The following is a 57,671-nucleotide window of genomic DNA, read 5'->3' on the forward strand; positions in this document are numbered from 1 at the left end:
AGCGATCTTGGAAGGGGGTTGCACGACTTTTTGATGTTTTTTTTGCCGCTGCGGTTCTCGTGAGGGCACTACACTTCTTTAGGCGATGCGATTCTTCATCACTTGAGTACGCTATGAACCGATGGCTGACACTACTTCCCTTGTTGCTGGCGACCAGCTCCTGCAGCACACACTCCGCAGCTACTCCCGGCACCGTCATGCTCAACGGCCACCGATTTCGGGTCGAACTGGCGACGAACGACGCCAGTCGCCGACGCGGGCTGATGATGCGCACTGCGCTGGCGGCCGATCACGGCATGTTGTTTGTGTTTCCCGTGATCGGGCCGCAGGGCTTCTGGATGAAGAACACGCTCATCCCGCTGGATATGCTGTACTTCGATGAGAATCGGCGGCTGGTTTCGGTACAGCGGGACGTGCCGCCTTGCAAAGCCGATCCCTGCCCGACCTATCCCAGTGCCGCACCGGCAATCTATGTCCTGGAGTTGCCGGCTGGCACAGCCAGCCGACTGGGCTTCAAGCCAGGCGACGTCATGAGTATTGACGCAGACATTGGCCCGGTGCGCTGAGGACTTGCCTGGCGGGCATCGATCATGTCGAGGCGGAAGGGAACCAAGTCTTCGGGCCGCAGGTTTTCCAGCGCGTCCCAGTCATCTTCGAACGGAATGAACTGCTGCATGGGATGTTCCCGTATAGCGCGCCACCTGATCGGGCGCAGGAACATCAAAACAGCTGGCCCGGTCCGTACGCTGACAGGATCGGGCCGTTTGCTGGCAAGAATCGGCGCTCAGTCGAGCTCGATCATCTCGAAATCATCCTTGGTGGTGCCGCAGTCGGGACAGGTCCAGGTGTCTGGCACGTCTTCCCAACGCGTACCGGCAGGGATGCCTTCGTCGGGCACGCCGATGGCTTCGTCGTAAATGTAGCCACACACGACGCACATCCATTTGCGCGCGGCGGTTTCGCTTGAACTCTGGCTCATGGTTGGATTTCTTCAGATCGCGGGATAATTGCCCATTCTCGCAACTCCCCCGCCAATGCGAAAGCTTCGCTCGCGAGCGAACAACGCCACCCACCGACATGAGGTCATGATTTGAACACCTACGGAAAGCTGACCAGCCGCGGCCTCTACGCCGTCACCAACGGGCCTCGATCCGGTCTGCTCGAGGCAACGGCCCTGGCGCTGGAGGGCGGTGCACGCATGTTGCAGTACCGCGATCTGAGCCAGGACGCCGAACGGCGGCTCGCCGAAGCCGGTGCATTGGCCAAGCTTTGCCATGCACACCATGTCCCGCTGATCATCGATCACGACATCGCGCTGGCCATCGAGGTTGGCGCCGATGGCGTGCACCTGGGCCGCGGCGACGAGGCCCCCGCCACAGTACGCCGGACAATGGGAGAACACGCCATCATCGGCGTGTCCTGCTACGACTCACTCGCACGGGCACAGGCGGCGGCCGATGCCGGCGCAAGCTACGTCTCGTTCGGCGCGTTCTTTCCGTCAACCACCAAGCCGCTGGCGTCACTCGTGTCGATCGAGCTGCTGAGGCAAAGCGCCGCGCTGGGCATCCCCCGGGTAGCGATCGGCGGCATCACGCCGGACAATGGACGTCTACTGGTTGAAGCCGGCGCTGAATATCTGGCGGTGGTGGCGGCCGTTCTTGCCGCCCCCGACGTTCGAGCCGCCGCACAACGCTTCACCGACCTGTACTCCTCTGATCGAGAAACCGCATGACGACCAACCACGAACTCTTCCAGCGCGCCCTGCAGCTGATGCCCGGTGGCGTGAACTCACCGGTCCGGGCGTTCAAATCCGTGGGTGGCGAGCCGTTTTTCACGGAACGCGCGGATGGCGCGTATTTGTGGGATGTCGAAGGTCAGCGTTACATCGACTATGTCGGCTCGTGGGGCCCGATGATCGTCGGCCACAACCATCCGGCAGTGCGCGAAGCGGTGGAGCGTGCGATCAGGCATGGCCTGTCGTTCGGTACGCCATGCCCGGCCGAAGTGGTGATGGCCGAAACGATCACCCGCCTGATTCCGTCGATCGACATGGTACGCATGGTCAATTCGGGTACCGAGGCGACGATGTCGGCGATCCGCCTCGCTCGCGGCGCCACCGGCCGCAGCAAGATCGTGAAATTCGAGGGCTGCTATCACGGTCATGGCGACAGCTTCCTGGTCAAGGCTGGCTCCGGCGCGCTTACTTTTGGCGTACCCACTTCGCCGGGCGTGCCGAAGGCGAATGCCGACCTCACGCTCACCCTGCCCTATAACGATCTTGATGCCGCCAAGGCACTGTTTGCCGAGCAGGGCCACGAAATTGCCGGCCTGATCATCGAGCCGGTTGCCGGCAACATGAATTGCATTGCGCCCGTTGATGGCTACCTGCAGGGCCTGCGCGAACTGTGCACACACTCCGGCACGCTGCTGATCTTTGACGAAGTGATGACCGGTTTCCGCGTTGCGCTCGGCGGCGCGCAGGCGCATTACGGCGTGACGCCCGACCTGACCACCTTCGGCAAGATCATTGGCGGCGGCATGCCGGTGGGTGCTTATGGTGGCAAGCGCGAATTGATGGAACAGATCGCCCCGGCCGGCCCGATCTATCAGGCCGGAACACTTAGCGGGAATCCCGTGGCCATGGCCGCCGGTCTGGCCATGCTGGAGTTGATTCAGGCGCCGGGCTTCCACGATCAGCTGGCGGCACGCACGCGTTTGTTGACCGACGGCTTTCAGTCGGTTGCCGATGGCGAAGGCGTGGCGTTCAGCACCAATCGCGTCGGCGGCATGTTCGGTCTGTTCTTCAGTGCCGAAAAGGTCAGCAGCTATGCGCAGGCGACTGCCGCCGATACCGCGCTGTTCAACCGCTTCTTCAACGGCATGCTGAAGCGCGGCGTGTATCTGGCGCCATCGGCGTTCGAAGCCGGCTTCATGTCCAGCGCGCATAGCGACCAGGACATCGCCGACACGCTCGAAGCAGCCCGCGCAGCCTTGCGCGAGGCAAAAGGCTGATTCACCAGTTGCCGGTATTCGGCATCGACGCCCACGGTTCGCGCGGTGGCAACTGGCCTTCCTGCAGCAGCTCGATCGAGATCAGGTCGGGCGAACGCACGAAGGCCATGTGGCCGTCACGCGGCGGGCGATGAATGGTGTAGCCCATGGCCTGCAGCCGCTCGCAGGTGGCGTAGATGTCCTCCACGCGGAAAGCGAGATGGCCGAAGTTTCGCGCCGAGCCATAGTCTTCCTGCGAGCCCCAGTTGAAGGTCAGCTCGATCTCGGCCTCCGGGCTCTCGGCGGCAGACAGGAACACCAGGGTGAACTTGCCCTCGGGCACTTCCTTGCGACGTACTTCGCGCAGGCCAAGTCCCTCGCAGTAAAAACGCAGCGACGCATCGAGATCGCGTACTCGCACCATGCTGTGCAGATATTTCATCACTGACTCCGAATATTCACTGATTCAAGCTTGCCGCAAAGTCGCTCAATGCGGCGTGTAGTCGGGCGAGGCCATCGGCCAGTTCCTCGTCGGTAATCGTCAGCGGCGGCACAAAGCGCAGCACGTCGGGACCGGCCTGCAACAGCAGCAGGCCGCGAGCAGCGGCGTGATCAAGCATCGCAGCAGCCTTGCCTCGATACGCCTCATTCAATACCGCGCCGATCATCAGACCGCGACCGCGCAGCTCATCAAACAGGTTCAAGTCGTTGTTGATGTGTGCCAGTCCGGCGCGCAGATGGTTTGCCTGCCGCTGCACATTGGCCAACACGACAGGCGAAGCCAGCTTGGCCAGCGCCACGCGAGCGACCGCAGCAGCCATCGGGTTGCCGCCGAAGGTGGTGCCATGCGCGCCGTACTGCATGACTTCGGCAACTTTGGGGCCGGCCAGCATCGCGCCAATCGGAAAACCGCAACCCAAAGCCTTGGCCAGCGTCACAATGTCGGGCGTGACGCCGTCATGTACATGGGCGAAAAGCGTACCGGTGCGACCCATGCCGCACTGAATTTCGTCCAGCACCAACAGCGCATCGTGTGCATCACACAATTCGCGAACGCGCTTGAGGAAGCCGGGGGCGGCGGGCAGCACGCCACCCTCGCCCTGCACCGGCTCCAGCATCACCGCGGCAATCGTGTTCGCCGCGAACGCCGCCTCGAGCGCGGCCACGTCATTGAATGCCGCGTAGATAAAGCCACCCGGCAGCGGCTCGTAGCCTTCCTGATATTTTGGCTGCGCGGTGGCGGTGACGGTGGCCAGCGTGCGTCCGTGGAATGAACCAACAAACGTGAGGATGTTCCGCCGCTCCGGCGGGCACCCCTTCGCGGCTGCCCACTTGCGCACCAGCTTGATCGCCGCCTCGTTCGCCTCCGCACCCGAGTTGCACAGGAAGACGCGTTCGGCAAAGCCGGAAGCTTCCACCAGTTCCGCCGCCAGGCGTAGCGGCGGCTCGGTGTAGAAGACGTTGCTGCTGTGCCAGAGCTTGTGCGCCTGCGCGGTCAACGCTGCCAGCAGATCCGGGTCCTGATGGCCAAGCGCGTTCACCGCGATGCCGGCGCCAAAGTCCACGTAGTCACGACCTTCCGTATCCCAGACGCGTGCACCCTTGCCGTGGTCGAGCACCAGTTCACGCGGCTTGTAAACCGGCAGCCAGTAGCGCTTGCCAAGCTTGATCAGGTCAGCGGGTAGTTCGTGCATGTTGTTCTCGAAAAAGCATTCATATGCCGGAATACGTGGCGCGCACCACGGAAGTTCAGTCCAGAAAAAGATCGGGGAGCAGGTGGGCGCCCGGCTTCACCGCATAGGCATCGAAATTGCTTACGCCAGCTTCGCGCAGGATGTCTTCGTCGATCGCGAAATGACCGGTGTATTCAGCGGCCGACCGGGTCAGCACAACGTGCGCAGCATCGGCGACGATTTCCGGCTTGCGGCAATGTTCGACCTGCACGCCGTCGATCATGCCGATGGCTGCTGTCGCGATCACGGTACGGGGCCACAACGCGTTGACGGCAATGCCCATCGGCGCGAACTCGGGACTCATGCCCAGCACGCACAGGCTCATGCCGTATTTGGCAATGGTGTAGGCGGTATGCGGGGCAAACCATTTCGGGTCGAGATTCAGCGGCGGCGACAGCATCAACACGTGCGGGTTGGCCGCCTTTTTCAAGTACGGCAGACAGCTGCGGGTGACCAGAAACGTGCCACGACTGTTGACCTGGTGCATCAGGTCGTAGCGCTTCATCGGCGTTTCGGCTGTCCCAGCCAGCCAGATCGCACTGGCGTTGTTGATCACGATGTCGATGCCACCGAAATGCTCGGCGGCCTGTGCCGCTGCGGCGACCACCTGGTCCTCCTCGCGGATATCCACCTGCAAGGCCAGCGCCTTGCCACCGGCGGCTTCGATCTCCGCCGCGGCGGTGTGGATGGTTCCTGGCAACTTCGGGTTGGCTACCGCACTTTTGGCTGCAATCACGATGTTGGCGCCATCGCGCGCCGCGCGTAACGCGATCGCCAGCCCGATGCCACGCGAGGCACCGGTGATGAACAATGTTTTGCCAGCCAGCGTGCTCATGGTTGTCGACTCCGAAAGAAGGATGCGTTTCAGCGCTCCAGTCTAACGGAGTGACGGCCTAGGCTTTCTGGAAGCGCGGCAGGATGTCGCGTAATTCAGCCAGCCGCAGCAGCGGATCCGTCAATTCCAGCATGCCTTGTTGCTCGCTGACATCGAGCGGCAGCAATTCCGACAGGCGCAAACCCAGCCAACTGGCATCCTCGTAGGCGCTCTTGGGCGCATCGCGCCAATGCGGCGCCATGGTTTCGATCAGGCGTCCGAGAATGCTCTGCAGCAACAAGAACTCCACCGGCACCGGCACCGCCGGCTCGTCCTGCCAAAGCTCCACGTCGCCGCGCAGCAAGCCGTCGGACCGCGCGCGACTGCGCGCAACCCGAAAGCGTTGCCCGCCGGTGACCATGATGCCGAGCAAGCCTGCCTCGTCGGTATGAAAATCGTGAATCCGCGCCATCGTGCCAATCGCCGACGGCACTGCTGGCACACCCGCTTCCTGACCCTGCAGGATCAGGCATACACCGAAGCCGGTACCGTAGCGCGTGCATTCGCGCACCAGGTCGACGTAACGCGGCTCGAAGATACGCAGCGCCATTTGCCCGCCCGGAAACAGCACGGACGACAGTGGAAACAGCGGCATCTCGATCAGCGGTGATTGGGCAGCCATGGCGCAGTGTAACCAGAGGTTTTGTCGGCAAACAGTGTGCTGCCATCTTGCCCGACCGCCGACCACCAACCTTTTTCAGGCAGCGAACACAGCATCCCTCTCAACCCGAACGAACCAGTCAGCGGACATCACTCAGGGTGTCTGCACTGCCGTTTCGCGCATGATCTGGACTAAGCGCAGCGGTGCGTTCTCGAAGCCACCGTTGGACATGAACACCACCTGGTCACCCGGTTGCGCCAGCGCAGCGAGTGTAGCCAGCAACGCGTCCACGGTCGGCGCACTGGTGCCACGACCGTCCAGTGCATCGGTCACCCGGTGTGCATTCCATGGCAGTTCCGGGCGCTGCAGAAAAACCACCGCGTCAGCATCAGCCAGCGACGGCGCCAACGCCTCGGCGTGGGCGCCCTGCCGCATCGAATTGGAACGAGGTTCCAGCGCCACCAGGATACGAGCTGTTCCCACGCTCGCCCGCAGGCCGGCCAAGGTGGTAGCGATCGCGGTCGGGTGATGGGCAAAATCATCGTAGACGCGGACGCCATTCACGTCGCCAACCAACTCCATCCGCCGTTTGACGCTTTCAAAGCTGGCAAACGCCGGCAGCAGCATCTTCGGATCAGCACCCGCAGCGGTTACTGCCGCCAACGCCGCCAGCGCGTTCATCACGCTGTGATCGCCCAACAGTGGCCAACGCACCTCGCCGATCCGCTCACCACGATGATCCACGACAAACGCGGAACCATCGGCCTCGATCAGGCTGGCCTGCCAGTCGCCACGGCCGATACCGAAAGTCTCCACCGGCGTCCAGCACCCCATCGCCAGTACTTCGGCGAGGCGCGCATCGTGGGCGTTGACGATCAACCGGCCGTTGCCGGGGATCGTGCGCACCAGATGATGGAACTGGCGCTGGATGGCCGCCACATCGGGAAAGATGTCCGCGTGGTCATATTCGAGATTGTTGAGGATCGCGATGCGCGGACGGTAGTGCACGAACTTCGAACGCTTGTCGAAAAACGCGGTGTCGTATTCATCCGCCTCGATCACGAACGGTTTGCCCTGCCCCAGTCGCGCCGAGACACCGAAATTTCCCGGCACGCCACCGACCAGAAAACCGGGCGACAAGTCAGCCTGCGATTGGGATGCCTGCTCCAGCAAATGCGCCAGCAGACTGGTGGTAGTGGTCTTGCCGTGGGTGCCTGCCACCGCCAGCACTTCGCGACCGGCCAGCACGGTTTCGCCCAGCCACTGCGGACCGGACAGATAATTCAGCTGTGCGTCGAGCATGTGCTCTACCGCCGGATTGCCGCGGGTCATCGCATTGCCGACCACGACCAGATCAGGCGCCGGCTGCAAATGCTGCGCCGTATAGCCGCTCATCAGGCTGATGCCAAGCGACTCCAACTGGGTGCTCATCGGCGGATAGACGTTGACGTCAGAGCCTTCCACCGTGTGGCCAAGCTCACGCGCCAGCGCAGCGACGCCGCCCATGAAGGTGCCGCAGATACCAAGGATGTGCAGGCGCATGCCGAACGATTCCGTGAAGTCCGCCCCCGTGGGGACGGGAAGTGCTCAGCCGTTCGCGGCAGCCGGCTCGTTTTGCAAGGCTTGCTGGACGCGTGCGGTGACATCGCTCAGTTCGCCCACGCCGTCGACCACCTGCAGCTTGCCGCGGCTGGCATAAAAGTCGGCAACCGGCGCAGTCTGCTCGGCATAAATCGCCAGGCGCTTGCGCACGGTATCGGGGTTGTCGTCGGCGCGACCTTCCGCCTTGTAACGGATTTCGCAGCGACCGATGATCGCCTCGTTCGGCACGTCCAGCTTGATCACCGCGTTCAGCGGCTGACCGAGCTTGGCCAGCATGTGATCAAGTGCATCGGCCTGAACCAGATTGCGTGGGTAGCCATCGAGAATGAAGCCGGCTTTCGCGTCGGCCTGGGCCAAGCGCTCTTCCAGCATGCCGAGCAGGATGTCGTCGGACACCAGCTGGCCGGAATCCATCACCGCCTTGGCCTTGAGTCCCATCGCGGTACCCGCAGCCACCGCCGCGCGCAGCATGTCGCCGGTCGAGATATGCGGTACGCCGAGCGCCGTTTTCAGTCGCGCAGCCTGTGTACCTTTGCCCGAACCGGGCGCACCAAGTAGGACGAGTCGCATAATGCTCCACAAGTTCGACGCACTGCCGCACACTGCCGCAGTCCGTCCGATATCCCGGATATTGTGCGTCAAATTAGCCGCTGCACCCGATGCCGTCAAACGGCGCAACGCCGCACTCATCCCCAAGTGTTTGTTGCTGAAAACATTTAGCGCCGACTACCGCCACTCCATCACTGCCCATATCGAGGATTCCATGAGCCCGAGCCGCCGTTCACCCGCCCCTACCGGCAACCTTTTGTACGCCCAGTCCGGTGGCGTTACTGCGGTCATCAATGCCACCGCTGCGGGCGTGATCGAGGCAGCCCGGCGCAAGGGCGTGAAGGTTTATGCGGCGCGCAACGGCATTCTTGGCGCGCTGCGCGAAGACTTGATCGACACCTCGAAGGAATCGGCTGCCGCCATCGCCGCCTTGCGCCACACGCCCGGCGGCGCGTTCGGTTCGTGTCGCTACAAGCTGAAATCACTGGAAGACAACCGCGCCGAATACGAGCGGTTGATCGAGTTATTTCGCGCCCACGACATTCGCTGGTTTCTGTACAACGGCGGCAATGACTCGGCCGATACGGCACTGAAACTCTCGCAGATCGGCAAGACCCTGGGCTACGACATCCGCTGCATTGGTGTACCGAAGACGGTGGACAACGACCTCGCGGTGACCGACTGCTGCCCGGGTTTCGGCTCGGTGGCGAAATACACCGCCATTTCCACGCTGGAGGCCAGTCTGGACGTCGCCTCGATGGCCGAGACTTCGACCAAGGTATTCATTCTTGAGGTGATGGGTCGGCATGCCGGCTGGATCGCCGCCGCCGCCGGTCTGGCCGGCGAGGGCGCCGATGCGCCGCCGCACATCATCCTGTTCCCCGAGAACACCTTCGACGAAACCGCCTTCCTGGCCAAGGTGAAAGCCACCGTGGAGCGCGTGGGCTGGTGCACCGTGGTTGCCTCCGAGGGCGTGCGCAATGCCGCGGGCCAGTTCCTCGCCGAGGCCGGTGGCCGCGATGCGTTCGGTCATGCCCAACTCGGCGGCGTGGCACCGGTACTTGCGGCGCTGGTAAAGGAAAAGCTCGGTTACAAATATCACTGGGCCATGCCTGATTACCTGCAGCGTTCCGCCCGTCATGCAGCCTCCAAGGTCGATGCCGAGCAGGCCTATGCGGTCGGCAAGGCAGCGGTGGAATACGCCTTGGCCGGGATGAATGCGGTGATGCCGGTAATCGTGCGCACCTCGGATGCGCCGTATCGCTGGACCATTGAGCCGGCGCTGCTGGCAAAGATCGCCAACCGCGAGAAGAAAATGCCCAAGGGTTTCATGACCCGTGACGGCTTCGGCATCACCGCCGCCGCACGGCGCTATCTCGCTCCGCTGATCCGCGGCGAAGCGCCGCCGCCTTATGGCAAGGATGGTCTGCCGCGTTATGTCACCTTGAAGAATGCTGCCGTGGCGAAAAAGCTGGCCAGCTTCCAGCGCTGAACCTGCAGGTTTTGGTGCTGGATCTTGCGATGCTGAGCGCCACCTGAAAACGTTTCTTCGGGATCGGGTGGCGTTCAGGCGCAACTTCCTACGCTCCAGTTGCCCCGGTCGAACGCCGCATTGTCGCGGTCAGACACCGAGGGGAGGAGACCCGAAGATGAAACTTGTCGCTCGCCTGCTCATCGCCGTCACCCTGCTCACCCCCGGTAGCTTCGCCGCGGCTGCGCCCGGCCCCGGCAACCATGACCACGGTGGTCATGATCGCGGTAATGATCGTCATGATCAGCGACGCCATGATGATCGCGGCTACGATCACCGTCGCTACGAAAGTCAGCGCCGTGACAACCGCCATGACTACCGTCGCCACGATGACCGGCACTATGTCTACGGTCCTGACTACCGTTACCCCAGCCCGCGTTACTATGGCCACCCGACTCGCTGGGAGCGCGGTCATCGCTACTACGGTCCACGCTATGTGGTGCGCGACTACGGCTACTATCGCCTGCGCCATCCGCCACGAGGCTATCACTGGGTGCGCGCCAACAACGACTACCTGCTGGTCGCCATCGCCACCGGCATCATTCTGGACGTCGCGCTACGCTAGATCTGCCGTGGTTTGAGATGACGAGGGCCACGTATACGTACGTGGCCCTCATGCTTTCTGATGCAGGGCGCTGCGCCGCACAACAGCCTGCGCCGGATCGTCTGCCTATACTCCCTTGGACCGCCCATTCCGGACGGCCACTTACAACCCATGGGGAGGCTCCGATGCTGCAGCAGTATGGCTGGTGGATCGTCGTTGCGTGTGCGGTGGTGGCAGTTTTGTATGGCGCGCTTTCGGCGCGCTGGATCCTGGCGCAATCGCCAGGCAATGCGCGGATGCAGGAGATCGCTGCCGCGATCCAGGAAGGCGCACGCGCCTACCTCAACCGCCAGTACACCACCATCGGCCTGGTCGGCGTGGTGTTGCTGCTGTTGATCGGCATTTTCCTGAGCTGGCCGACCGCCATCGGCTTCCTGCTGGGCGCGCTGCTGTCAGGCGCGGCCGGCTATATCGGCATGAACGTCTCGGTACAGGCCAACGTGCGTACTGCCGAAGCAGCCCGCGGCGGCCTGAGCAAGGCGATGGATGTTGCCTTCCGTGGTGGCGCGATTACCGGCATGCTGGTGGTTGGGCTGGCCCTGCTCGGCGTGGCCGGTTACTGGCTGCTGCTAAACCGCATGGGCATCAGCGGTGAACCCGCCTTGCACGCGCTGGTCGGCTTCGCCTTCGGCAGTTCGTTGATCTCGATCTTTGCGCGTCTGGGCGGCGGCATCTTCACCAAGGGTGCCGACGTCGGTGCCGACCTGGTCGGCAAGGTCGAGGCCGGCATTCCCGAGGATGACCCGCGCAACCCGGCGGTGATTGCCGACAACGTGGGCGACAACGTCGGCGACTGCGCCGGCATGGCGGCCGACCTGTTCGAAACCTACGCGGTGACGGTGATCGCCACCATGCTGCTGGGCAGCCTGATGATCAGCGAGGTCGGCGCCAATGCAGTGCTCTACCCGCTGCTGCTGGGCGGTGTCTCGATCATCGCGTCGATCATCGGCACGCTGTTCGTCAAGGTGAAGGAAGGCGGCTCGATCATGGGCGCGCTTTACAAGGGCGTGATCGTCTCGGCCGTACTGGCTGCAGCGGCGTTCTACCCGATCACCATGCAACTGATGCCGGACTTCAGCCACGGCGCGATGAGCCTGTGGGGCTGCACCCTGATCGGCCTGGCGCTGACCGGCGCGATTGTTTGGATCACCGAGTACTACACCGGTACGCAATACAAGCCGGTGCAGCACATCGCTGCCGCCTCGACCACCGGCCACGGCACCAACATCATTGCCGGCCTCGGCGTGTCGATGAAGTCCACCGCGTGGCCGGTACTCGCCGTCTGTGCGGCGATCTGGTCAGCGTTTGCGCTGGGTGGTTTGTACGGCATCGCGATCGCCGCCACCGCGATGTTGTCGATGGCTGGCATGATCGTGGCGCTGGACGCTTACGGTCCGATCACCGACAACGCCGGCGGCATCGCCGAGATGGCCGACCTGCCGCCCGAAGTACGTGGCGTCACCGATCCGCTGGACGCGGTCGGCAACACCACCAAGGCGGTGACCAAGGGTTACGCGATCGGTTCGGCAGCACTGGCGGCCTTGGTGCTGTTTGCCGACTACACGCATAACCTCAGCCAGCATTTTGGCGGCTCCGTTGTCAGCTTCGACTTGTCGAACCATTACGTGATCATCGGCCTGCTGATTGGCGGCCTGATTCCGTACCTGTTCGGTGCAATGGCGATGGAAGCAGTCGGTCGCGCGGCGGGTGCCGTGGTGGTGGAAGTACGCCGTCAGTTCCGTGAGATTCCGGGCATCATGGCCGGCACCGCCAAGCCGGAATACTCGCGCGCGGTGGACATGCTGACCAAGTCGGCGATCCGCGAAATGATCGTGCCGTCACTGCTGCCGGTGCTGGTGCCGGTATTGGTGATCTTCGGCTTCAAGTGGCTGGGTGGTCCCGAAGCCGGCGCGCAGGCGCTTGGCGGCGTGCTGATCGGCACCATCGTCACCGGCTTGTTCGTGGCGATCTCGATGACCACCGGTGGTGGCGCCTGGGACAACGCGAAGAAGTACATCGAGGACGGTCATCACGGCGGCAAGGGCTCGGAAGCGCACAAGGCCGCAGTCACTGGTGACACCGTCGGCGATCCCTACAAGGACACCGCCGGTCCGGCCGTGAACCCGCTGATCAAGATCATCAACATCGTGGCCTTGCTGATGATTCCGTTGCTGTAACAGGCATTTCAACCCAACTGCCGGCGATATTGCGGAGGCAGTGACAGCTAAGGCGGCGGCCCGGATTTTCGGGCCGCCGCTTTCTTTTTGCCGTGCCGCGCGAACAGTGACAAGATGCGCGGACAAGGGGAATCCACATCTACCGAACCGCATCAACGGCAGGCACAGCCACGCCTTCGATACCAAGGATTTGCGCACGATGACAACCACGCTGCTCCTGCTTGCCCTGGCCGTCGCCTGCGCATGGATGTTCAACCGACTGGTACGCGACCGCAATCAGGTACATGTGGCATGGAGCGATGTAGACGTCCAGTTGCAACGCCGCCACGACCTGGTGCCGGTGCTGGCGGAAACCGTGCGTGGTTACGCCGGCCATGAGAGCGAACTGCTGGGCCGGGTCACCCGCGAGCGCACGCTGGCGCAGTCCAGCAACGGTCCGGCCGCACGAGGTGAAGCCGAGCAGGTACTGGGCGGTGACCTCGGTCGTTTGATCGCGCTGGGCGAGGCCTATCCTGATCTCAAGGCCAGCACGAATTTCGTGCAACTGTCGGCGGAACTGGTCGAGATCGAGGATGCGATCCAGCACGCACGGCGTTTCTACAATGGCTCCGTGCGCCAGTACAACACCCACCTGCAGCGCTTCCCCGACCTGTTGATCGCCCACGCATTGCGCTTCCAGCCAGCGCAATTTTTTGCCGCCGACGACGATGCCCGCGCGACGGTTGCCGTGCATCTGGACTGAAAGGAGCGCGCCATGCGCCAGGGATACGGAAGCTTTCTGCTGCTTGCGCTGGCGATCTTTGCACTCGCCGGAACCTGCCGTGCCGACGAACGCATTCTCGACTACCACGCCGACATCGTGCTGGCCGCCGATGGCAGCATGAACGTGACCGAACACATCCGCGTGCAGGCCGAGGGCAACCAGATTCGCCACGGCATCTACCGTGATTTTCCCACCGATTATCGCGATCCACTGCACAACCGCTACCGGGTGCAGTTCAAGCTGATCTCGACCGAACGCGATGGCCGCAGCGAACCTTCGCACACCCAGCCGCAGGCCAATGGCATACGCATCTACCTTGGTGACAGCAACAGCGTCGTCGACCCGGGCGAACACGAGTACACGCTGCATTATCAAAGCAACCGTCAGATCGGTTTTTTCAAGGATCACGACGAGTTGTTCTGGAACGTCACCGGTACTGGCTGGGACTTTCCGATCGATCACGCTAGCGCACACATCACCTTGCCCGTTGCAGTGGAACCGGGCCAGCTGAAGGCGACCGGATACACCGGCAGCCAGGGTTCGCTCGAACACTCACTGACCAGCCAACTCGATGCGGATGGCGCCAGTTTCGCCAGCACACGTGGGCTGCAGACGCATGAAGGGCTGAGCATTGCATTGAGCTTTCCCAAGGGGCTGATTGCCGAACCCGACAAGGCGCAACGCTTTCGCTGGTTGCTGGGCGACAATCGCAACCTGCTGTTCGGCCTGCTCGGGCTGGCCCTGCTGTGGCTCTACTACGGTCTGGCATGGGTGGCCTGCGGCCGCGATCCTGCCACCGGTGTGCGCGTGGCAGCCTACGAGCCACCTGATGGCGACTCGGCGGCGGCATTGCGCTATGTGCGGCGCATGGGTTACGACAACACCTGCTTTACCGCCGCGATTCTCGGTATTGCAGCGAAGGGCGGACTACAGATCGAACGCAATGCGGCTGGGCGTTACAGCGTGACCCGTAGCCAGGCGGTACCCGACAATCTGGCGGCGGACGAGAAGGTGCTGCTCGACACACTGCTTCCGGACACGCAAAAACTCACTTTCGAGTCGTCACAGCACCAGCGCGTCAGCGCTGCCCAGAACGCGCTGAAAAAGGCGCTATCCAGCGGGTGGAGGAAGAAGTTCTTCGCCACCCACTCCCTGCTGCTGCTACCCGGCGTGGTGATTTCACTGGTCACCCTGTTTCTGATCGTTGGCGACAACGTTGGACCGGCGGCATTCATGCTGCTCTGGCTCACGGTCTGGAGTTTCGGGGTGGCAGGCCTGTTCCAGCAGGCCTGGCAAGCCAGCCACACCGGCGGCAAGGGAGCAGCTGGGTTGTGGTTCATGACCGTGATTTTCGGCGCCGGTGAGGTCGCTGGCCTGACCATGTTGGGAAGCACGATTGGTTACGCCAACCTGCCGATCTTCCTTGCGCTGATCGGCACCAATATCGCCTTCCACCACTGGATGAAAGCGCCCACCCAGATCGGCGCAAAGTTGCTTGATCGGATCGAAGGCTTCCGCTGGTATCTGGGCGTGGCCGAGAAGCAGGAACTTGACTCGCGCTACCAGCCCGAGTCGCGCCCCGAATTGTTTGCCGCCTATCTGCCCTACGCGCTGGCACTGGACGTGGGCAACGCATGGGCGCAACGTTTCACCGATGCGTTATCGACGGCGCAATTGAAGCAGGCCCAACCAAGCTGGTACAGCGGCGCCGGCGTCGGCAGTTTCGACAGCAGCAGCTTCGCCAACTTCGGTAACGGGCTGGCTGCTGGCGTCGGTAGTGCGATTGCCTCGTCATCCGTTGCACCTGGCTCCAGCTCGGGCTTTGGCGGCAGTTCGGGAGGCTCTGGCGGCGGCGGGGGCGGCGGCGGAGGCGGTGGTTGGTGACAGCCGTACTTCACTACCTTGCTGAAAGCAGCTGCTTGGCAAAAGTACGACAACGAAGGGAGATGAGCTCATGAAAGCACTCTGGTTGATGCTGGCGCTAGGCGTCACACTGACGGGCATGACCGATACCCATGCCAGCAACACTGCCCCCGCGAAGCCCGCTCCCACAGCCACCGGCGAGGATCCCTTCCTGTGGCTGGAAGACATCCACGGCACCCGCGCCATGGACTGGGTAAAGCAGCAGAACGCGACCACCGCCATGCGCTTTGTCGACAACGACGAATTCACGCATACCCGCAACAGCATTCTTGAAGTACTCGACTCCGACGCGCGGATTCCCTACGTCAGCCGGATGGGCAGCTATCTGTACAACTTCTGGCGTGACAAGACCCATCCGCGCGGCATCTGGCGGCGTGCCACGCTGGCCGAATACCGCAAGGCCGCGCCGGCCTGGGAAGTGCTGCTGGATATTGACGCGCTGAACAAGGCCGAGGACAAGCGCTGGGTGTTCAAGGACGTGCAATGCCTGAAACCCGCCTACGAGCGCTGCCTGGTTTCGCTGTCACCCGACGGCGGTGACGCTGTGGAAGTGCGTGAATTCGACATTGCACACAAGCGCTTCGTGAAGAACGGCTTCGAGTTGCCGGTCGCCAAGACGCAAATCGGCTGGATCGACGAAGACACAGTCTACGTCGGCACCGACTTCGGACCCGGCTCGATGACCGAGTCGAGCTATCCACGCATCGTCAAGCAATGGCATCGCGGCCAGCCTTTGGCGAGTGCCATCACCGTCTACGAAGGCAAGCCAACCGATCTGGCGGTCAGCGCCCAGCACGATCGCACACCTGGCTACGAGCGCGACTTTGTATCAGTTGCCACGGACTTCTTCCACAGCGTTCTGTACCAGCGCATCAACGGCAGCCTGGCTCGGGTCGAGGTACCCGAGGATGCGGACACGGACGCCCATCGCGAATGGCTGCTGGTGCGCACGCGCTCGCCGTGGACCGTCGGTGGAACCACGTATCCCGCTGGCGCCCTGCTGGCCACGCAGTTCGACCACTTCATGGCTGGCAAGCGCGACTTTTCCGTGCTGTTCAAGCCCGACGCTCATACCTCACTGAACTCCTACAAATGGACCCGGCATCATCTGATCCTGGACCTGATGGATGACGTGAAAAGTCGACTCGATGTCGTGACGCCTCCGCTGATGGCCACAGCCGACGGCGACTGGAAGCGTGAAACGATGCCCGGCGCCACGGCGATGAGCTCGATCAACGTGATCGCCACCGACCCCGAACATAGCGACGAATACTGGCTCGATGTCACCAGCTTTCTGACGCCTTCGACCCTCGAACGTGGCGTGCTCGACAGCGCCCCGGCGGAAATGATCAAACAGGCGCCGGCCTTCTTCGATGCCAGCCAGTTCGTGGTCAGCCAGCACTTCGTGCAATCGAAAGACGGCACCCGCGTGCCCTATTTCGAGATCGCGCCGAAGGACCTCAAGCTGGACGGTTCCAACCGCACCTTGCTGTATGGCTATGGCGGCTTCGAGGTCTCGCTGCAGCCGTTTTACAGCGGCAGCGTCGGTCGCGCCTGGCTCGAGCGCGGCGGTGTCTACGTGATCGCCAACATCCGTGGCGGCGGCGAATACGGCCCGCAGTGGCATCAGGCGGCACTCAAGGCCAACCGACCACGCGCCTACGAGGATTTCGCAGCCGTGGCCGAAGACCTGATCAAGCGGGGCGTGACCTCGCCCAAACATCTGGGTGCCGAAGGCGGCAGCAATGGCGGCCTGCTGATGGGCAACATGCTGACCATGTATCCGCAACTGTTTGGCGCGATCGCCTGCGAAGTGCCATTGCTGGACATGAAGCGCTACATCCATCTTTCAGCGGGCGCCTCGTGGATGGCCGAATACGGCAACCCGGATACCGACGACTGGAATTTCATCAAAACCTTCTCGCCGTACCAGAACGTGAAGAAGGATGGCCATTACCCACCCGTGCTGTTCTACACCGCCACCAGCGACGACCGCGTTGGCCCGGTGCAGGCGCGCAAAATGGCGGCCGAGATGCAGGCACAGGGCCACCCGAACGTGTGGTTCTACGAGAATCTGGAAGGCGGCCACGGCGCCGGCGCCGATAACCAGCAATCGGCGCACATGCATGCGATGGCTTATGACTTCTTGTGGGATCAGTTGAAGTAGTTCGCTCACGTCGCCCGGAAGGGCGACGTGAAGTACTCTCCTTTGTTGGGCCACACCACAGCCAAAGTCCATGCATCCACGCACCACCATCACTCCCGAACTGCGCGACTGGATACTGACCACCACGCGGGATGGTCACAGCGTGGTGGACGTACTGCAGCTGATGAAGGACAGCGGCTACGATCCGCGTCAGAGTCGCAGCATGGTGGCCGAGGTGTTGAAGCTGCCGCTGGCGGCGCTGACCGCACAACCCGTGAGCGCGCCGCCGCGCGGCCAGCGCACGAGGCATCCCGAGGCACCGGAGATCAACGTTGACGGACATCGCGTCGGTGTTTCGCTCAGCGTTGGCGTGCCCTCGCTACGCGTGTTGGAAAACATGCTCAGCCCGCAGGAATGCGATGAACTGATTGCGCTGGCGCAACCCCGGCTCACGCGCGCGCTGACGGTGGCTAGCGACGGCAGCAATCAAGTCGATCAGCGACGTACCAGCGAAGGCATGTTCTTCGGTCTGAACGAGCTGCCGCTGGTGGGCCGGATCGAGCAACGCCTGGCCACGCTACTGGACCTTCCAATGAACCACGGCGAAGGTCTGCAGATCCTGCACTATCTGCCGGGCCAGGAATACGAACCGCATTTCGACTGGTTCGACCCGCAGCAGCCGGGCTACGACACGATCACCGCGGCGGGCGGGCAGCGCATTGCCAGCGTGGTGATGTACCTGAACACGCCAGAGCTGGGTGGCGGAACCGCTTTTCCCGGGCTGGGCCTGACGGTGACCGCGCGACGCGGAACCGCCGTGTATTTCGCCTACGAAGGTGGCGACCAGACTTCGTTGCACGCGGGCCTGCCGGTCCAACGCGGCGAAAAGTGGATCGCCACCAAATGGCTGCGCGAACGCCCGTATCGGAATCCGCGGCGCGTCTGAGCAGCGCATCGTTGCTGCGACGCAGCAGCGATTGGCGTATCCTTGCAGGCCTTCTTTCCTCCCTACCTTCTCAAGGACTTTCCATGGGTCTGCATCTTGTCCCCGCCGGCCGCAACGTGCCGGAAGAAATCAACGTCATCATCGAAATCCCCAAGGATGCCGAGCCGGTCAAGTACGAAGTAGACAAGGAAAGCGGCGCGATCTTCGTCGACCGCATTCTGTCCACGCCGATGCGTTACCCGTGCAACTACGGCTATGTGCCGGGCACCCTGGGTGGCGACGGCGATCCGCTGGATGCGGTGGTGATCCTGCCGATGCCGTTGACCGTCGGCTCGGTGATCCGCTGTCACCCGGTTGGCATGCTGAAGATGACCGACGAAGCCGGTGCCGACGAGAAACTGGTGGTGATCCCGTCACCGAAGGTGTTCCCGGGCTATGCGCACATCAACGACATGACAGGCGTTTCACCGCACTGGCTGGAGCGCATCGGCCACTTCTTCGAGCACTACAAGGACCTGGAGAAGGGCAAGTGGGTCAAGGTCGAGGGTTGGGCCGGCGCCGAGGAAGCGAAAGCCGAGATTCTCGCCGGCATCGAACGCTACGTGTCCAGTCAGGCCAGCAAGGCCTGATCAGCGGACCCATCGACGGCGCGCCACCTTGCGGTGACGCGCCGTTTTCATGTCTGCGCTACGCGCGACGGTTCAGCCGCGCTTGAGCAACTCGCGCAAGTCGATCAGCGCCGCATTCGCCCGCGATACGTAGTTCGCCATGACCAGCGAATGGTTGGCGAAGAAGCCGAACGGCGAACCGTTCAACACCATCGGGCTGTGCAGCGGACGCTGCGCTTCTTCCAGTTCGCGAATCACCTGATCCAGGCTGACATCGGCATGCTTGCTGCGCAGGATCGGGCCGAAATCCTGCTGGATCGCCTTGAGTTGCTCCAGCAGGGTCCAGGTGTAGCCACGCGCCTCGTAGAAGTTGTCGTCAATCTTGTTCCATGGCGTCTTCACCAGTCGCCCGCCAGCCGGTGAATGCACGCTGCTGGCGCTGGCCGGATCGGAACCATCGACATCGCCGACGCGAATTTGCCCCACGCTGGCCGACAGTCGCTGCGACAGCGAACCCAGCCGCGATGACACTAGCTGCAGATAGTCGGCCAGGTTGTCGGCACGCGCGTAGAAATGCGCGTTACTGTCCTCGCTGTCGCCGAGCCGACCGAGATAGCCGTCCAGATCCTTGATCGCCTTGCGATATTGGCTTTCCGAACTAGGCATCAGCCAGCGGTCGTTCGGGCTGTTCAACAAGGGGTCCGCGTCAGCCAGGTCCTTGTCTTCGGTGGACTGGGTCTGCGACCGACTGAAGTCATTGCGCAGCGCGCGCACCAGATCACGGGAAGCGGTCAGCGATCCGAATTCCCAGTTCGGCACGTTGTCCATCAACACGCCCGGCGGCAGTTTGTCATTGCTGAGGTAACCACCGCGCTTGTCCAGCAGTGTCTGCACCGAATTGATCAGCGTGACCGTGGTAGTCGCGCCGGTGCTGACCGGCCGCTTCAATTCCTGCATCCGCGACTGCGTCACTGCCACCGGATCGAACAGCGGTGGTTCGGTATCCCACCACCACATCAGTGCGCCAACGCCAAGCAACAGCAGTGCCAGCAGCACGACGAGGACACGGCCCAGGCCAAGGCGACGGTGGGCGGAAATTGACGAGTTCTCGGTTTGCATCAGGGCCGCTCCTGCAGGGATATCGGAAGATTACCTGCTCGACGTCCCGGCGGCGCTGGCTGACACCGAATCAGGCGACAGCAAAGCGCTCGAGGCCTGGCCCGGAATGAGGCGGTCGCGGATCGGCGACCGCCCACACGGCAATTGCAGTCAGCTGAATTCCTCAGCCGCGCTTGGCTGGAGCTTTCTTCTTCATCGGCGCGGGCTTCGCCGGTTCGCCTTTCTTGCCAAGCTGTTCCAGCAGGGTATTCATGTCCTCGGCGTGCTCTTCCTCCATCGCCAGAATGCCTTCCAGCACACGGCGGGTGGTCGGGTCGTCGGTGCCGATGTAGTGAATCATCTCGCGATAGCTGTCGATCGCGATGCGCTCGGCGACCAGATCTTCCTTGATCATGTCGACCAGATCCTCGCCTTCCACATAGTCGGCATGGCTGCGATCAAGCAGACCCACCGGTGACAGATTCGGCTTGCCATCGAGCTGGGTGATGCGCTCGGCAATCAGGTCGGCATGCCCTTGTTCCTCATTCGCGTGCGCGAGAAACTCGGCCTTGATCGCCTGCGAATGGATGCCCGACGCCATGTAGTAGTGGTACTTGTAACGCAGCACGCAGACCAGCTCGGTAGCCAGCGCCTGGTTGAGCAGCTTGATCACGGTTTCCCGATCAGCGCTGTAACCGGCGGTCATTGCGCCCTTGTCGATGTCCTTGCGCGCACGCTTGCGGATGTTCTCGATATCGCTGACGAACGGCTTCGACTTGATGTTTGCCATGGCTTGCTCCTGCGGACGGGAAGTGCGTGCCGGCCAAGCCGACACGATCCAAAGTCCAGCAAGCCTAGGAATGTGAACGCGACAGCCAGGTGAAGAACCATGACGGCCACCCGATGCGAAGGCGCCGATCAGCGTGGCTGGTAGGCCCGCAGAAACATCTCGACGCCGGCACGGGCGTTAGCCTCGATTTCGATGGCGTAGGACTCGGGACATTCGGCGCAACCGAACATCTGGCGCATCATCAGGTTGCCCTTGATCAGGCTGAGGAACTGCGTACACGCACGCGGCACGTCATCCAGATCAAGATGACCGGCGTCAACGGCTTGCTGCAGCAGGCGTTCCATCAGTCCGTGGGTGCGCGTCGCCCCTTCTTCCCAGATCAACTTGCCGTAGCGCGGATTGCCCTGGCGGCAGTCGCTGAGGATGGCGCGGAAGGTGCCGACGGTTTCGGCATTGCAATCGAGATGGGCGTGGATCAGCGCAACCCGTTCCAGAGTTTCGCGGATATCCGCGTCCGGATCGAACGCATAGGTTTCTTCCGGCAGCAAATCCTCGATGCGCGAACGGATCACTTCGCGAAACAGGTTGTCCTTGTCGCCGAAATGGCTGTAGACGGTGAGTTTGGACACCCCGGCGTCGGCAGCGATCGCGTCCATGCTGGTGCCGGCAAACGCATTGCGGATAAACAACGCCTTCGCCGCGACCAGAATGGCCGCACGCTTCTCCATGTCCTTGGGACGACCAGGACCCTGGGCTCTGACGGGCGCACTACTACTCATGCCTCAACCTTCACAAACGGAGTTCGTGGCTTTATTATACGTTCCGGTTCATTTATTTTCCAGAACGGGCAGGTGCCGGCTCCCGGCACCGGATACATGTCCGCCCCGGGGATGACGTACGTCAACCGCTTCCGATGACTTCCGGCACTTCGTCGCTCGCCGCACAACCGGCAGGCTGTCGTCGTCGGAGCGTGTCATTGTGGGAGCGGGCGCTAGCGCTTATCCTTTTTGACCTTTTTCGATCCGCATGGGACACGAGCAGATGGCGATGAATATCGAGCAGGCGCGACTCAACATGGTGGAAAACCAGGTGCGCCCGTGGGAAGTCCTCGACGCCCGCGTGCTGGACGTGATCGCTCGCGTGCGCCGCGAGGATTTCGTCGCACCGGAACACCGCCAACTGGCTTTCGCCGATTTGTGCCTGCCCTTGGGGCACGGCGAAGTGATGATGAAGCCGGTGGTGGAAGGCCGCGTGCTGCAGGCACTGGAATTGCAGCCGACCGAACACGTGCTGGAAATCGGCACCGGCTCGGGCTTTCTCACCGCCTGCCTGGCCGGGCTGTCGGCGCAAGTCACCAGTGTCGACATTCATGCCGACTTTACCGTGGCGGCGCGGGAACGCCTGCAGTCTGCAGGTATCGCGAACGCCGATCTGGTGACCGGCGAGGCGGTGAATGACTGGCAGCCTGAAGGGTTGTTCGACGCACTGGTGGTGACCGGCGCCGTAGCTGCGATGCCATCACGCTGGCTGAGCTGGCTCAAGCCGGGTGCGCGTGCGCTGATCGTGCGTGGCGAATCCCCGGTGCAGCACGCCCTGCTGGTAACCCACGAAGGCGATGGCCGCACTCGCGAAGAAGGCCTGTTCGAAACTGATTTGCCCTACCTGACCCACGCCGAGCCGCTGCCGCGGTTCGTATTCTGATTTAGACCCCGAATCGATCCCACGAGGCATCCCATGCGTTTGAAGCTGCTCACTCTTGCACTGGCCCTGGCTGCCATTTCGCTGCCTAGCCACGGTGAGGACTTGCTGGATGCCTACCGTGACGCTCGCAGCAACGATCCCGTGCTGTCGCAGGCCGATGCCAGCAGGCTGGCCACCGGCGAAGGCGTGAATCAGGCGCGCGCGCTGCTGTTGCCGCAGGTCGATGCCAGCTTCAGCCTGAGCCAGAGCAATGGCGGCAACCTGGTCGGCGATAGCCGCTCGCGCTCAATCAAGGGCTCATTGAGTCAGACCGTGCTGGATTTCAGCAAGTACGCCAATCTCAAGGCGGCGCACTCGGCGTCAGATGCGCAGAATGAGCTGTACGACGCCGCCGCGCAGAACCTCTATGTGCGCGTGGTTGCCGCTTATTTCGGCGTACTGACCAGCGAAGACGAGCTGACCTACGCGAAGGCCAACGAGGACGCTTTCCGCCAGCAGTTCGAACAGTCTGATCAGCGTTTCAAGGTCGGTCTGTCGGCGATCACTGATGTCTACCAGGCCAAGGCTTATTACGAAGCGGCCAAGTCGCAGACGATTGCCGCACAGAACGCACTCAACGATTCACGCGAGGCGCTCGCGCAGATCACCGGCAAGCCGACCGGCGACTTGAAGAAACTGCGCGACGACCTGCCGATGTTGGCGCCGGTTCCGGCGGACCAGGACGCATGGGTCAAGCAGGCGCTGGTATCCAATCCCGACCTGCTCGCCCAGAAGAGCAACCTGGAAACCGCCCAGCACAACATCAGCGCCGCCCGTGCTGGACATCTGCCGACGATCACTGCCGGCTTGTCCTACGGCAAGGGCGCAGGTTGGTCAGATACCAATACGACGGCACGCTATCGCGACCCGGCGTCGACCACGATCGGGCTGACCCTCAACGTGCCGATCTTTTCCGGTGGTTTGACCCAGTCGCGCGTGCGTCAGTCGATCTACCAGCGCGATGCCGCCGCCGACTCCATGGAGGCACAGCGCCGGCAGATCGTGCGCGACACGCTCAACTATTACCGCTCGGTGATCGCCGGCATCGCCCAGGTCGAGTCGGCCAAGGCCTCAGTGGACTCCGGCCGCAAGGCGCTCGAAGCCACCCGCGCGGGCTTCGAAGTGGGTACGCAGACGATGACCAACGTGCTGTTGGCAATCCAGACGCTGACCTCGTCGGAGAGCAGCTACTCGCAGGCTCGTCATCAATTCATCCTGAACAAGTTGCTGCTCAAGCAGACCGCAGGCACGGCTGAGCTGAAGGATATGGAGCAGATCAACGCTCTGCTGCAGTAAGCCGCAACACATCACGTTGAACGACGGCCGGGCTTGTCCCGGCCGTTTCGTTTCCGGCATGGCAGCAAATCACTCCTGCAGCATGCCGTCGATCAGCTGCATCACTCGTTGCACCGAGCCACGTTCGCGCTCGAACACCCGCTGCGCGTCTCGTCCCATCCGCTGCCGGATCGCTTCATCGAGCAATAGCCGCAGCACGTCTGGTCCCAGCTGCGAGGCATTGCTGACCCGCATGGCGCCGCCCTGCTCGATCAGGCTGGCGGTAATTTCGTCGAAATTGAAGGTGTACGGCCCGACCAGCACGGGAATGGATAGTGCGGCTGGCTCCAACACATTGTGTCCGCCAATCGGAACCAGGCTACCGCCGACAAACGCCAGGTCAGAACCGGCAAAAAATGGCATCAACTGGCCCATCGCATCAATCACAAAGACCTGGTGCGCGGAGCTTGGCACCTCATCTTTGCTGTGCGTACCCACGGTGAAGCCAAGACTGCGCACCGAATGTTCGATCACCTTGAAGCGCTCCGGATGCCTTGGTGCAAGCAGCAACAGCGCATCGGGCAGGCGTCTCAATACATGCAGATGTGCCTCGAGCACCATCTGCTCCTCGCCCTCGTGAGTACTTGCCGCCAACCACACCGGCCGACGCGGCCCCCAGTGCTCACGCATCGCCGTGCCGGTGGCCACTGCACCCTCGGGTATCGGCATATCAAACTTCATGTTGCCGGTAACCAGCACCTGCCGTGAACTGGCGCCCAGCAGCCGATAGCGCGCCGCATCGGTGTGTGACTGTGCCGCAATCACCTCGACGCATCGCAGCGCTGAACGCAACAGGCCGCGCAGTGGCTTGTAACCGCGTAACGAACGTTCGGACAATCGTGCATTGACGATCATCAGCGGAATGCCGCGCCGGCGACAGGCGAAGTAGAGGTTTGGCCATATTTCCGTCTCGACGATCAGCGCCAGACGCGGCCGGATCTTCTTCAGAAACCGGCTTACCGCATCCGGCAAGTCGTAAGGCAAATAGACGTGAAACACGCTGTCGCCGAATAACTGCTGCACGCGTGCGGTACCGGTCGGCGTGACCGTGGTGACAACCACCTGTGCATTCGGATAGTCCCGCTGCAGTGCCTTGATCAACGGCTCGGCGGCATTCACCTCGCCGACGGAGACTGCATGCACCCACAAGCTGCCGCAAAACCCCGGCGCCTTGAAGAATCCGAACCGTTCCGGCCATCGCAGATGGTAGGGACGCGAACGCACGCCACGCGCCAGCAACCGCAACAGCAGCAACGGCGTGACCAGAAACATCACAAGGGAGTAGAGATAGCGCAACGGCAAGGCTCACGGTGTCGACGCAGCAGTATACGAGAGCAACGACACCGCCACCGAGGACGAGTCGCCGCCGCCATCCACTACAATGCGCACGATGTCCGGCATGCCCCGCCCCTCCTTCGATCGAGCGCTGCTCGCACCACGCCACTGGCCGGCTTGGCTGGGCGTGGCCATGATCTGGCTGATCGCACGGCTGCCACAACGCATGCTGATGTGGCTGGGTCGCCGGCTCGGTGCGCTGGTGTTGCGCATCCCCTCCGCCCGCAAACGCATTGCGGCGGCCAATATCGCGCTTTGCTTTCCGGAACTCGATGCTGCCGCACAAGCGCGGCTGGTGGATGCCAACCTGCGCGACATCGGACTGATGCTGGTCGAGTTTGCGCTGGGCTGGCTGGGCAGTGACCGGCGCATCCAGTCGATCCCTACGCGCATCGAAGGCCTCGAATATCTTGAGGCAGCGCGGGCGCAGGGCAAGGGCGTGCTACTGGTCGGGGGCCATTTCTCGCATCTGGAACTGTGCGCACGACTGGTCTCGCAACGTATTCGCATTGCCGGCATGTATCGCGCGATGGATTCAGCCGTGTTCGAGTGGGTGGTGTTGCGTGCGCGACTGGATTACGCCGACGCCATGATCGAAAAAGCCGACATCCGCGGTACGGTGAAGTATCTGCGCAACGGCGGCACGCTCTGGTACGCGCCAGACCAGGACTTGCGCAGCAAGGACGTCGCCTTCGTGCCGTTCTTCGGTGTCCCGGCAGCCACCCTGACCGCCACTCATCACCTGGCGCGCATGTCGGGCGCATGGGTGATTCCGTTTTTCCATCGACGCCTGCCCGGAAATCAGGGCTACGCGATGCGTCTGGGTGCCCCGTTGACCGATTTTCCGGGCGACGACGCGGCCGCCGATACGGCGCGGATCAACGTCTGCATCGAACAAATGGTGCGCGAAGCTCCCGAGCAGTATCTATGGGTACACAAGCGCTTCAAGACCCGGCCGCCGGGCACACCTGCCATCTATTGATCGTTGCCGAGATCGCGCCGTGAAGTCTGTCGTGCGCACTCGTACAACTTCGCATACTTCAGGAATGCGTAGAACGCGTGGATGCGGGCCGCGATGAAACCGGCCCAGCCCGATCGCCAGTGCCCGCGCAAGACGAAGTAGCGCAGGAAAGCCAGGGTCGGATAAATCACCATGCGCAGTCGCAGCCAGCCAACCCGGCGCTTGGCCAGGTCAGCCAGTTGCAGGCTGGAGTAGCGGTTCGCCTTGCTCACGCGCCCGGCAATATCAGGCTCGCCGTAATGGTCGATGACCACGTCGAGCACACCGACGGCGCCATCGACTTCCACCTCTTCGTGCACAGCGTGCTCACTCATCCGCGCGCGCTCACGGTCAAACAGGCGAACGTAATGGTTGAGTCGAGCGTGGCGCGACTGCCAGCGCCAGAATTGCCATTCACGCCGCCATAGCTGGTAGCCGGCAAAACGAGGCTGCTGCAACGCCAGTTGCAACGACGCCGACGCAGATTCATCCAGTGACTCGTCCGAATCAAGCAGCAACGCCCAGCGATGGCTGGCAAGGTCGATAGCCGTCTGTTTCTGCGCGCTGTAACCAGCAAAAGGCTGGGCATGGATGCGCGCACCGTAGTGGGCCGCGATCGCCATACTGGCGTCGGTCGAGCCCGAATCCAGCACCACGATCTCATCGGCCCAATGCACGCCGCGCAGACAGGCATCGAGCGTGGCCGCACTGTTGAACGTGGTCACCACGACCGACAACAACTCACGCCCGCTCATCATCACCTTCCACAAACAGCGCAGCGCACCACAGCCCAAGCAGCCACGCGAACAGCAGACCCCACCATGCCGAATAGAAGGCCAGATGGGTGTTCAGCGGAAACAGCATCACCGCCAGCGACAGACTGGCCGGGAACGCCCGATCACGCGCAAGCGGACCGACCTTTCGCCACGTACGCCATGCCAGACCCACGGCCGCCAGCCATAGCAGCAAGCCGATCGAACCGGTCTCGGTAAGCACTTCGAGCACCAATTGATGGGCATGACAGGCACCCTCGCCCACACCACAGGCTTCGCCGGAAACCACGAAGTGATCGTTGGCCGGTGCGTATTGCGGGTAGGCATAACGAAATCCGCGAACGCCCACGCCATTCACCGGGTGAGCCACGAACATGCCGATGCTGGTGTGCCAGATGTCGAGCCGGCCACTGAGCGCGGCATCCATCGATTTATCGGTACCGTGCAGGACGAGCAGCGTGCGATCGATACGTTCGTGAAAGCGCGGAGAGGTTTTCCATGCCACACCTACGGCCAGCCCCAGCAACAATGCAGCGATTGCGCAGAAGCCGACAAAACGCAGCGGCGAGCGCGCCTCGCGCCAGGCAAAGCCGAGTGCAACCAGCGCGTAACACAGCCAGGCGGCACGCGAACCGGCCAACAGCACTGGCCCCAGGATCAGGCCAAAGGCGAGCAGCAGACCCGGCAACCCCCAGCGCCGCCGCGCCGCCCATAGCGCGAACGGCGACAACACCGCCAACGTGGGACCGAGCTTGAGGTTGTCCGCACCAAAGATCCCGGAAACCCGCTCCGCCTCGGCCGGGCCACCCAGACTCCAGCCAGTCAGCGCCTGTATCCACGCATCCAGACACCACAGCGCCAGCACCAGAGCCACCGCCACATACAACGCCTGCAGCTTGTGGTCGCGGCGGATCGCGAAACAGGCATACAGGCCCAACGGGGCGTAACGCAGCAGGGCGGCGACGGTGCCCCAACTCTTGCCCGGCTTGATCGCGTCAACGGCGGAAAACAGTGCCGCACCGACATAAGCCGCCAGCAGCCATAGCAGCAAGCGAGCCCCTGGATGTTGTTGCAACGCCTGCGGATCGCGGGCAAACAGCATGATCACGCCAAGCAGGCACAGCAGGGTTCCCAGCTCGGCGCTGCGCCCGAACGGCAACAAGGCGACCACCAGCCAGAACGGCAACAGTGGCGAACGCAGCGCGGCTTTGAGTGAGCTTGCGAAGGGATTCATGCGAAAACCGGATGACAGGGGTTCCGCATTGTAGGCGAGCACGAACGCGCACCAAATAAACCCGCTGCACTCAGGACGAAGCGACTTCCTCGTACAGCGCAAGTGTGGCCTGCTGCATGTCGGCCAAACGGTAACTCTGCAGTGGTGAAATCGGCGGAGCCACGCGCAGCAACTCGGCGGCACGCTCGACCAGCCGCTCGCGATCACCGGGCGGCACTCGACCTGCCGGATACAACTCAGCCAACAGCTCGCCGACACCGCCATGTGCGTAACCCAACACCGGCCGGCACAGCGCCAACGCCTCAACCACGGTTCGGCCAAACGATTCCGGCTTGTTCGACAACTGCAGTATCAAATCCGAGATCGCATAGATGTCACGGATGTCAGCCCGCGGCGGGGTCAGCACCACCTGTGAGGTCACCCCGCGCAAGCGGATCAGTTCCTGCAGTTCCGCGACGTAGGCTTCGCGGCCCGGTTCAATCACACCCAGCAACAACAGGCGTGCCTCGATGCCGCGACGCTTGAGGTCGGCCAGCAGCTCGATGGCATCGTGATGCCCTTTGAGGCGCGTGCCGCGGCCCGGCAAGGTCAACAAGGGAGCACCGGCCAATGCGGGAAATTCGGCAAAGAATGCCTGCTGCCAGGCATCGTCCGGGCGGTGGCCATAGGGGAACGCCTGCGGGTCAATGCCGCGCGGAATCACCCTGACCTTGCCCGGTTCGAGCCAGCGATAGTGACTGAGCACGTAATCGCGCATGGTCTGTGACACGGCCACCACCCGTTCGCCACGCAGCAGAATCGAGCTGTAGTGACCCGGCGAATTGAGTCCATGCACCGTTGTGACGAAATGCGGCCGGGGCTTCATGCCCTTGAGCGCCCACCAGCCCATCCATGCGGGCAAGCGCGAACGTGCATGCACGATGTCCGGCTTGATCTCGCGCAAAATTCGTCGCAAGGCACCCAGGTGACCCAGCGTGGCCAATGATTTGCGCCCCAGTTCCAGCGTGATGTGCTCGCTGCCTTCGGCCTGCAGCTGCTGTACCAGCCGGCCACCGGCTGAAATCACCACCGAACGGTGGCCGGCCTGAACCAGCGCACGAGCAATTTCCAGCGCAGATCGTTCCGCACCGCCGGAGCGCAGTGCGGGGATCAGCTGGACCACAGTCAGCAGCTTGGCAGGAACGGCAATGCTGGACATGAGTTCGGGGCTGGCAGCTTTCATGCTTGAAAGGCAAGCAAGAATAGTGCCTTAAAAAGCTGACGCAAGGCCGAAAGATCAGTCGCGAAGCACGTAATGTGCGCCACAGTAGGCACAGGTTGACTCGCCGCCATCGTCAACGATCGGCAGATAGACCCTGGGATGTGAATTCCACAACTCCATTCCCGGCATCGGGCAGGCCAGCGGCAGGTCCTTGCGCGTCACTTCGTAACGATTTTCGGCATTTGCCGGCACCAGAGGTGCCGCCGCTGAGCGGAGGGATGACATCAGTAAACTCCAGACTGGACATCAGGGCGCCGATGGTAGCAGGCTGCAGTCTTCTGTCGGGGGACAGCAGGGGCATTCAGGGAAAATTCGACACCGTTTCCAGCCACGCGGCGGTGACGGTGATTGTCGTGAATCGCGCGTACCCATCCACGGCCCGGCTGCTTGCGCCGGGTCCACTGCAACGGGCTCAGGAGTTGATCATGGATTTTGAGAAGATCGTTGAACGTGCCAAGGGCATTCTGACCACGCCAAGGACCGAATGGCCGGTGGCCGCCGCTGAACCAGCCACGGTGAACAGCCTGTTCACCAGCTACATCCTGATCATCGCTGCACTGCCGGCCATCGCCCAGTTCCTCAAGGGCAGCCTGATTGGCACCAGCGCATTCGGCATCACCGTGCGCAACTCGATTGGCGGCGGCATCACCCGGATGGTGCTGGGTTACCTCTTGTCACTGGTCGTCATCTATCTGGTTGCCCTGATCATCAACGCGCTGGCGCCCACTTTCGGCGGCCAGAAAAACATGGTGCAGGCGCTCAAGGCCGCCGCCTATTCCTGGACCGCCAGCTGGGTCGCCGGTGTCGCGGTCATCGTGCCCGCGCTGGGCTGGCTGATCGCGCTGGCCGGGTCCGTCTACGCCATCTACCTGCTCTACCTGGGCCTGCCGCAAACCATGAAGTGCCCGGCGGAAAAATCGGCCGGCTACACCGCGGTAAGCGTGATCATCGCGGTCGTGTTGAGCTGGGTGGTTGGCGCGATCCTCATTGGCGTAGTCGGTACCGCCGCCCTGAGCGGCGCCGCCATGGGCGGCATGCATGTCACCAACAGCAATGGTGACAAGGTCACCGTCGACGGCAACAGCGCTCTGGGCCAGTTGGCCGCGATGGGCCAGCGCGCCGAAGATGCCAGCAAGCAAATGGATCAGGCACAGAAGTCGGGTGACAAGGACGCACAGGCAGCGGCGATGGGCAAAATGATGGGCGCCATGGCCGGCGCCGACGGCAACGTCGAGGCGCTGCCACCTGACCAGATCAAGGCCTTCCTGCCTGACAGCCTGGGCAACCTCAAGCGCGGCAACTTGTCTGCCGAGCGGAACAAGGCAATGGGGATGCAGATCTCCCAGGCCAGCGCCGATTACTCGGACGGCAATGGCCAGCACATCAATCTGGAGGTTTCCGATACCGGCAGCGCCAAGGGCTTGATGTCCCTGGCCAGCGCCATGGCACCGGAGGAAGAGAAGCAGACCGACCACGGCTATGAAAAGACCTATAGCGCCGGCGGCAACCTGATCCACGAAGCATGGGACACGCAGTCGAAGTCCGGCGAATACAGCGTGATCGTGGGCAAGCGCTTCACGGTGAAGGCCGACGGCAATGTCGACAGCATCGACCAGCTGAAGCAGGCGGTTGGCAGTGTCGATCTGGGCAAGCTGGAATCGCTGAAAGATGCCGGCGTGAAATCGAACTGATCACCCCGTCAAATACAAAAAAAAGGCGCCGTCATCGGCGCGTTTTTTTGTGGCCGCGAAAGCTACTTCTTCGACGGCACCGAGCCTTCGGTGGTGATGCGAATGGTGATTTCATCACCAACATTCGGCACGTAAGCAGCTACCCCAAAGTCCGAGCGCTTGAGTGTGGCGGTGGCATCGAATCCGATCGACTGGCTCTTGCTCATAGGATGCGGGCCCACTTTGTTCAGCGTCGCGTCCAGCACCACCGGCCGGGTCACGCCATGCACAGTGAGGTTGCCGGTCACCTTGAACTTGTTGCCACCCAGCGGTTGCACCACGGTGCTCTTGAAGGTCACCACCGGGTATTTGTCGGCATCCAGAAAATCAGGCTTTTTCAGATGCTCGTCCAGTGCCGCCACATGGGTATCCAGCAAGGTCAGTGGCAAGCTGACATCGACGCTGGAATCGGCGGGGTGCTGCTCGTCGAACACCACGGTGCCCTCGCCCAGACCCAGGTCGGCGGTGGGATGGGAGTAGCCAAAGTGACTCCAGCTGAACAACACCATGGTGTGATGCGGGTCCAGTTGATAGGTCACCGGGGCCGCATGGGCCGACACAGCGGCTCCGAACAGTCCGGCAAAAATGAGGTATTTCAATGCACGCATGAGGATGACTCCTGCTGGGAAAAGATGGAAATCAGGCCATCGCACAAACCTGATCGAACGACAAATTACACTCGGGCGTGAGCACATTTCGGCTTGCTATTGATGGTCATGGGTCCACAACGACGACCTGATGACGACGCACCCAATGATGCGTTCGTTCGGTATCCTCTGTGAAACGATGTGCCATGCGCGGCGCCATCAAGTCAGTGTATAGGTACCCGCGCGCAGGCAGCCCGGCGGCAGGGAGAACATAGCGTGTCGATTCGAGAAACAATGGCTGGATGCCTGCACCCGTGCTGACCCGCAGCGAGGCATGCTGGGTGATCACCGACACGGCGGCGGGCAACCAGCGGCAGGCGCTGGCATTGGCCGAGCAACTGCACATGCCGGTGCGCCACCTCGTGCTGACGCCTCGCGCGCCCTGGTCATGGCTGGCACCGATGCTGGAACTCGGCGGGCAACTTTCACTGCCCGCCGACCAACGTTGTCTGTTTGTACCGCCATGGCCGACCGCCGCCGTTGGTTGTGGCCGCGCATCAGCACTGTTCACGCGCATGCTGCGCCGCTTGTCCCAGGGGCGCTGCTACACCGTGCAGATTCTTGATCCACGCATCGACCCCGCGCTGTGGGACATGGTGATTGCCCCCCGTCACGATGCACTCGTGGGCCCAAACGTGATGCGGCCGCTGGGCTCACTGAACCCGATCGACGACAGCTGGCTGGCCGACGGTCGCGCCGCCTTCGCGCACTATGCCGAGTTGGCGCAACCCCGGGTAGGCGTATTGCTGGGTGGTCCACGGCGCGGCATCGCCTGGGACGCAGACTACGCACGTCGCCTGGCCACCTTGTTGCTCGAACGTCAGCGCCAGCAAGGCGGCAGCCTGCTGGTACTGGCCTCACGACGCACACCACCGGCTTTGGTCGAGATTTTTCGCCAGGCCCTGCACGAGGTACCGGGTCTGGTCTGGGCCGGTGCTGCGGACGGCGACAATCCCTATGCCGGCGTACTCGGCTGGGCTGATCGACTGGTGGTCACGCCGGATTCGGTGAACATGCTCAGCGAGGCGTGTGCCGTCGGCTGTCCGGTACAAACCTTTGTTCCGCCAAAACCCCTGCCCACCCGACTGGCCCGATTCCACCGGGCGCTGCGTGAGTCCGGGCGATTGCGGGACCTCGATGACTCACCGCTGGTGCCATCGGTGCAGCCACTGCGCGAGACCGCTTCCATCGGAGCATTCCTGCGCCGACGGATCAGCGCAAGACCCGATCACTCATGACGCTGGAAGCATCCACTTGAGCTGGTTCGCGGCCAGCATAGTGTCAAGTTGCGGAGCCAGTGGATCGTGCAGGATCGCCTCTGCGAGCGGCGCGGTAACCAGCAACCCGACCGATCGATTACGCCCCAGGCTCTTGGCGCGATAAAGCGCAAAGTCAGCCAGTTCAACGGCAACATCAAACGTCGATTCATCGGCACGGGCTGCCAGCGGATGCATGCTGTACCCGATCGAGCAGGTCAGCCGGAGGATACCGCCACGGCCATTGTCAAACTTCTTTGCCGCGATGTCGCCGCGCAAGCGTTCCGCGATGACAAGCACGCCTTGCGCATCAATGTCCCGCAACAACAGCAGAAATTCCTCGCCACCCCAGCGCACCGTGATGTCACTTTCGCGGCGCGATGCGGAGAGCACCTCGCCCAGCTCACGCAGCACCGAATCACCGACCGCGTGGCCGTAGGTGTCGTTGATCTGCTTGAAGTAGTCGATGTCGATTTGCAACACGCCGATATGCGTATCAGGGGAAAGCAATGGCGGCAGCCGCGCCATCAGAAAGCGTCGGTTGGGCAGCCCGGTCAAGGTATCGGTATAGCTCTCCTGAGCAAGCGCAAGGTTGGTGACCCGTAGCCGCTCCAGTGCCCGCGACAATTCGACGGTGCGACGTTCAACCTGTTCCTCCAGCCACGCATTGCGACGGCGTTGCCGACGCATGCTCCAGCGGATCAGCAGGAACACCAGCAGACACAAGATCACCAGCGCCACCGCGCGTGTCACCAGGCGTTCATACCAGTAGGGGCTGATCTGGATGACGATAGCCGCTTCGGGCCCGTATCCCGCAGCGCCCGGCAGCATGGCGGCAACACGAAAACGGTAATTCCCCGCTGGCAAATGCGTGTAGAACGCCTCGCGGCGGAGGTCGGCATTCTGCCAATCCGTGTCATAGCCATCCAGCCGGTAACGGAACCGCAGCGTACCCACCGCCAAATGGGGTGCGGTGTAGCTGATGGTCAGGTCGCGCGCGCCCTCATCCAAGGTGAACGACTGGCCGGAGAACAGCTTGCCTTCGTGCTCGACAGACACCACGGCGGCCGCCGGCGTGATCGGCATGGCACCCACGGCTCGCGTGTCCAGTCGGAGAATGCCATCGGTGGTGCTGTACCAGATGTAGTCGCCATCAACCACGCTGCGCGTACTGGCACCACCGTTGCAACAGTGCAGGCTGGTCGTCGTGGTGACTCGTTCTTCGCCGGCAAGCCGTTGTGGCGAGACGCTGTGAACACGCGCATCCGACAACGGCAATTGCGACAGCGGCAGTCGCCACGCCCCCGCCACCGAGCCAGCGTAGAGATAGTCGCCGACCACGTTGAAGGTCCACACGTTGTCACTGGGCAGGCCGTCCTTCTGGCTGAGCATGCGCAGACGACCGTTGGTCATCACGCCGATCCCCGCGTCACCGGTAGCCACGCCGAGCACGCCGGGTTTCACGAAGTCCAGATACGAGACAAAACGGCCGTTCAGCGACTTTGCCCACGCCGGCTCAGTCAGCTTGCCGTCGTGCCATTCGCGCACGCCATCCTCGGTACCCAGATACAGATGATCGGGCGCCAGCGGCAGGATTGCGCGAATGGTGGCTGCCGCGGTCGATGCACCAGGATCGGCGCGACTCAATATACCCTGATGCCAGCGATACAAGCCGCCGGAAGTACCGATCCAGAAATCGTCGGCGGCGACTTCGCGAATATCGTCGATCCGCCAACTACGCAGCGCCGAGAAGGCTGCCGGCGTGACATCCCTGCCCTGCTCGAACACCGCAATGCCGGCGCGGGTACCTACCCATAGCCGATCTTGCTGGTCGTAACGCAACATATAGGCCGACGGATTGGGCAGCGCACTGCCTGAAATCAACGGATGGACATGTTCACCGTCAAAAACCTCCACACCGGAATTGGTGCCCAGCACGATCTGCCCTTGCGCTGATCGCAGCACACTCCAGACCAGCGGGTCTGTCACCCCATCCCGCAGCGAAACGCGCCGCGTCCAGCCATTCCAGACTCGATATATGCCGCGTGCATGCGTGCCTAGCCACAAGTTTCCGCCACGATCCTCGAACAGCGCCTGCACCCATGGGCGTTGCATGATGTCTTCCTCACCCACCCGCTCCACCGTGCCGTCGGGCAAACGTCGATACAGTGCTTCAACGGTACCGATCCACAACACCCCCTGGCGATCGGTGAGCAGACTCTCGATGGAGGTCGTGTCGAGGCCTTGCCCCAGTGCAGCAGGGACAAGACGGTCACCCTTCACGTGCATCAAGCCGACCTGCGTTCCCAGCCACAGCTGGCCACCCTGCATCGCGAGGTGACTGACGAACGCGTCTTGCTGCGCCGGGTCGGCACGAATGCAGTTCGACACTGCGGGGGAGCTACTGTCGTCGGCACGGCACACGCGCCCGGTGCCGCCTACCCATAACGACTGGCCATCACGCAACAGGCTGAAGGCGGCACCCGCATGACCATCCAGCGGCACGACGGTGCCGTGCTGCACACGGGCCAGACCATCGGAGGTGGCCAGCAGGGGCGTGCCATTACCTGCATCAATGATCGCGTTGACGGCCGGGCCGCCCAATGCGCTGAAGCGTCCATCCAGCTCGCGCAGCAACCCATGCGCGCCGCCAAACCACATGCCAGCTTTCGGATCAGCCCACGCTACGGAAAGCATGCTGGTGTCGACACCGGTGGTGGCGCGGTCGTACTTCACGAAAAGCGTACCGTCGAAGCGCGCCACCGCTATTTGCGTATTGATCCAGAGGAAACCGGCGCGGTCCTCGGCCATATCGAGCGCGGTGATCTGCGGAAGTCCCTGCTCAACGCTCCAGTGATCCAGAACATAGGAATGGAAAGGCTGCTGAGGGTTCATGGCCACCGCAGAAGACAGCCCGAACACGCAAAGCATCAGACCGAACGCGATCGCGAGCCATGCCGGTACCGCACCCTTCCGTGTCACCTGGTCGATCATCGTACGGCTGAACCCCACCCCGGTTTAGCACGATCTTGCATGTCTACGGGGCGGCGTACAAGCCTGCGCCGTCGAGCCTTCTTGCCGGATTCAGTCCGCAGGCTGGGCGGGTTGGCCAGCATCGCCGAAGCTGAAGCCCAACGCGTCGGTGACCTCGCGCACGCTGCCGCACAACTGCGCCAACGCCGGCTCGCGCGGCGCAATACGTGAGCGCAGGTCGAGCGTGCAAGCCAGCGCGCGCTGCAACAAGTCGGCGTGAGCCACCGCCAGGATCGCAGCCTGATTATTGCCCAGCAGGCCGGCAATCCGGCAAGCCTCGATCAGGCCGGCATTGGCGGTGACGCCCAGCAGCGCCGGCGTTTGGGCAGCATGCGCGAGCACCAGTCCCTGCAAGGCAAATTCGATATCAAGCAGACCACCGTGGCCTTGCTTCAGATCGAACTGCTGCTCGTCCGAACGATCACGCTCGGCCCGCCAGCGTTCACGCATGTTGCCGACCTCGGCCAAGACCGTGGCGCGTTCCCGCGGCACCGCCAGAACATCCCGCCGCACCACCGCGAGCTGGCCATTGAGACCCGCATCCCCAGCCACCGGGCGGGCGCGCAACAACGCCTGATGCTCCCACGTCCATGCGCGACTTTGCTGATACGCCACAAACGCTTCCAGGCTACCGACCAGCATGCCCTTGGAGCCATCCGGGCGCAGCCGCGTGTCGACTTCGTACAAACGCCCGCCGCGAGTCAGCACGGTCAGCCAGTTCATCGCCCGTTGCGCCAGCCGCTGGTACCAACGCGAACCTTCGATCGGCCGCGCGCCATCGCTCATCGCCTGCGCGCGGCGACCGTCGTAGACAAAGACCAGGTCCAGATCGGAGGCGAAGCCCAGCTCCTCGCCACCAAGGCTGCCGTAACCCAGTACGGAAAAGCCCGAACCCTCGCCGGGCAGACGACCGTGCTGGGCAACCAGTTCACGCTCGGCCAGACTCAGCACCGCACCCACCACCGACTCCGCCAGTGCCGCCAGTCGACGGGCGGTAGCAACGGCATCGGCGCGGCCATCGTTGAACGCCAGACCCAACCGGAACGCGGTGGATGCCTTGAACTCGTTGATTCGTTCCAGCTCCGCCTCGGCCTCGCGCTCCTCCAGCGTGCCCAGCACGCGGGCAATCTCGGCGGTGATGTCGGCACGCTTGAACGGCAGTTGATCGATGCGTGGATCAAGCACGTCGTCCAGCAGCAGCGGCTGGGCAATCACTCGTTCAGCCAGAAATGCGCTGTCGGCAAACAACCGCGCCAGCCGTCGGCGGGCCGCCGGCTGCTCTTCCAGCAAAGCCAGATACGAAGAGCGCCGCGCTACCGCCTGCATCAGCCGCACCAGCCGCAACAGACTGGACACCGGGGCGGTGGTCGCGCGCGCCGCCTCGAATAGCTGCGGCATCAAGTGATCGAGTCGTTCGCGCGACCGCGGCGACATGGCGCGCACCGAAGAGGCTTGCGGCAGTTTCAGCAACGCATCAACCAATTCAACTCCCGGCACGAAACCGGAGGCTTCGAGCAAGGCGCTTTCCAGTGACTCATCGCAGGCGTGCTGCCACAGTTGCAGATCGGCGATGGGTACGCTGGCAGAGCGCCCACCTTGCGGCATCAGTACCGCCGCGAATTCCTCGCTGACAATGGCGCGTTGCGTGGCCAGCGCTGCCTGCAAGCTGTCCCAGTCCGGATGATCCAGACTCAGCGCGATGCGCTCGCGACTCAGCGCATCCGCCGGAATGTCGTGGGTCTGCGCGTCGCGCAGCATCTGCACCCGGTTCTCGACCCGACGCAGCAGCACGTAGGCCTGGCGCAAGGCCTGCGCACGTGCGGCGGGAATATGGCCACGCGCTTCGCACGCCGTCAGTGCCGGCAACAGTCCGCGCACGCGCATCGATGGCTCGCGGCCCGCGCGGATCAACTGGGTCAACTGCACGATGAATTCAATCTCGCGGATGCCGCCCGGACCCAGCTTCAGGTTGTCCGCCAGGTCCTTGCGCGCCACTTCCGCATCGATCAGCGCCTTCATCTCGCGCAGGCCGGCGAAGGCGGTGTAATCAAGGTATTTACGATAGACAAACGGGCGCAACAATTCCTGCAGTTGCTTGCCGGCGCCGCGATCCCCCGCCACCGGGCGCGCCTTGATCCACGCGTAACGCTCCCAGTCACGTCCCTCGTTCTGGTAGTACTGCTCCATGGCGGCAAACGACAGCGCCAACCGGCCTGCCTTGCCAAATGGACGCAAGCGCATATCCACCCGCGCGCAGATGCCGTCCATGGTCGGTTCGTTGAGCAGACGAACCAGTTGACGGCCGAGTCGAACGAAGTATTCGCTGTTGTCCAGCGGTCGCGCGCCATCCGTCTGGCCACCTTGCGGGTAGGCAAAAACCAGGTCGATGTCCGAGGAGAAATTCAGCTCCGATCCACCCAGCTTGCCGAAACCAATCACCAGCAGGCGCTGCGGCTTGCCATCCGCATCGCGGCTGGAGCCATAGCGCTCGGCGAGCATGCGTTCGGACCAACCGAGCGCCTGCTCGATCAGCACCTCGTACAGCACGCTGGTGGCCGACAGTGTTTCCGGCAGATCATCCAGCCCGTTGGCGTCACGAAACACCAGCCGCAACGCCTCGGCATGGCGGAACCGCCGCAAAGCAACCATGCAACCTGCTTCATCGACGGGAAGCTTCAACGCATCGACCCGTGCACTGGCATCGCTGCCGGATCGCAGCCGCTCCAGTCCAGCCGGGGCCAGCAATTGCGGCTGACGACACCAGGTGTCGAAGGCGAAATCGCTGGCCAGCAGGGTGCGCCGGATACGCTCGGCGACGCCCGCATCGTCGTGCAGCGGCACGCCGGCTGCACGACAGCGACTGGCGAGTTCACCGTAACGATCATCAATCAGCGCGCGCAGCGCAGGGGTGGCCGGATGAGTCATTGTCGCATTGTGCCGCATGGCGGCCGACTGTCGGCAGTGCGTTCATCGCATGATCGTGCCTGATCAGGGCGCCACCCGCCTTTGACAGCGGCGGTGCACCCACTTGCTGTTCATCTCGATAGCATTACATTGGCGCGTCCCTACCATGACCGCCAAAGCAGGACTGCGATGTCAGCACCCTCCAAGCCTTCCCTTTCGCGCGGGCGACTTCTTGCCACGCGCACGATCCTGGTGCTGTTGCTTGCACTGGCTTTCGTGCTGCTGACTGGCTGGGTCGACGGCGGCGTCGGGGTGGTCCCGCTGCGTATTTTCGACCAGGCCCGTTTCCCGCTGGCCAACGCGTGGCCCGGCTTGCTGCTGGCACTGCTGTTGCTGGCCATCAGTCGCCGCGCATGGCTGTCGTTTGCGCTGGCGTTTCTGTTGCAGGGTTTGATCTACGCGGTGAACGCGCTGAAGGTGGCCAACCTCGGAACACCCTTGCTGCCGGATGATTTTCGCATTGTCGGCCAGCTGCACAAGGGTGGCATGCACCTGCTATCCGGCTACCTGCCGCACAGCCCATGGCCGTACCTCGGCGTGCTGGTTGCGGTGGTCGTGCTTGTCACCGCGTGGCGGCTGGAGCCGCCGCTGTTCGAGCGCCACCCACGACTGCCGCGCTTGCTTGGGGGCAGCCTGGCGGCGCTGGGCTTGATCAGCATGCTGGCCGGCGTTTCGACATGGACGAAAATCTACAACGCCAGGACGTTGTGGCTGGAGCCCTGGTCGGCCATCTCCACCACGACCCATTCCGGCCTGATCAGCTCGCTGATGATGTTCCATCTGCAGTACGGCAAGGCCGCACGCAAGCCGGACCGTGCCGCTGCCATGCAACTGATCAACCAATCCTTGCCGACCCTGCTGCAATCCATGCCGGCAACCACACCAGCTGCCGCGCTGCCCGATATCGTGGTGATACAGAGCGAGTCATTTTTCGACCCGACCATCATGCGCGGTTATGAGCGCAGCAATTTCGCGCCCAATCTGGCGCGGCTCGCCGCACATGGCACCAGCGGCAAACTGCATGTGCCCACGTTCGGTGGCGGCACCATTCGCACCGAGTTTGAATTCCTCACCGGCCTGTCGCTGCGCTATTTCGACAACCTGCAATTCCCGTATCTGCAAATGAGTCACAAGGCGCTGCCGGGGCTGGTGCGCACGTTGAGCCGGCACGGCTATGCCACGTTGGCGCTGCATGGCAATGACCCGGCGTTCTGGAATCGCACCACGGCCATGAAGGCGATTGGCTTCGATCAGTTTGTCTCGCAATCCTCGTTCCCGTCATCGGCAGTCAATGACGGCAAGTACATGGCCGACAGCGCCATGACCGACCAGGTCATGACGCTGCTCAAGGATCACGGGCCACCGCAGTTCATCTTCGCCATCAGCATCGAAGCGCATGGCCCTTACGATGTCGAGCCCACGCATGTCGCCGAGCGCGATGCCATTCCCGTACCTGACGGGATCACCGGCAGGGACAAGCTTGAGCTGCAGACTTACCTGTATCACCTGCAGCATGCCGATGCCGAACTGGGCCGGTTGGTGAAGCTGCTGGCGCAGCGCGAACGCCCCAGCGTGGTGGTTTTCTACGGCGATCATTTGCCGGCGCTGAGCAACAGCTACCATACCGCCGGCTTCGTCGACGGTGGTGACATGCTCGGTCAGGCCGGCGTGTGGCTGATGGTGGACCCCAAACAGCCGGCCCAACCCAGCCAGGTGGACACCGCCTCGTGGCTGCTGCCGGGCAAGCTGCTTGCACACATCGGCATTCACGATGATCCGTATTTCGCGCTGACCGAACTGGTCGGCCCGCAACTCGCCGCACTCACTGAAGCGCCCGGCGCGCCACCGCTCCCTGAGGGCGATCAACAGCAGCAGCTGGATAAAGCCATGGCCAGCATTGACCAGCTGCGCATGGATGGAAAGCTGGACAAGCTGTGGCCAGCGCCGTTGCAGGCAGCGGCGGCGCGTGACGATCAGCCACCACCGCAACCGACGAGTAACGCCGCGGGCGCCGCAGCGCACTAGGCGCAAGCATGACCGGCGCGGCGTTCTGACTGACGGCCATCTCGACTAACCCGGGAAGCCCGCATCCGGCCTTATGCCGCCGGTGGAGGTCGGGCTGTGCAGGCGTCAGGCGTCCGCGAAATCAGCGCGACTTCTTGAACGTCCTGGAGCAACCGCGCAGCCACTCCATGGCACCCAGCTGCTGCCACAAGGCCAGCGTTTCAGATCGATAAATCCACGCCTCGTCGTCTCCACCGATACTCACACCCCATTGAGCTCGCGCTGGCGGCTTGGGATTGGTCTTGAGCAGCCAGCTCAAGAGTTTGGGATACGCCTCCGCCGCCTTGGCCAACGCAGTTACGGCCAAACCAGCCTGCCCGGCAGCAAACAATGCCAGCGCATGGTTGTACTGCATCGCGGCGAAATCATCGGAGTAGCGCTCACACAGCGCCAAGGCGTCGGCGACGCGGCCCACGTGCAGGTAGCCGCGCACCAGGGAATGGCGGAAGCCCTGGTTGTCAGAGGGGTTGAGTACCAGTACCAGCCACTCCAGCCTGGCCAGTTCTGTTTCACCGAGCGATTCGCCCCCGTCGATCGCAATGCGATGGCCGATCAGGTTCAAGGCCGGGCGATTCTCCAGCCAGCCCCATTCAAGTCGCTTGTTCTGGGCATGATTCGCCGTCAGCACTTCGCGCAGCAATCGCTCGGCACGATCAAGCACGGGCAACACCACGGTATCGACGAGCAAGTCCATGCGCCACTCGCGCATGGTTTCAACGATGGTATCTAGCACCTCGAAGGCATTCCAGAGCAGCGGTTGCTCGCGCAACAGCGGCAGCCACGCCGCCATCTCGGCACGTTTGGCGGGAGCCGCCAACGGCGAATGGCTAAGCGGCGACGCGACGCTGTGCCAGCGCAGCAAGGCTTTTTCAAGCGCAGGCGTCGGCTCCAGAGGACCGGCATCGTCTTTGTTGGGTGAGAGCGTGTAAGACGAAGTGATCGGAGGTGCGGCCTGCAATGACTCGACCAATTCGCGCAGACCCGGCTGATTGTCAAACACGCGCCGGGTCAATGCCTGCTCACCGTGGGCGGCAACTTCGCGCATGAATTCGACCAGCTCCGCCAACGCCGGGTCGCGCATGGCCGTCAGACGATGTACCCAGAACCGCGCGCGCTCACGTGCCTGCACATGGTCGCCCTGGGAAATCAGCAAGGTGATTTCAAGGTGCGCCAGCGAGGGTGACTGCGGATCGGCGCGTTGCGCCTCGCCGAACATTTGCCATGCGGCAGCGTAGTCGCCGGCATCGGCACGCATGGTGCTGGTGCGTTGCAAGGCCGCCGAACGCATGCGCTGGTCACCGCCACTTATCGCCCGACTGAGCAACTGGGCTTTCTTGCGCGGTTTGTGCAGCTCGGTGTAGGCATCGAGCAGCATGTCGAACAGCTCCTCATGCTCGGCGCGGATGTCCGTATCGTGGACAAACCACGGCTCAAGCAGGGTACAAGTGTCCTTGGCACGACCGTCGGCATTCATCTGCCAGGCGGCATCGAACATCTGGTCCATCGATACATGACTACCGGCCAGTTCCGCCCAGCGGCGCTTTGGCAAACTATCCAGCACCATCGGCAGCGGATTCATGTCCAACGGCGGCATGTTCTGCTCGATCTCCAGGCAGCACTGTTTGTATTTGCGCAGGGAGCCACACGAACACGGATCGTTACGGCCGGGCACCGACAACATACCCGGCGCATAACGCGCTGCCGGGTGCGGAGTCCGTCGCCAGAGCTGACGCGACATGCAGGAAACCAGGGGCCAGGTCAGCGTGTCATCGCGAAGATCCGCAGGCAGCCGGGCATGCTTCGTCCTCAGCCGCTCAACGTAGTCCTGGTAACCCACCTCGTGCGCAATCAACGTCGCGCAGTATTGCCAGATTTCATCGAGCGCCTGCGAGAAGGCCGCCCGTGGTGTATTCGCATTCATCGCATGATTATCTCTGGAAGAGTGCGTGCGGCTGCCGAACAGATCCACAATCCAAAAAAAACCCCGCCGAAGCGGGGTTTTTCATGTTGCAAAGGCTCTTGCTGAGCAGCACGGTCATGACTGACCGTTCTTGATACTCGCCATCAGGTGTGATGACGAGTATCAGCCACTTAGAAGTCCATACCGCCCATGCCACCCATGCCGCCGCCCATGCCGCCGCCGCCATGGCTATGGCCTTCGTCCTTCTTCGGCGCTTCAGCAACAATCGCCTCGGTGGTGATCGCCAGACCGGCAACCGACGCGGCGTGCTGCAGAGCCGAACGGGTCACCTTGGTCGGATCCAGGATACCCATTTCGATCATGTCGCCGTACTCACCGGTCGCCGCGTTGTAGCCGAAGTTGCCCTTGCCTTCCTTGACCTTGTTCAGCACCACGGACGGCTCTTCACCGGCATTGGCGACGATCGCACGCAGCGGCGCTTCAAGCGCACGGCGGGTGATCGCAATGCCCAGGTCCTGATCGGTGTTGTCGCCCTTCAGGCCTTCGACCGCCTTCAGTGCGCGGATCAGCGCCACGCCACCGCCGGGCACCACGCCTTCTTCGACCGCTGCGCGCGTAGCGTGCAGGGCGTCTTCAACGCGGGCCTTCTTTTCCTTCATTTCGATCTCGGTGCTGGCACCAACCTTGATGACGGCAACACCGCCAGCCAACTTGGCCACCCGCTCCTGCAGCTTCTCGCGGTCATAGTCGGACGAGGTCTCTTCGATCTGCGCCTTGATCTGTCCGATACGCGACTGGATCTTCTCTGCTTCACCGGCACCATCAATGATGGTGGTGTTTTCCTTGGTGATGACGATGCGCTTGGCGCGACCCAGATCGGCGATCGTGGTCTTCTCCAGCGACAAGCCCACTTCCTCGGACACCACCTGGCCGTTGGTCAGCACGGCGATGTCTTCCAGAATCGCCTTGCGACGATCACCGAAGCCCGGCGCCTTGACGGCAGCAACCTTGACGATGCCGCGGATGGTATTGACCACCAGGGTGGCCAGCGCCTCGCCTTCGACTTCCTCGGCGACGATCAGCAGCGGCTTGCCCGCCTTGGCAACCGCTTCCAGCACCGGCAGCAACTCGCGGACGTTGGAGACCTTCTTGTCGTGGATCAGGATGTACGGGTCATCCAGCTCGACCTGCTGGCTCTGCTGGTTGTTGATGAAGTACGGCGACAGGTAGCCGCGATCGAACTGCATGCCCTCGACCACATCGAGCTCGTTGTCCAGGCCCGAGCCTTCTTCAACCGTGATCACGCCTTCCTTGCCGACCTTCTTCATTGCGGTGGCAATGATGTCGCCGATATTGGTATCGGAGTTGGCCGAGATCGTACCGACCTGGGCGATTTCCTTGTCGTTCGCGGTCGGGTTGGACAGCTTCTTGAGCTCGCCGACGGCAGCCGAGACGGCCTTGTCGATGCCGCGCTTCAGATCCATCGGGTTCATGCCGGCTGCAACAGCCTTCATGCCTTCCTGGATGAACGCCTGCGCCAGCACAGTCGCGGTGGTGGTGCCGTCGCCAGCGACGTCGGAGGTCTTGGAAGCGGCTTCCTTGACGATCTGCGCGCCAAGGTTCTCGTACTTGTCAGCCAGCTCGATTTCCTTGGCGACGGAGACGCCGTCCTTGGTAATCGTCGGGGCGCCGAAGCTCTTCTCGAGCACGACATTGCGGCCCTTGGGACCGAGGGTGACCTTGACGGCATTGGCGAGGGTGTTGACACCCTTCAGCATGCGGGCGCGGGCGTCTTCGCCGAAACGGACTTCTTTAGCAGACATAATTTTTTTGCCTCAAAAAAATTGAATAAGAATGGGAGGTGTCGCGAAAGAACTAAAAGAAGGAGCCAACGGCGACTGGCGTGCGCGGTTTGTACCTTTACTCGCGCTCAACCAACCCGAGCCCCAACGAATCAGCCTTCGATCACAGCCACGATGTCGTCTTCCTTCAGGAACACGAGGTCTTCGCCGTCGATCTTGATTTCCTGGCCGGCGTACTTGCCGAACAGCACGGTGTCGCCAGCCTTCAACGACATCGGGCGGATCTTGCCATCGGCCATGATCAGGCCGGTACCGGCAGCAACGACCTTGCCGCGGGTCGGCTTTTCGGTGGCGCTGTCGGGGATGACGATGCCGCCGGCGGAGACGCGCTCTTCTTCGAGGCGCTTGACGATGACGCGATCATGCAACGGACGCAATGTGCTCATGGAGGACTCCAATTGGTTCAACTGGTTGATGGACAAGGCTTTCAGAACCCGGACCGGCAGTTCTGTTAGCACTCGATGGTAATGAGTGCCAATTTTACGCAGATAGCATCCCGCAGCAAGATGTTTGTTACGCGGGGATGCCACAGACATTGGGCAACACCCGCCCTCTTTCAAGGGTGCGCCGGCGAATCGGCGATGTGCCCGGCAGACCACCTCGGCTACGCTGAAAGCATGAATACCACCGATCCCGCCGCTGTTCTGCTCTGCTATTGCAGCTGTCCCGACGAGGCCACGGCCCGGCAACTTGCCGAAACCCTGGTCGGCGAACGGCTTGCCGCCTGCGTCAACCAGTTGCCCGGCGTGCGCTCGACCTATCGGTGGCAAGGCGAGCTCACCACTGACAGTGAAGTATTGTTGCTGATCAAGACCACCGCCGCGCGACTGCCCGCGTTACGGTCTCGCGTACTCGAACTGCATCGGTACGCGTTGCCCGAATTGATCGCCGTGCCGGTGACATGTGGCCACGAGGCCTATCTGCAATGGGTGCGCGACGGCGTGGAATGAACGAACAACCGGGCGTGGCAAAGTGAAGCGCCGCGACGGTCGGACTCCGGATACTGGGCCATAATGCCGGCCTGTTCGGTTTCACCAGCGTCACCGCCACCGGAGTCATGATGCGATCGTTATTTGTCGGCCCCCTCGCCGCTCGCCTGTTGATCTGGCTGGGCCTGCTGCTCGGCGCATGGCCCGCGCTGGCCCAGAACACGGCCGAACTGCTACCGGTGACCGAGGCTTACCAGCTCCGCACCGATGCCTCGACGCCGGGCGTGCTGAAGCTGCACTGGACGATTGCGCCGGACTATTACCTTTATCGCGGCCGGATGAAGTTCAAGGCGGGCGACGGCGTCACTCTGGGCGAGGCCCAATTGCCTGACGGCGAGAAGCATCACGACGAATACCTGGGTGACGTGGAGACCTACCACCACGGCGTCGACGCCAGCATTCCGTATACCGTCGCTGCCGGCACCAACCGACTGCAACTGAGCGTGCAATATCAGGGCTGCCACGAAGTCGATCCGAAGATCTGCTATCCACCGCATACCGAGAAGCTAGACCTGCCAGTGCCGGCAGCCGCTGGCGAGGTGCCGCCGAGTGCCGGCGGCACCAACACCGCGCTAGGTGTCGCACTGAGCAAGCTCGGCGCCAGCGCGACCGGCGCCAACACCGGCGCCGCCCTGCCCGAGGCGCAGGCGTTTCGTCTCGAAGCACTGATGCAGGGGCCACAAAAGCTGCTGCTGCGCTGGACGATGCCGAAGGGTTATTACCTGTATCGCGACCAGACCTCGCTGAAACTACTCGATGCCGGCGGGGTTTCGCTGCAGCCAGATTGGCCCGCGGGCACGACGCATCACGACGAGCATTACGGTCAGGTCACCGTGTATTTCGACCAGGTCGAACTACCCCTAACGCTGCAGGGCGATCTGGCCGGCCATCAGCAGATCGATCTGCAGGCGAGCTTTCAGGGTTGTCAGGACGGCGGACTGTGCTATCCGTTGATGACGCGCACGCTGCATCTCGATCTGGCCAGCAGCACACCAGCCGTCGCCGCGGTGGCTCCGGAGATGCCGCCAGCCACAATCGCCGGCGGTCCACTGCAAGTCAGCCTGGCGCTCGCGCTGCTGCTCGCGCTCGGTGGCGGGCTGGTGTTGAACCTGATGCCGTGCGTACTCCCGGTGCTGTCCATCAAGGCGGTCAGCGTACTGGAAAGCGGCGAAAGCCATGCCGTCGCGCGCCGCCACGCATTGTTCTACACCGCTGGCGTGCTGTGCAGTTTCGCTGCGTTGGGCCTGGGCATTCTGGCTTTGCGCACGGCCGGTCATGCGATGGGCTGGGGTTCGCAACTGCAGCAGCCGCTGGTGGTCGGCGTGCTGGCCTGCCTGATGCTGGCGGTCGGCTTGTCGATGTCGGGCGTAGTGCAGTTCGGCGCCTCGCTGGGCAACACCGGTGCCAGCCTTGCCACCCGCTCCGGGCCGGCCGGCGACTTCTTCACCGGCGTGCTTGCCGTCGTCGTGGCCAGTCCTTGCACTGCGCCGTTCATGGGCAGCGCGCTGGCTTATGCGTTTGCCGCACCGGTGGTCTCCGCCTTGCTGGTGTTCCTCATGCTCGGCGTCGGCCTGGCGCTGCCATTCCTGCTGATCGGCTTCGTGCCGGCGCTGGCGCGTCTGCTGCCACGACCGGGCCGCTGGATGGAAACGCTGAAGCAGGTGCTGGCGTTCCCGATGTACCTCACCGCGGTATGGCTGGTGTGGGTATTGGCCAACCAGCGCGGCGCCGATGCGGTTGGCCTGGTGCTGGTGGCGATGGTGTTGTTGGCGATGACGTTGTGGTGGTTTGAACGCAGTCGCTCGCGCGGCGCGGTCAGCAAGTTTGCGGTGATCGTGCTGGCCATGGCCACGGTGGTGCCGATGGCGCTGCTTGCCCACGTGCGGCCAACGGCCAGTGTGGCTGCGAGCGTCGATGGGGTGGTCGCCTACAGCCCGGAAAAACTTGCCAGCCTGCGCGCCGCCGGCACGCCGGTGTTCGTCGACATGACCGCCGACTGGTGCGTCACCTGCAAAGCCAACGAGCACACCGTGCTGAACACCGATGCCTTCCATGACCTGCTCCAGCGTACTGGCGCGGTTTACATGAAAGGCGACTGGACCGACGTCAACCCGACCATCAGCGCGTTCCTGCAGCAATACAACTCGCCCGGCGTGCCGTTGTACGTGGTCTTCCCGAAGAACGGCGGACCCGGCCGGCAGCTGTCCACCGTGCTGACTCGCTCGATGGTGGACCAAGCGATCACTGAAGCCGCACGCTGATGCTCAGTCGCAGCAACTGGACCATCCTCGGCTTGGCGGTGCTGGCCGCCGCCGTGGGCGGCTACGTGCAGCATCGGCTGCAGAACGTTACCGCCGCACCCGACGACAGCGTGATGGCCTCGAGCGTCATCGGCCAGCCGCTGCCGGCGCTGAGCCTGCCCGATCTGGACGGCAAGCTGCATCGCCTCAGCGACTATCGCGGGCACCGCGTACTGATCAATTTCTGGGCCAGCTGGTGTCTGCCCTGCCTGCAGGAGATGCCGGCGCTGGTGAAAGTCCAGCAAAATTTCGGCGATCATGGTCCCATCGTGGTGGGAATTGCGATGGACGAGCCGGTTCACGTTCGTGCCTTTTTGGCCGTACATCCGGTTAATTACCCGATCTTGGTGGGCAAGCGTGACGCACCAAGTACCTCGCTTATCCTGGGGAATAGGCGGCAAAACCTTCCTTACAGCGTCCTTGTCGGCGACGATGGGCGCATCTTGGCTACACACGAAGGCGCCATGACGCTGGAACAGATGGCTTCGTGGCTATCGCCTTGAGCGGCAGCGCGAGGGACGGCAGCCAGCATACGGCTACGCACGGAAACCCCATCACTTCTCCGTCAAACATCGTCGATCTGCAGCGAACTGGACAAGTTTACGGACTACGCGCAAACTTCGCCCGGTTCCGGAATCTCCGAACGCGACCTGGACAACGACGTTGGCGAAAATTCTGGTCCTGCATGGACCCAACCTCAATTTGCTGGGTGCGCGTGAGCCGGAAATCTACGGACACGAGACGCTGGCCGACATCAACCAGCAACTGGTCGAACGCGCGCAAGCTGCGGGCCACGCGCTGGACTGGTTTCAGTCCAACGCCGAGCACGAACTGATCGGCCGGGTGCACCAGGGTCGCGACGACGGCACAGCGATGATTCTGTGCAACGCCGGCGCCTTCACGCATACCAGCATCGCGCTGCGCGACGCGTTCGCGGCGGTGGCGATCCCGTTTATTGAGGTGCACCTGTCCAACGTATTTTCGCGCGAGCCATTCCGCCACCACTCCCATCTTTCCGACATCGCGCTCGGCGTGATTTGCGGTTTCGGCAGCAACAGTTACCGGCTGGCATTGGACGCCGCCATGCAACGACTCCAGGCCACGGGCCCAGGCTGACCGCTGCCGACCAGACACTGTTCCTTTCCAGCTACTTCACGTGGCATGACTGACCAAAGGCTGATCCGATGGATTTGCGCAAAATCAAGAAACTGATCGACTTGCTCGAGGAATCCAACCTCGCCGAACTGGAGATCAAGGAGGGCGAAGAAGTGGTTCGCCTGTCGCGCGTGCCGAAGAACACCGCACCTGTCGCCGCTGCACCCATGATTGCCGCCGCACCCGTCGCGGCGGCTGCTCCGGCCGCCGTCGCACCGGTCGTGGCCGAGGCACCGTCCGCGCCAGCACTGCCGGCAGGTACCGTGATCAAGGCGCCGATGGTTGGCACTTTCTACGCTTCCGCCAGTCCGGGCACGCCGCCTTTCGTCAAGGTCGGTCAGCAGGTCAAGGCCGGCGAGACGCTCGGCGTGATCGAGGCGATGAAGATGTTCAACCAGATCGAGGCTGACGTCGCCGGCACCGTGCAGGCGATCCTGGTCGAGAACGGCCAGCCGGTGGAATTCGACGAACCCATGTTCGTGATTGCCTGAGGCCGCCGGGATGCTTGAGAAAGTCGTCATCGCCAATCGCGGCGAAATTGCGCTGCGGATCCTGCGCGCCTGCCACAGTCTGGGGATCAAGACCGTGGCGGTGCACTCCACCGTCGACCGCAACCTCAAACACGTTGGCCTCGCCGACGAGTCGATCTGCATCGGCCCCGGGCCGTCGGTCGACAGCTATCTCAATATCCCGCGGATCATTGCCGCGGCCGAGATCACCGACGCCCAGGCCATCCACCCCGGCTACGGCTTCCTGTCCGAGCGCGCCGATTTCGCCGAGCAGGTCGAGCAGTCCGGCTTCATCTTCATCGGACCGACGGCCGACGTGATCCGCCTGATGGGCGACAAGGTCGAAGCAATCCGTGCGATGAAGGCCGCCGGCGTGCCGTGCGTGCCGGGCTCAGGCGGGCCGCTCGGCGAAGACGTCGATGCCAACATCAAGATCGCTCGCGAGATCGGCTATCCGGTGATCATCAAGGCCGCCGGCGGCGGCGGCGGTCGCGGCATGCGCGTAGTGCGCACCGAGGCGCATCTGGGCAACTCCATCGTGATGACCAAGCAGGAAGCCAAGGCGGCTTTCGGCAACGACGTCGTCTATATGGAGAAATTCCTGGAAAACCCCCGCCACGTGGAAGTCCAGGTGCTGGCCGACGGTCAGGGCAATGCGATCCATCTGGGAGAGCGCGACTGCTCGATGCAGCGTCGCCATCAGAAAGTGGTCGAGGAAGCCCCCGCCCCCGGCATCACGCCGGAACTGCGTGCCGAGATCGGCAAGGTCTGCGTGGATGCCTGCATCCGCATCGGCTATCGCGGCGCCGGCACCTTCGAATTCCTGTTCGAGAATGGCCGTTTTTACTTCATCGAAATGAACACCCGCATCCAGGTCGAGCATCCGGTGACCGAGTTCATCACCGGTGTCGACCTGGTACGCGAGCAACTGCTGATCGCCGGCGGCGAGAAGCTGTCGATCAAGCAGGAAGACATCGTGATCCGCGGCCACTCAATCGAATGCCGCATCAACGCCGAAGACCCCGATACCTTCATGCCCAGCCCGGGTACGGTGAAGCGTTTCGAAGCCCCCGGCGGGCCCGGTGTGCGGGTTGATACGCACCTGTACGACGGCTACCGCATCCCGCCAAACTACGACTCGATGATCGGCAAGCTGATCGTGCACGGCCCGGACCGCGCGACGGCCATCGCGCGCATGCGCCTTGCGCTGGCCGAGACCGTGATTGAAGGGGTGAAATGCAACATCCCGCTGCAGCAGCGGATCATGGCCGACGTCGGTTTCCAGCACGGTGGACAAAACATCCACTATCTGGAAAAGCGCATGGCCGAACAGAAAGAGAAGGCCGCCACCGGCGTCTGACCCACCGCAGTAGCGCGCTCTGTGCGCGATGCTCTTCAGTCACGTGACGAAAAGCATCGCGCACGGGTGCGCTCCTGCCGCCATCGAATGACATCCATGCCTTTTCTCGAACTCTCGCTGATCGTCCGTCTCGAACACCAACCCGGTGCGGAAGAAGCACTGGAGGATCTTGGTGCGCTGTCGATCACCTTGCGCGACGCCGACGCCGAGACGCCTGACGAGCAGGCGATCTTCGAGCCGGGTGTGGGTGAGCTGCCATTGTGGCCGACGATCACGCTGAATGCGTTGTTCGAGGAGGGCGCCGACCGGCGTGGCTTGAGTGCCGCGCTGGGCGAACTGCTGCCATGGCTGGAACCGGATCAACTGAGCTTCACCGACGTCGCCGACCAGAACTGGGAACGTGCGTGGATGGACCAGTTTAAGCCGATGCCGTTCGGCCGCCGGCTGTGGATTTATCCGTGGAACATCGAACCACCCAGCGATGGAGACATCGTCGTGGTTCGGCTCGATCCCGGCCTCGCCTTCGGCAGCGGCACCCATCCCACCACCGCGCTGTGCCTGGAATGGCTCGACGGGCTGGAGCTCAGCGGCAAGACGGTCACCGATTACGGTTGCGGCTCCGGCATCCTGGCGATCGCCGCACTCAAGCTTGGTGCGATCAGCGCCGTCGGCGTCGACAACGACCCGCAGGCACTCACCGCCTCGGCCGACAATGCCGAGCGCAACGGCGTGGACAGCCAGCTCGCGGTGTTCCTGCCGCAGGATGTCGAGGCAGCAGCGGCCGATATCTTCATCGCCAACATTCTCGCTGGCCCGCTGAGTGAGCTGGCGCCGACCTTCGCTGCCGCCGCGAAGCCCGGTGCGCCGTTCGCGATTTCGGGCATTCTCGCGGGTCAGCAGGACGAGCTGCTGCAGCGTTACGCCGAGTGGTTCGAGGATTTGCGCGTGGACACCCGTGAGGATTGGGTGCGCATCAGTGGGCGTCGACGCCGCTGATCTGACGGCACGGCGAGCTTGAGGGCACGACCAGCCTGCTAAGCTTGGCCGATACCGATTCCAAGCGGCCCGCATGTATACCCAATGCCCCGAATGCCTGTCCGTGTTTTCACTGGATGCGCAGACTATTGCCAAGGCGAACGGCCATGTCGCGTGCAGTCATTGCGCCGCCAGCTTTGACAGTCTCGCCACGCTTACCGAGCAACTACCGCCGGAGCCCTTCGTCGAGTTGCTGCTGAACGAACCGGCGCTCGAACCCCCACTGCTGGATCTGGTGGTCTATCGGCCAAAGCCTGAAGTTCCCGCCGTCGTCGAGTTGCCCGCGATCGCACCACCTGCGATGCCTTCAGAAGATTTCTCGCAACTGGTTTTTGCACCGCGCTTTGCACAAAAAACCAGGACTCCGCCACCAGCCAAGTCAGCGCTGGGGCGGCAGCGGCGCTCAAGCAACGACAAGAGCTGGCCGTGGATGGTGGCCTGCGGCGTATTGACGCTGTTGCTTGCCGGCCAATTGGGCTGGGCCAAACGCGTCGACCTGATTCGCGATCCCCTCGTGGGCAGCTGGCTGCGCAGCACCTGCGCCACCCTCGGTTGCCGACTGCCACTGGTTGCCGCGCCTAAACGCCTGCGGCTGATAGCCAGCAACGTACAGGCCCACCCGAGCGTACCCAACGCCTTGATGATCAGCGCCAGCGTGAGCAACGATGCGGCGTTCGCGCAGCCTTATCCCGTGCTGACCATCACCTTGTCGAACGCGCAGGGTCAGCGCATCGCCATGCGCCGACTGCAGCCGGAGGAATACCTGGATGACACCGCGATCCTGCGGGCAGGCCTGCCGTCTGGCAGCAGCGCGGTGCTGCTGCTGGAAGTGGAAGATCCAGGCAAGAACGCTGTCGCGTTCGAGATCAGCTTCGAATGACACCACCGGCGGTACTTAAAATTATTCGTCCGCACGGGTAGACTCGACCATTCGCGCTCGCATGCAGCAACCGCATGTCAGAGTCGCCACGCAACCAACGTCTCATCCATAACCATTCGCGACGGCCCAAGCAGCCGTCGCTTCGTACGCGAGGGGAAATGTCCGTGAATGCCGTAAGACTGCCTGCTGATGAGTCCACCAAAATGGCCTCATCGCAGAACGCAGGCGCCCCTGTCTCCAGCCTGCATGGCCAGAGCGCGCTGAGTGAATGCGTCACCCGCACGGTGCGCCGCTACCTGGCCGACATCGGCGACACCGAGTGTGCCGAAGGCCTGCACGCACTGGTGTTGCGCGAGGTGGAAACGCCGATGCTGCGCGAAGTCTTGGCATTCCATGACGGCAACCAGAGTCGGGCCGCAAGCGCGCTGGGCATCAATCGCGCCACCTTGCGCAAGAAGCTGGCCGCACACGGCCTGCTGTAACTCGCACCGATAAAAAGCCGACCGGCGTTTGGCCGGCTATAATGACCGGCTTTCCCCCAACGGAAACCCGCTCATGCCTGCTCCCCAGCTCGTCCCGGTTCGTCGCGCCCTGCTCAGCGTTTCCGACAAGACCGGCCTGATCGACCTGGGCCGACGCCTCAGCGCCAGCGGCATCGAGCTGCTTTCGACTGGCGGCAGCGCCAAGGCACTGCGCGAAGCAGGCATTCCCGTCATCGACGTCAGCGACGTCACTGGTTTCCCGGAAATCATGGACGGTCGCGTCAAGACCCTGCACCCGAAAGTACACGGTGGCCTGCTGGGTCGTCGCGGCACCGACGATGCGGTGATGGCCGAACTGGGCATCGCACCAATCGATCTGCTGGTGCTCAATCTCTATCCGTTCGAAGCGACCGTGGCCAAGCCTGGCTGCACGCTGGAAGATGCAATTGAGAACATCGACATCGGTGGTCCGGCGATGCTGCGGTCGGCGGCAAAGAACTGGAACGACGTCGGCGTACTCACCTCGCCCGAGCAGTATGAAAGCGCCTTGGCCGAGATCGAACAGCACGGTGGATTGAGTCGCGCCACCCGCTTCAAGCTGGCGGTAACAGCGTTCAACCGCGTAGCGAACTACGGTGGCGCAATCAGCGACTATCTGTCCGGACTGGAACTCAACGAGACGCAGGAAACCATCACCGGCCATGCCGCGTTCCCGGCGCAGGTCAATGGTCGCTTCACCAAGGTAATGGACCTGCGCTACGGGGAAAATCCGCATCAGCAGGCTGCGTTCTACAGCGACCTTTATCCGCATGCGGGCACCTTCGCGACGTTCCGCCAGTTGCAGGGCAAGGAACTCTCGTTCAACAACATCGCCGACGCCGATGCGGCGTGGGAATGTGTGCGCAGCTTCGTCAAGCCAGCTTGCGTCATCGTCAAGCACGCGAACCCCTGCGGCGTAGCGGTGAGCCTGGACGGTATCGGCAAGGCCTATGATCTGGCCTTCCAGACCGATCCGACTTCAGCCTTCGGCGGCATCATTGCATTCAACCGCGAAGTCGATGTTGCTACCGCGAAAGCGATCGTCGAACGCCAGTTTGTCGAAGTGGTGCTGGCACCGGCCTATGCAGAAGACGCACTGAAAGCCTTCCACAAGAAGGGCAACGTGCGCGTGCTGGTGATTCCACTGCCTGCCGACGGCAATCTGCTCGGCGCGCATCCGGGCGGCCATTCCAAGCGCGTGGGTTCCGGCCTGCTGATCCAGACTGCCGATACCGGCATGATCAGCGCGGCCGACCTGAAAGTCGTCACGCGCAAGGCGCCGACCGAAGCGCAGATCCACGACCTGATCTTCGCCTGGAAGGTGGCCAAGTTCGTCAAGTCCAACGCCATCGTCTACGCACGCGACCGCCAGACCATCGGTATCGGGGCCGGCCAGATGAGCCGCGTGTACAGCGCGAAGATTGCCGGCATCAAGGCGGCCGACGAGAAGCTCGAAGTGCGTGGTTCGGTAATGGCCAGCGACGCATTCTTCCCGTTCCGCGACGGCATCGATGCCGCTGCCGCCGCTGGCATCAGCGCGGTGATCCAACCCGGCGGTTCGATGCGCGATGCCGAAGTGATTGCTGCCGCCGACGAACACGACATGGCGATGGTGTTCACCGGGATGCGCCACTTCCGGCATTGAGTCCCGGCGCACAGCGGCGCAGCACGTGAGCGGGACTTAGAAAATCGCGATCACGATTGCGCCGCTGACAATCAGCAACCCGCCGATCAACATGGACAGACTGGGCTTCTCGCCAAGAAACACCAGCCCCAGCACGATGACCAGCGCCACGCTGAGCTTGTCGATCGGCGCCACCTTGCTCACCGGGCCCAGTTGCAGGGCGCGGTAGTAGCACAGCCACGATAGCCCCGTGGCGATGCCGGAAAGGATCAGGAATACCCAGCTGTTCAGCGGCAAGCCGGTCGGCTTCGCCCACTCCTGGCGCAGGCTGAGAATGCCGGCGGTAACGATCAGGATGACGATGGTGCGGATGAAGGTGGCAAGGTTGGAGTTGATGCCAGCCACGCCAAGTTTGCCGAACAGCGCCGTCAAGGCGGCAAACAACGCCGAGCCCAACGCAAACAGCAGCCAGCTTTCACGCAGTTGCATCGCACGCCCTCACCGCAGAGATGACTCGCGTTACCGACACTTCAGGTGCCGGCAACGCGGTTTGGAGGCAACTCAGTGGCCACCGTCTTTGGTTGACGAATCACTCGGCTCGGCCGGTGGGCGCGGCTTGCCCCACTCCAGCACCTTGTACATCACCGGACCCACCGGTTTCTGGCCGTGTTCGTCGACCAGCCGGCCCTGCGGATCGACCATGTAGGTCTGGGCGATGCCGCTTTTCGGGGTGACCACTACCATGTAGACACGGCCATTGCGGGCGTATTCCTGAATGCTGTTGTCGCCTTGCTGGCGTACGCGCACCTCGGGCACCGACTCGTTACGTGCGTGCTGTGCACCACCATCATCATGCATCGCCGGCAGTGCCTGCGGCTTCAGATCAAGCGACTTGGCCGCTGTAGCTGGTGCAGGGACACTCTTCGCCCTGGTTGCCGGCGGGCTGGTCGCCTTCACGCCCGGATCATTGATGCCGGGAGGCGGCGGAACGTCCGTCGACGGCGCCGACTGTGCCAACACGTTCGATGCAAGCAGGCTCGACGCAAACAGGACGCTGGCGACAGCCAGCAACGCGGCGGTTTTCATGGCGGCAACCTCGTTCGGGGAAAACAGCATAGCAGCGCATCAGCTTGCCATCGTGAAGCGCGACGTTTCGTCCTGCATGCGAGAATGCGCCATGGCCAAACTCATTCTCATCGACGGCTCGTCGTATCTGTATCGTGCCTTCCATGCGCTGCCTCCGCTGACCAACGCGCATGGCGAACCCACTGGCGCATTATTCGGCGTGGTCAACATGCTGCGCGCCACGCTGAAGGCGAAGCCGGAATATCTGGCCTTCGTCAGCGACGCGCCCGGACCGACTTTCCGCGACGACTTGTACGACCAGTACAAGGCCAACCGCCCGCCGATGCCGGATGACCTGCGCTCGCAAGTCGGACCGATGCTGGCGATCGTCGGCGCGCTGGGCTTTCCCATTCTGCGCGTGGCCGGCGTCGAGGCGGATGACGTGATCGGTACGCTGGCGGTGCAGGCCCGTGAACTGGGCATTGAAGTGGAGGTTTCCACTGGCGACAAGGACATGGCCCAGCTGGTGGGTCCGCACGTCACCCTGATCAACACCATGAGCAACACGGTGATGAACAGCGATGGCGTGATGGAAAAATTCGGTGTGCGCCCGGATCAGATCATCGACTTTCTCGCACTCACCGGCGACAGCATCGACAACGTGCCCGGTGTACCGAAGTGCGGCCCGAAAACAGCCGCCAAGTGGCTGGCCGAATACGACTCACTCGATGGCGTGATCGCCAACGCCGACAAAATTGGGGGCAAGATCGGCGAAAGCCTGCGTGCGGCGCTGCCGCAACTGCCGCTGTCGCGCGAACTGGTCACCATCAAGACCGACGTGCCGCTGGATGTCGGCCCTACCGGGCTGGCGCAGCGCGCTGCCGATGTCGAACAGCTGCGTGAGCTTTACGCGCGCTACGAGTTCAAGGCGGCGTTGAAGGATCTGGATACGGCATCACCAGCCGCTGACGCGTCGTCGAAAGGCGACGCCACGGCGGGCTCCATAGCAACACCGGCCACCCCGACCGTCACCGACGACATTCCCGCCGCGTGGTCCGCGCCCGGTGATTACGAACTGGTTACCACGCAAGCGCAGTTCGACGGCTGGCTGGAAAAGCTGCGTCACGCGCCGCTGATCGCGT

Annotated in this window: 51 protein-coding genes (1 of these 51 cut by a window edge); 28 read left to right on the top strand and 23 right to left on the bottom strand. The window is 62.8% G+C overall.

The features are described 5' to 3' along the window. Positions 1 to 113: 113 nt before the first annotated feature. Positions 114 to 566, top strand: a complete 453-nt coding sequence (locus PY254_RS00195; RefSeq protein WP_281013469.1) for a DUF192 domain-containing protein — start codon at positions 114 to 116, stop codon at positions 564 to 566. A 218-nt stretch (positions 567 to 784) separates the two neighbouring features. Here the strand turns inward: PY254_RS00195 and PY254_RS00200 are convergent, their stop codons facing one another. Next, a complete protein-coding gene (locus tag PY254_RS00200; RefSeq protein ID WP_281013470.1) occupies positions 785 to 979 on the bottom strand; it encodes a rubredoxin in 195 nt (64 codons plus the stop codon). Between the two features lie 111 nt (positions 980 to 1,090). On the opposite strand from PY254_RS00200, the gene thiE reads away from it, so the two are divergent. Both thiE and hemL read left to right on the top strand, forming a co-directional pair. After that, entirely contained in the window at positions 1,091 to 1,732 is a 642-nt protein-coding gene (gene thiE / locus PY254_RS00205; protein WP_281013471.1) for a thiamine phosphate synthase, read from the top strand. Continuing rightward, complete coding sequence (gene hemL / locus PY254_RS00210) at positions 1,729 to 3,012, top strand: glutamate-1-semialdehyde 2,1-aminomutase (RefSeq protein WP_281013472.1); 1,284 nt, start codon at positions 1,729 to 1,731, stop codon at positions 3,010 to 3,012. The genes thiE and hemL overlap by 4 nt, the downstream gene beginning before the upstream one ends. A gap of 1 nt (position 3,013) precedes the next feature. On the opposite strand, the gene PY254_RS00215 is transcribed toward hemL, so the two are convergent. From PY254_RS00215 to PY254_RS00240, 6 genes are all read right to left on the bottom strand, one after another. Next, positions 3,014 to 3,433, bottom strand: a complete 420-nt coding sequence (locus tag PY254_RS00215) for a VOC family protein (protein ID WP_281013473.1) — start codon at positions 3,431 to 3,433, stop codon at positions 3,014 to 3,016. Positions 3,434 to 3,449: 16 nt separating this feature from the next. Further along, on the bottom strand, positions 3,450 to 4,685 hold the full coding sequence (locus PY254_RS00220; RefSeq protein ID WP_281013474.1) for an acetylornithine/succinylornithine family transaminase: 1,236 nt from the start codon (positions 4,683 to 4,685) through the stop codon (positions 3,450 to 3,452). 55 nt (positions 4,686 to 4,740) lie between these two features. Then, positions 4,741 to 5,559 (bottom strand): SDR family oxidoreductase, encoded by an 819-nt coding sequence (locus tag PY254_RS00225; RefSeq protein ID WP_281013475.1) that lies wholly within the window; start codon positions 5,557 to 5,559, stop codon positions 4,741 to 4,743. A 58-nt stretch (positions 5,560 to 5,617) separates the two neighbouring features. Next, a complete protein-coding gene (locus PY254_RS00230; RefSeq protein ID WP_281013476.1) occupies positions 5,618 to 6,220 on the bottom strand; it encodes an LON peptidase substrate-binding domain-containing protein in 603 nt (200 codons plus the stop codon). Between the two features lie 132 nt (positions 6,221 to 6,352). Beyond that, the gene (gene mpl, locus PY254_RS00235; protein ID WP_281013478.1) at positions 6,353 to 7,741 is read right to left on the bottom strand and encodes a UDP-N-acetylmuramate:L-alanyl-gamma-D-glutamyl-meso-diaminopimelate ligase; all 1,389 of its coding nucleotides are present in this window, start codon (positions 7,739 to 7,741) and stop codon (positions 6,353 to 6,355) included. A 45-nt stretch (positions 7,742 to 7,786) separates the two neighbouring features. Beyond that, the gene (locus PY254_RS00240; protein ID WP_281013479.1) at positions 7,787 to 8,371 is read right to left on the bottom strand and encodes an adenylate kinase; all 585 of its coding nucleotides are present in this window, start codon (positions 8,369 to 8,371) and stop codon (positions 7,787 to 7,789) included. 193 nt (positions 8,372 to 8,564) lie between these two features. Between PY254_RS00240 and PY254_RS00245 the strand changes: the two genes are divergently transcribed. From PY254_RS00245 to ppa, 8 genes are all read left to right on the top strand, one after another. Then, positions 8,565 to 9,842 (top strand): 6-phosphofructokinase, encoded by a 1,278-nt coding sequence (locus PY254_RS00245; RefSeq protein ID WP_281013480.1) that lies wholly within the window; start codon positions 8,565 to 8,567, stop codon positions 9,840 to 9,842. Between the two features lie 157 nt (positions 9,843 to 9,999). Further along, entirely contained in the window at positions 10,000 to 10,446 is a 447-nt protein-coding gene (locus PY254_RS00250; protein WP_281013481.1) for an RcnB family protein, read from the top strand. A 164-nt stretch (positions 10,447 to 10,610) separates the two neighbouring features. Then, on the top strand, positions 10,611 to 12,662 hold the full coding sequence (locus PY254_RS00255) for a sodium-translocating pyrophosphatase (protein ID WP_281013482.1): 2,052 nt from the start codon (positions 10,611 to 10,613) through the stop codon (positions 12,660 to 12,662). A 199-nt stretch (positions 12,663 to 12,861) separates the two neighbouring features. Then, positions 12,862 to 13,404 carry a LemA family protein gene (locus tag PY254_RS00260; protein WP_281013483.1) on the top strand — a complete coding sequence of 181 codons (543 nt, stop codon included), beginning with the start codon at positions 12,862 to 12,864 and terminating at the stop codon, positions 13,402 to 13,404. Between the two features lie 12 nt (positions 13,405 to 13,416). Next, positions 13,417 to 15,309: a DUF2207 domain-containing protein gene (locus PY254_RS00265; protein ID WP_281013484.1), complete on the top strand. Its 1,893-nt coding sequence runs from the start codon at positions 13,417 to 13,419 to the stop codon at positions 15,307 to 15,309. 70 nt (positions 15,310 to 15,379) lie between these two features. Further along, complete coding sequence (locus tag PY254_RS00270; RefSeq protein WP_281013485.1) at positions 15,380 to 17,515, top strand: prolyl oligopeptidase family serine peptidase; 2,136 nt, start codon at positions 15,380 to 15,382, stop codon at positions 17,513 to 17,515. A gap of 70 nt (positions 17,516 to 17,585) precedes the next feature. Further along, positions 17,586 to 18,440, top strand: coding sequence for a 2OG-Fe(II) oxygenase (locus tag PY254_RS00275; protein ID WP_281013486.1), 855 nt, complete (start codon positions 17,586 to 17,588; stop codon positions 18,438 to 18,440). A gap of 83 nt (positions 18,441 to 18,523) precedes the next feature. Next, on the top strand, positions 18,524 to 19,069 hold the full coding sequence (gene ppa, locus PY254_RS00280; RefSeq protein ID WP_281013487.1) for an inorganic diphosphatase: 546 nt from the start codon (positions 18,524 to 18,526) through the stop codon (positions 19,067 to 19,069). A gap of 72 nt (positions 19,070 to 19,141) precedes the next feature. Here ppa and PY254_RS00285 read toward each other — a convergent pair whose 3' ends face one another. The 3 genes from PY254_RS00285 to PY254_RS00295 form a co-directional block, all read right to left on the bottom strand. Further along, positions 19,142 to 20,167 (bottom strand): DUF2333 family protein, encoded by a 1,026-nt coding sequence (locus PY254_RS00285; RefSeq protein WP_281013488.1) that lies wholly within the window; start codon positions 20,165 to 20,167, stop codon positions 19,142 to 19,144. A gap of 163 nt (positions 20,168 to 20,330) precedes the next feature. Beyond that, a complete protein-coding gene (locus PY254_RS00290; RefSeq protein ID WP_281013489.1) occupies positions 20,331 to 20,936 on the bottom strand; it encodes a ferritin-like domain-containing protein in 606 nt (201 codons plus the stop codon). A gap of 128 nt (positions 20,937 to 21,064) precedes the next feature. Next, a complete protein-coding gene (locus PY254_RS00295) occupies positions 21,065 to 21,715 on the bottom strand; it encodes a TetR/AcrR family transcriptional regulator (protein WP_281013490.1) in 651 nt (216 codons plus the stop codon). Positions 21,716 to 21,977: 262 nt separating this feature from the next. Here PY254_RS00295 and PY254_RS00300 point away from each other — a divergent pair, with 262 nt between their 5' ends. Both PY254_RS00300 and PY254_RS00305 read left to right on the top strand, forming a co-directional pair. Next, positions 21,978 to 22,637 (top strand): protein-L-isoaspartate O-methyltransferase family protein, encoded by a 660-nt coding sequence (locus PY254_RS00300; RefSeq protein WP_281015116.1) that lies wholly within the window; start codon positions 21,978 to 21,980, stop codon positions 22,635 to 22,637. A gap of 33 nt (positions 22,638 to 22,670) precedes the next feature. After that, on the top strand, positions 22,671 to 23,972 hold the full coding sequence (locus PY254_RS00305; RefSeq protein WP_281013491.1) for a TolC family outer membrane protein: 1,302 nt from the start codon (positions 22,671 to 22,673) through the stop codon (positions 23,970 to 23,972). A 69-nt stretch (positions 23,973 to 24,041) separates the two neighbouring features. Here the strand turns inward: PY254_RS00305 and waaA are convergent, their stop codons facing one another. Beyond that, positions 24,042 to 25,307: a lipid IV(A) 3-deoxy-D-manno-octulosonic acid transferase gene (waaA, locus tag PY254_RS00310; RefSeq protein WP_281013492.1), complete on the bottom strand. Its 1,266-nt coding sequence runs from the start codon at positions 25,305 to 25,307 to the stop codon at positions 24,042 to 24,044. Positions 25,308 to 25,410: 103 nt separating this feature from the next. On the opposite strand from waaA, the gene lpxL reads away from it, so the two are divergent. Beyond that, entirely contained in the window at positions 25,411 to 26,328 is a 918-nt protein-coding gene (gene lpxL, locus PY254_RS00315; RefSeq protein ID WP_281013493.1) for an LpxL/LpxP family Kdo(2)-lipid IV(A) lauroyl/palmitoleoyl acyltransferase, read from the top strand. Here the strand turns inward: lpxL and PY254_RS00320 are convergent. From PY254_RS00320 to PY254_RS00335, 4 genes are all read right to left on the bottom strand, one after another. Continuing rightward, the gene (locus PY254_RS00320) at positions 26,322 to 27,104 is read right to left on the bottom strand and encodes a glycosyltransferase family 2 protein (RefSeq protein WP_281013494.1); all 783 of its coding nucleotides are present in this window, start codon (positions 27,102 to 27,104) and stop codon (positions 26,322 to 26,324) included. The two genes, lpxL and PY254_RS00320, sit on opposite strands and share 7 nt — an antisense overlap. Next, positions 27,088 to 28,353 carry an O-antigen ligase family protein gene (locus PY254_RS00325; RefSeq protein WP_281013495.1) on the bottom strand — a complete coding sequence of 422 codons (1,266 nt, stop codon included), beginning with the start codon at positions 28,351 to 28,353 and terminating at the stop codon, positions 27,088 to 27,090. The genes PY254_RS00320 and PY254_RS00325 overlap by 17 nt, the downstream gene beginning before the upstream one ends. Positions 28,354 to 28,423: 70 nt before the next feature. Then, complete coding sequence (locus tag PY254_RS00330) at positions 28,424 to 29,551, bottom strand: glycosyltransferase (RefSeq protein WP_281013496.1); 1,128 nt, start codon at positions 29,549 to 29,551, stop codon at positions 28,424 to 28,426. Between the two features lie 78 nt (positions 29,552 to 29,629). Then, the gene (locus PY254_RS00335) at positions 29,630 to 29,839 is read right to left on the bottom strand and encodes a zinc-finger domain-containing protein (RefSeq protein WP_281013497.1); all 210 of its coding nucleotides are present in this window, start codon (positions 29,837 to 29,839) and stop codon (positions 29,630 to 29,632) included. Here PY254_RS00335 and PY254_RS00340 point away from each other — a divergent pair. Continuing rightward, positions 29,812 to 31,305, top strand: coding sequence for a Yip1 family protein (locus PY254_RS00340; protein ID WP_281013498.1), 1,494 nt, complete (start codon positions 29,812 to 29,814; stop codon positions 31,303 to 31,305). The genes PY254_RS00335 and PY254_RS00340 overlap by 28 nt on opposite strands. Before the next feature lie 62 nt (positions 31,306 to 31,367). On the opposite strand, the gene PY254_RS00345 is transcribed toward PY254_RS00340, so the two are convergent. After that, entirely contained in the window at positions 31,368 to 31,952 is a 585-nt protein-coding gene (locus PY254_RS00345; RefSeq protein WP_281013499.1) for a YceI family protein, read from the bottom strand. 281 nt (positions 31,953 to 32,233) lie between these two features. Between PY254_RS00345 and PY254_RS00350 the strand changes: the two genes are divergently transcribed. Next, on the top strand, positions 32,234 to 33,229 hold the full coding sequence (locus tag PY254_RS00350) for a mitochondrial fission ELM1 family protein (protein WP_281013500.1): 996 nt from the start codon (positions 32,234 to 32,236) through the stop codon (positions 33,227 to 33,229). Here the strand turns inward: PY254_RS00350 and PY254_RS00355 are convergent. Continuing rightward, the gene (locus PY254_RS00355) at positions 33,224 to 36,241 is read right to left on the bottom strand and encodes a ligand-binding sensor domain-containing diguanylate cyclase (RefSeq protein WP_281013501.1); all 3,018 of its coding nucleotides are present in this window, start codon (positions 36,239 to 36,241) and stop codon (positions 33,224 to 33,226) included. The genes PY254_RS00350 and PY254_RS00355 overlap by 6 nt on opposite strands. Positions 36,242 to 36,331: 90 nt before the next feature. Next, entirely contained in the window at positions 36,332 to 39,205 is a 2,874-nt protein-coding gene (glnE, locus tag PY254_RS00360) for a bifunctional [glutamate--ammonia ligase]-adenylyl-L-tyrosine phosphorylase/[glutamate--ammonia-ligase] adenylyltransferase (protein ID WP_281013502.1), read from the bottom strand. A gap of 168 nt (positions 39,206 to 39,373) precedes the next feature. Between glnE and PY254_RS00365 the strand changes: the two genes are divergently transcribed. Then, complete coding sequence (locus PY254_RS00365) at positions 39,374 to 41,269, top strand: LTA synthase family protein (RefSeq protein ID WP_281013503.1); 1,896 nt, start codon at positions 39,374 to 39,376, stop codon at positions 41,267 to 41,269. Between the two features lie 121 nt (positions 41,270 to 41,390). On the opposite strand, the gene PY254_RS00370 is transcribed toward PY254_RS00365, so the two are convergent. The 3 genes from PY254_RS00370 to PY254_RS00380 all read right to left on the bottom strand — a co-directional run bounded on the left by PY254_RS00370 (position 41,391) and on the right by PY254_RS00380 (position 45,477). Then, positions 41,391 to 43,229: a YecA family protein gene (locus tag PY254_RS00370; protein WP_281013504.1), complete on the bottom strand. Its 1,839-nt coding sequence runs from the start codon at positions 43,227 to 43,229 to the stop codon at positions 41,391 to 41,393. Between the two features lie 170 nt (positions 43,230 to 43,399). Beyond that, positions 43,400 to 45,052, bottom strand: a complete 1,653-nt coding sequence (groL, locus tag PY254_RS00375) for a chaperonin GroEL (RefSeq protein WP_281013505.1) — start codon at positions 45,050 to 45,052, stop codon at positions 43,400 to 43,402. 131 nt (positions 45,053 to 45,183) lie between these two features. Beyond that, the gene (locus tag PY254_RS00380; RefSeq protein ID WP_281013506.1) at positions 45,184 to 45,477 is read right to left on the bottom strand and encodes a co-chaperone GroES; all 294 of its coding nucleotides are present in this window, start codon (positions 45,475 to 45,477) and stop codon (positions 45,184 to 45,186) included. A gap of 231 nt (positions 45,478 to 45,708) precedes the next feature. Here PY254_RS00380 and cutA point away from each other — a divergent pair, with 231 nt between their 5' ends. From cutA to purH, 10 genes are all read left to right on the top strand, one after another. Beyond that, entirely contained in the window at positions 45,709 to 46,041 is a 333-nt protein-coding gene (cutA, locus tag PY254_RS00385) for a divalent-cation tolerance protein CutA (protein WP_281013507.1), read from the top strand. Between the two features lie 110 nt (positions 46,042 to 46,151). Continuing rightward, positions 46,152 to 48,341: a protein-disulfide reductase DsbD family protein gene (locus PY254_RS00390; protein WP_281013508.1), complete on the top strand. Its 2,190-nt coding sequence runs from the start codon at positions 46,152 to 46,154 to the stop codon at positions 48,339 to 48,341. A gap of 38 nt (positions 48,342 to 48,379) precedes the next feature. Then, a complete protein-coding gene (locus PY254_RS00395; protein ID WP_345781831.1) occupies positions 48,380 to 48,883 on the top strand; it encodes a TlpA family protein disulfide reductase in 504 nt (167 codons plus the stop codon). Positions 48,884 to 49,043: 160 nt separating this feature from the next. Further along, positions 49,044 to 49,496 (top strand): type II 3-dehydroquinate dehydratase, encoded by a 453-nt coding sequence (gene aroQ, locus PY254_RS00400; protein WP_281013511.1) that lies wholly within the window; start codon positions 49,044 to 49,046, stop codon positions 49,494 to 49,496. A 68-nt stretch (positions 49,497 to 49,564) separates the two neighbouring features. After that, the gene (accB, locus tag PY254_RS00405) at positions 49,565 to 50,026 is read left to right on the top strand and encodes an acetyl-CoA carboxylase biotin carboxyl carrier protein (protein ID WP_281013512.1); all 462 of its coding nucleotides are present in this window, start codon (positions 49,565 to 49,567) and stop codon (positions 50,024 to 50,026) included. Positions 50,027 to 50,036: 10 nt separating this feature from the next. Further along, positions 50,037 to 51,404, top strand: coding sequence for an acetyl-CoA carboxylase biotin carboxylase subunit (accC, locus tag PY254_RS00410; RefSeq protein WP_281013513.1), 1,368 nt, complete (start codon positions 50,037 to 50,039; stop codon positions 51,402 to 51,404). 96 nt (positions 51,405 to 51,500) lie between these two features. Continuing rightward, positions 51,501 to 52,400, top strand: coding sequence for a 50S ribosomal protein L11 methyltransferase (gene prmA, locus PY254_RS00415; RefSeq protein ID WP_281013514.1), 900 nt, complete (start codon positions 51,501 to 51,503; stop codon positions 52,398 to 52,400). Between the two features lie 73 nt (positions 52,401 to 52,473). Beyond that, positions 52,474 to 53,319 carry a zinc-ribbon and DUF3426 domain-containing protein gene (locus PY254_RS00420; protein WP_281013515.1) on the top strand — a complete coding sequence of 282 codons (846 nt, stop codon included), beginning with the start codon at positions 52,474 to 52,476 and terminating at the stop codon, positions 53,317 to 53,319. Between the two features lie 203 nt (positions 53,320 to 53,522). After that, entirely contained in the window at positions 53,523 to 53,801 is a 279-nt protein-coding gene (locus tag PY254_RS00425; protein WP_281013516.1) for a helix-turn-helix domain-containing protein, read from the top strand. Positions 53,802 to 53,874: 73 nt separating this feature from the next. Further along, the gene (gene purH / locus PY254_RS00430) at positions 53,875 to 55,485 is read left to right on the top strand and encodes a bifunctional phosphoribosylaminoimidazolecarboxamide formyltransferase/IMP cyclohydrolase (RefSeq protein ID WP_281013517.1); all 1,611 of its coding nucleotides are present in this window, start codon (positions 53,875 to 53,877) and stop codon (positions 55,483 to 55,485) included. A gap of 36 nt (positions 55,486 to 55,521) precedes the next feature. Here the strand turns inward: purH and PY254_RS00435 are convergent, their stop codons facing one another. Further along, positions 55,522 to 55,953 (bottom strand): EamA family transporter, encoded by a 432-nt coding sequence (locus tag PY254_RS00435; protein WP_281013518.1) that lies wholly within the window; start codon positions 55,951 to 55,953, stop codon positions 55,522 to 55,524. Positions 55,954 to 56,025: 72 nt separating this feature from the next. Continuing rightward, a complete protein-coding gene (locus PY254_RS00440; RefSeq protein ID WP_281013519.1) occupies positions 56,026 to 56,550 on the bottom strand; it encodes a DUF2782 domain-containing protein in 525 nt (174 codons plus the stop codon). Positions 56,551 to 56,641: 91 nt separating this feature from the next. Between PY254_RS00440 and polA the strand changes: the two genes are divergently transcribed. Further along, on the top strand, positions 56,642 to 57,671 hold the start of the coding sequence (gene polA / locus PY254_RS00445; RefSeq protein WP_281013520.1) for a DNA polymerase I. Its footprint extends 1,724 nt past the window's final position; only the first 1,030 of its 2,754 coding nucleotides appear in the window; it begins with the start codon at positions 56,642 to 56,644; its stop codon lies off the right edge, out of view.

Source organism: Rhodanobacter sp. AS-Z3 (genome assembly GCF_029224025.1).
Taxonomy (GTDB): domain Bacteria; phylum Pseudomonadota; class Gammaproteobacteria; order Xanthomonadales; family Rhodanobacteraceae; genus Rhodanobacter.

Coding starts and splice junctions, on each gene's coding strand:
- PY254_RS00195 (WP_281013469.1), top strand. CDS start 114: ATGAACCGATGGCTGACACTACTTCCCTTGTTGCTGGCGACCAGCTCC.
- PY254_RS00200 (WP_281013470.1), bottom strand. CDS start 979: ATGAGCCAGAGTTCAAGCGAAACCGCCGCGCGCAAATGGATGTGCGTC.
- hemL (WP_281013472.1), top strand. CDS start 1,729: ATGACGACCAACCACGAACTCTTCCAGCGCGCCCTGCAGCTGATGCCC.
- PY254_RS00215 (WP_281013473.1), bottom strand. CDS start 3,433: ATGAAATATCTGCACAGCATGGTGCGAGTACGCGATCTCGATGCGTCG.
- PY254_RS00220 (WP_281013474.1), bottom strand. CDS start 4,685: ATGCACGAACTACCCGCTGACCTGATCAAGCTTGGCAAGCGCTACTGG.
- PY254_RS00225 (WP_281013475.1), bottom strand. CDS start 5,559: ATGAGCACGCTGGCTGGCAAAACATTGTTCATCACCGGTGCCTCGCGT.
- PY254_RS00230 (WP_281013476.1), bottom strand. CDS start 6,220: ATGGCTGCCCAATCACCGCTGATCGAGATGCCGCTGTTTCCACTGTCG.
- mpl (WP_281013478.1), bottom strand. CDS start 7,741: ATGCGCCTGCACATCCTTGGTATCTGCGGCACCTTCATGGGCGGCGTC.
- PY254_RS00240 (WP_281013479.1), bottom strand. CDS start 8,371: ATGCGACTCGTCCTACTTGGTGCGCCCGGTTCGGGCAAAGGTACACAG.
- PY254_RS00245 (WP_281013480.1), top strand. CDS start 8,565: ATGAGCCCGAGCCGCCGTTCACCCGCCCCTACCGGCAACCTTTTGTAC.
- PY254_RS00250 (WP_281013481.1), top strand. CDS start 10,000: ATGAAACTTGTCGCTCGCCTGCTCATCGCCGTCACCCTGCTCACCCCC.
- PY254_RS00255 (WP_281013482.1), top strand. CDS start 10,611: ATGCTGCAGCAGTATGGCTGGTGGATCGTCGTTGCGTGTGCGGTGGTG.
- PY254_RS00260 (WP_281013483.1), top strand. CDS start 12,862: ATGACAACCACGCTGCTCCTGCTTGCCCTGGCCGTCGCCTGCGCATGG.
- PY254_RS00265 (WP_281013484.1), top strand. CDS start 13,417: ATGCGCCAGGGATACGGAAGCTTTCTGCTGCTTGCGCTGGCGATCTTT.
- PY254_RS00270 (WP_281013485.1), top strand. CDS start 15,380: ATGAAAGCACTCTGGTTGATGCTGGCGCTAGGCGTCACACTGACGGGC.
- PY254_RS00275 (WP_281013486.1), top strand. CDS start 17,586: ATGCATCCACGCACCACCATCACTCCCGAACTGCGCGACTGGATACTG.
- ppa (WP_281013487.1), top strand. CDS start 18,524: ATGGGTCTGCATCTTGTCCCCGCCGGCCGCAACGTGCCGGAAGAAATC.
- PY254_RS00285 (WP_281013488.1), bottom strand. CDS start 20,167: ATGCAAACCGAGAACTCGTCAATTTCCGCCCACCGTCGCCTTGGCCTG.
- PY254_RS00290 (WP_281013489.1), bottom strand. CDS start 20,936: ATGGCAAACATCAAGTCGAAGCCGTTCGTCAGCGATATCGAGAACATC.
- PY254_RS00295 (WP_281013490.1), bottom strand. CDS start 21,715: ATGAGTAGTAGTGCGCCCGTCAGAGCCCAGGGTCCTGGTCGTCCCAAG.
- PY254_RS00300 (WP_281015116.1), top strand. CDS start 21,978: ATGGCGATGAATATCGAGCAGGCGCGACTCAACATGGTGGAAAACCAG.
- PY254_RS00305 (WP_281013491.1), top strand. CDS start 22,671: ATGCGTTTGAAGCTGCTCACTCTTGCACTGGCCCTGGCTGCCATTTCG.
- lpxL (WP_281013493.1), top strand. CDS start 25,411: ATGCCCCGCCCCTCCTTCGATCGAGCGCTGCTCGCACCACGCCACTGG.
- PY254_RS00320 (WP_281013494.1), bottom strand. CDS start 27,104: ATGATGAGCGGGCGTGAGTTGTTGTCGGTCGTGGTGACCACGTTCAAC.
- PY254_RS00325 (WP_281013495.1), bottom strand. CDS start 28,353: ATGAATCCCTTCGCAAGCTCACTCAAAGCCGCGCTGCGTTCGCCACTG.
- PY254_RS00330 (WP_281013496.1), bottom strand. CDS start 29,551: ATGTCCAGCATTGCCGTTCCTGCCAAGCTGCTGACTGTGGTCCAGCTG.
- PY254_RS00335 (WP_281013497.1), bottom strand. CDS start 29,839: ATGTCATCCCTCCGCTCAGCGGCGGCACCTCTGGTGCCGGCAAATGCC.
- PY254_RS00345 (WP_281013499.1), bottom strand. CDS start 31,952: ATGCGTGCATTGAAATACCTCATTTTTGCCGGACTGTTCGGAGCCGCT.
- PY254_RS00350 (WP_281013500.1), top strand. CDS start 32,234: ATGCCTGCACCCGTGCTGACCCGCAGCGAGGCATGCTGGGTGATCACC.
- PY254_RS00355 (WP_281013501.1), bottom strand. CDS start 36,241: ATGATCGACCAGGTGACACGGAAGGGTGCGGTACCGGCATGGCTCGCG.
- glnE (WP_281013502.1), bottom strand. CDS start 39,205: ATGACTCATCCGGCCACCCCTGCGCTGCGCGCGCTGATTGATGATCGT.
- PY254_RS00365 (WP_281013503.1), top strand. CDS start 39,374: ATGTCAGCACCCTCCAAGCCTTCCCTTTCGCGCGGGCGACTTCTTGCC.
- PY254_RS00370 (WP_281013504.1), bottom strand. CDS start 43,229: ATGAATGCGAATACACCACGGGCGGCCTTCTCGCAGGCGCTCGATGAA.
- groL (WP_281013505.1), bottom strand. CDS start 45,052: ATGTCTGCTAAAGAAGTCCGTTTCGGCGAAGACGCCCGCGCCCGCATG.
- PY254_RS00380 (WP_281013506.1), bottom strand. CDS start 45,477: ATGAGCACATTGCGTCCGTTGCATGATCGCGTCATCGTCAAGCGCCTC.
- cutA (WP_281013507.1), top strand. CDS start 45,709: ATGAATACCACCGATCCCGCCGCTGTTCTGCTCTGCTATTGCAGCTGT.
- PY254_RS00390 (WP_281013508.1), top strand. CDS start 46,152: ATGCGATCGTTATTTGTCGGCCCCCTCGCCGCTCGCCTGTTGATCTGG.
- accB (WP_281013512.1), top strand. CDS start 49,565: ATGGATTTGCGCAAAATCAAGAAACTGATCGACTTGCTCGAGGAATCC.
- accC (WP_281013513.1), top strand. CDS start 50,037: ATGCTTGAGAAAGTCGTCATCGCCAATCGCGGCGAAATTGCGCTGCGG.
- prmA (WP_281013514.1), top strand. CDS start 51,501: ATGCCTTTTCTCGAACTCTCGCTGATCGTCCGTCTCGAACACCAACCC.
- PY254_RS00420 (WP_281013515.1), top strand. CDS start 52,474: ATGTATACCCAATGCCCCGAATGCCTGTCCGTGTTTTCACTGGATGCG.
- PY254_RS00425 (WP_281013516.1), top strand. CDS start 53,523: ATGGCCTCATCGCAGAACGCAGGCGCCCCTGTCTCCAGCCTGCATGGC.
- purH (WP_281013517.1), top strand. CDS start 53,875: ATGCCTGCTCCCCAGCTCGTCCCGGTTCGTCGCGCCCTGCTCAGCGTT.
- PY254_RS00435 (WP_281013518.1), bottom strand. CDS start 55,953: ATGCAACTGCGTGAAAGCTGGCTGCTGTTTGCGTTGGGCTCGGCGTTG.
- PY254_RS00440 (WP_281013519.1), bottom strand. CDS start 56,550: ATGAAAACCGCCGCGTTGCTGGCTGTCGCCAGCGTCCTGTTTGCGTCG.